This is a genomic window from Chitinophaga pinensis DSM 2588 (assembly GCF_000024005.1).
In the GTDB taxonomy this organism is placed as follows: domain Bacteria; phylum Bacteroidota; class Bacteroidia; order Chitinophagales; family Chitinophagaceae; genus Chitinophaga; species Chitinophaga pinensis.
The window spans coordinates 5535380-5593050 of the sequence record NC_013132.1 but is presented as its reverse complement, the minus strand read 5'-3'; the positions used below and the strand labels follow the sequence as shown (position 1 = coordinate 5593050).

The following is a 57671-nucleotide window of genomic DNA, read 5'->3' as shown; positions in this document are numbered from 1 at the left end:
TACTTTCTATCTGACTGACCTCAGCGATGTAATGAGAGCGGCATTGACAAAGGAACAACAGCTGATCATGAGAATGATGAATGATCCGAGACTGGATAAAGATACACAGCGTCATCTGAAAGATCTGAACTACAAGATCAATAAGATCGGTGAAAAAGACCTGAGATTTTAATTGACAATAAAAATAAGCATGAATGTATCGGGGGCTGTTATTAAACAGCCCCCTTTGTATTTATTCTGTTTTGATACTTTTGAGTGGATTGGAGACAGCTGCTTTCACAGACTGGTGTGCGATCGTCAAAGCGGCGATGGCTACAGAGCAGCTGAGCGCGATAAAGAATATGCCTGGTTGCAGGGAAATGTGATACGCAAAGTTGCCCAGCCAGTTATGCATCAGGAAGTAGGAGAGTGGCGTGGCCACAAGGAAGGCAACCGCGATCAGGAGAATAAATTCTTTTCCCAACAAGGTCACAATGTCAGTACCGGAAGCCCCCAGGATCTTTCTGATGCCCACTTCTTTATTCCTTTGTACAGCTGCAAATGCAACTAATCCGTATAGCCCCAGACAACCAATGACGATGGCCAGGATGGAGAAGATCTGGTAAGCGTTAAATACTTTCTGTTCCTGTTTGTATAATGCCGCGATATGGTCATCCAGGAATTCATAATCGAATAGGCCATCAGGGTATAAAGCCGCCCATTTTTGTTCTATCTGTGTCAGGGTAGCGTGCATACCTTTAGAGTACAGTCTTGCACTGACAACGTTAAAACCTCTTGGGAATCCGATCAGGATACAGGGTCTTCTTTCCTTGTGTTTGGATTCACTCTGGAAATCCTGTACCACACCATTGATAGTGACCTTATCACCTGCAAACTGGATATTCATGCCAATTGCTTCTTCCGGTGTTTTAAGTCCCAGTTTATGAAGCAGGGTCTCATTCACAACTACCTGTCTGAGGGAATCTTTATCCTTCACATTCGACACATTGGTACCTGCCAGCAGTTTGATATTGAAGAATTGCAGATAATGATCATCGATGAATCTTACCTCTGTGACATCATCTTTCGAAACGCCTCTTTCCGGGCAACTGAACGGTGCATAATTATTGTTGTAGGAAGGAGCTGCGGAAGAGAAACTGATTTCTTTCACCCCGTTGATCGTTTTCAGTTGCTGTCCCAATACCTGTTGGGTTTCCCTGTTCATCAGCGGGATGGTCACAACCGCTTCTTTATCAAATCCCAGGTCCTGGTTTTTAAAGAAGTCCATCTGTTTGGCGACAACCAGTGTACCGATGATCAGCACCTGTGATACAAGGAACTGTACAAATACGAGCGATTTACGCAGACTCAGTCCTCCGGAAGTTTGTTTGCCTGCACCCTTCATGGTCAGCGCCGGTTGGAAAGAAGATTGCACAAAGGCAGGATAAAGACCTGCCAGCAATACTATCACCACTCCCAGTGCCAGCAGCAGGAGATAGACGATGGGTTGATTTAACTGCCGGATGCCAATATGTACATCCATGGCGGCAGCAACGGGCGGCAAAGCCAGGTAAGCGGCAATCAGACCCGCCAGTATGGTGGCGAATACCAGGATGGCTGTTTCGCCCAGGAACTGCCTGATCAGCTGACCACGATTGGCGCCCAGTACTTTCCTGACCCCTGTTTCTTTGGCACGTTTCACTGCCTGTGCCGTAGCCAGGTTGATGAAGTTGATACAGGCTGTTACGATAATAAATATTGCAATGGCGATCAGTGCCATGTACGTCTGACGGGAAGCCGTTGTACTCTGAATATATCGCTGGTCAAAATGAATATCTTTTAACGGCTGTAAAGGCAGTTCTGCACCTTCCGCAGTCTCCGCGCCCCAATGATCCTTAATAAAAGGTTTCATGCGGCTTTGCAGTTTGCTGATATCGAAATTAGGCGGTGTGACGATGAATGTTTGTCCGCCGGCAATGGCATAAAACTCTTCCATCGCCCTGCCCATTTCCTTTTGTATAGTCGCAAAGGATATCATGAATCCGAACACCTGGCTGGTATTAGCCGGTAGGTCTTTGATGACACCGCTGACTTTCAGGTCAAAATGGTTATTGAGCCGCAGTACCTGTCCCATAGGATCCTGTGAGCCGAAATATTTGTGTGCCAGGCTTTCGGTAAGTACTACCGTATTGGGCTCAGAGAGGGCTGTTTTAGCCGATCCTCTCAGCCAGGTATAGTCGAATACCTCCGGCATATATTGATCGCCATAAGCGAACTCTTTTTCCTTATAACGGGCTTCGCCCACTTTTACAAAGGCGTCCGTCCTGGGAAGATATTGGGCCACCGTTTCCAGTTCCGGAAAGGAGGTCCGCATAGCGGGTGCAATCGCCATGGATACGCTGGGGTTGTAATCCAGTGCATGTAAGGTTACGCGATAAGTCCTTTCTGCCTTGTGGTGATGCAGGTCGTATGTCAGTTCATTTTTGGTAACGAGGAATATGATCAGGCAGGCGGCAATGCTCAGAGTCAGCCCTATAACATTCAGCGCGGCATAATTGAAATTGCGTTTCAGATTCCTGAAGGCGATAATAACGTAGTTCCGGAACATGCGATTGGTTTAAATACGGGTATGCGCTCACGCTGCAAAGCAGGTGCCATTACGCGAGAATGTCTGATAAACAATGTGTTGCAAAAAAGAAGGTATTGACCGCTGTTCGCTTTCGGTAAAGGAAATGTTCGCTTCCGGACGTTTCTGCTAAGGCATTTCGCACAGAATGTCTTTATCCCACAAAAAGAAGGCGATACGGACCGCCTGTTCAAAAGGCAGTAGTTTACTCCACTCTTCCACAATGGCGCCAAAAGTAGCGCTTTTATTGGCCATAGAAAGCAAAGGAGAGAGCTCTACCTCTTCTACATAGGCAATCTCCCGGTCAAGATTAGGGTGCCGGATAGCCGTACGCAATTGCAGCATATCGTCGATCACGCAGGGTACTTCTTCAAATATCAGGGATGGGGATAGCTGTACGGTTTCATGCCATAAACGGGGTAATTCCTGTTGCACGTTGATACGTCGCTGCGGACCAGGCGGCGGAGCCGGGTTAAACTTGTCTTTTAGTCTGTTGTAGAATGGTGTGGACTGTCCGGGAGTGTCAATATAGGGCAGGGATCGTCTCTGCCAGAAAGGGTGTCCCTGTCCCGGCCATGCCTGGGCATAGTAGCCACTGGTCCAGTGGGTATGACTGGCAATGGATTCGATCATCTTATTTTCGTAGAAGGACTGCGCCATACTCGTCTGATCTGTTTTCAGAATAGTATTGATGGCAATAACCGCCTGCAGGGAAAAACGCATCGCTTTTTCTACACCGGTAGAAGACAGCGGGTCCAGTGAAAAGGCAGCTTCTCCCAGGCGCAGGTAATTGTCCTTCCAGGGATCCGTATGCGCGTAAGTAAATACGCTACAGGTTTGGATGCCGGAAATGGGAATGTCTGCTGCCGCAGCAAATAAGTTCGTTGCGGAAAGGATACCACTGAATACCTTTACCAGGGGCTGTTGCCGGATGGTTTCCGGATCTGTAAAAGTGATGATCCTGCATGATCCTCCGGGTGTAGGGGAGCCCCATATCCATCCTTCGGGTCTTGCTTCAATAAGGGTATCTGTTGGCAGGGATTGTCCGGGTAACTCAGCCCACATCGCTACCGTCTGTGGTGCTGTTAATACCCTGTCCTGCATATGATTCCCACGACGGCCGCGGGCATCCAGTATAAAGCGGGAGCTGATACTGATGATGCCCGTGTCCGTTCTGAGTGTGGAGGTCCATGTCTCTTCCGTCCTTTTACAGGATTCGAAGCGGGCAGGTTGATATAAGTGTAAACCCCGGTTAACCGCCAGTTGCAGCAGGTCCTGATCCAGTTGTGCCCTGTCCACCATGACACCTGCACCACGTTGTGCGGTATTGACCAGTTGTGGAGTTGGTGTATCCCAGATAACCTGTGCATGCAGCTGATGCAGGTAATGACGTGTATGAAGCAGGTCACCCGCGTTCAGGTAATCAAAGATATTCCGGATACCAGGAGACAGTGATTCACCGATCTGCGGACGGGGAAAGGGTTCGCTTTCTGTCAATACCACATTGTATCCAAGGGAAAGAAGGCGTAAGGCGGCACAGCTACCGGCAGGACCGGCGCCGATGATCAATACATCAAATGTTTGTTCCGGGGTCATATATGGGGTGTTATAGCTATCTATACCAATCGGGTACGAGTCTGGAGATCCGTTCGTGTGCCTGCATGGTGTAATGCAGCCATCCACGGATATAATCGCAGGCAGTACGGCCTTTTTCCAGTACCTCATGATGACAGCCACCACCGCAGAGATACCTGGCCCAGCACTGATGACAGGGCTCCTGTTGATGTACATGTCTGTTGGATAACCAGCCGTTCTGTAAGGTAGGATTTATTCCGTTATCGAGATCGCCCATATGTCCTGCCGGTTCATTTACAAACCGATGGCAGGCAGATAATGCACCATCTGCAGAAACTCCCATATAACCCGCACCAGCACCACAAGGGTAAGGACGATGGGTACCTTTGGCAATCTCTTTCAGCGCATTGACCATATTGAGGAAAGGGAAGCGTTTTCCGGAGATGACGTGCTGCTCAAATAACAGTCCGCATTCAATCATACCCTGTAACATCTGTTGCAGATCTTCCGGAGACATTTCACCTTTGCCATTGCTGGAACGTAACAAAGGAGAGAAGCCGACGCTATGAAAACCCATGTCGACAAACTCCTGTAAGGTCTTTGCCAGGTCTATATTCAAGGGTGTGACAGTGACTCTGGCTGATACCTGCATGGTACGTTGTCTGGCCAGTAAAGGCTGGATATTCTCCATGATCTTCGCATAGGTACCAGCGCCTCCTTTCATAGGGCGCAAGCGGTCATGCTGTTCGCCGATACCATCCAGACTGATTGTCACTGCGAAACCATATTCTTCAAAGAAATCGGCATCATCTGCCCGCAGCAATGTTCCGTTGGACGTGAGCGAGAAATTGACCTTTACATCTTTTTGTCTGCCTTGTTCGAATGCATAAATTGTTGCCTCTCTTAGTGCATTCCGGTTGATCAAAGGTTCTCCGCCCAGGAAGGTGACCTGTACTTTACTGCCCGGTGTACAGTCTTTTAATAAAAGATCTACAGACTGCTTGGCCGTATCGAGCGACATATTCTTCATGGGACCACCAAACTCTCCCTGATCAGCATAGCAATAAGCGCAACCCATATTACATTTCTGCGCAATAGCCAGTGACAGGGCATATAACTTAGGGCTTTCCAGCGGTCTGTCATTAATCAGAGCAGGTGTGTCAAGTCCGAGGTTGATCAGTTCGTTCGTAATAGCCGCTTCGTCACCCGTTGACAGCAATTGCTGTAGACGATCTGCAATAGAAGCAGAGACTGTATACATCCTGCTGCCGTTGGCAATAAATAATTGTGTATTACCTGCGGTAGGGACAAGATGGATCTGAGGCGAACGTGGTGGTGTACGTTGTTGTATGCGGGAAGCTAATTCACTGGCAATAACTGCCAGTGAATTAGTATTTGTATGTGTTGCTACAGGGTTCATTACTCGTCAATTAGTGAAGGATTGGAATGTACCTGATCGCCTGACTTAGAAGCTCTGGAAGCTTTAGCAGCCTGCGAAGCATCCTGTAGAGGTGTCACCAGCGGATTACTGGCCAGTGCATCCTTTCCATCGATAATGAAGTTCAGTTCTCCCTGCCAGTTGAGGAACAGGTCATCGTAAGAGAACAGCCTGGAATCGGTACGATTATCCGGAATATAGGTACCTGTGCGTCGTTTAGACAGCCACATGTCTCCTTTACTTAACCCGTTATCACCTGGTTGTACGTTTACATAGTCTGGTCGGCTGGCGGCCCAATAATAACAGGCGCATTCCCTGTAGTCATTCTGCCATGGCGCACAGAGGCCATGAGTCAGTTCGCCTGGACTCACAATCGCCGGATTCAGCGCCGCCGTCTTGTTATTAGCAGCATCTTTTGCCAGGTAGCTGTTCACGTTAAACGTCAGCTTTGGATAGGTGCTGGTTTTCAGATCGTCTGCCGTTACCAGTACCGGCAACGTCGCTACGTCTGTGGTGAACTGCAGTTCTGCCGTCTGACCCAGTTTCAATCCTGCTATCAGATTGGACCATTCCATAAAGGCTGCGCCATTTGGATTGTCTTCTGTTTTCAGGTGTACGTTATCTCCGCCAGGAAATACAGGGCCTTCGCCACGTACCATTGTCGGCTGACCATTGATACCGATTAATCTATGTCCGGTCAGGTTATGTCCGCTGTTATCTTCCAGTACATAGTTGTCGTTTTCGCTGAGAGTAAGTCCTTCGAAAGTATGGCGCCACAGGTTGCGGAAGTCAAACTCCAGTCCCGGGAAACAGTTGGAGATAGCTGCTCTGGCCAGTACGCTGTAAGGATTACCCGCACCACGATAGAACAATTGTGCTTTCAGATCAGCGGCAGCGATTGGCTCTCCTGGTTGTGGCGGTGCCAGCAGCCCTGGAGACGCCTGACCATTTTTAAACATGGCATCAGTAGCCGCCTGCACAACGTTATTGATCATACGATAGGTGAGCGTCAACCCTCTTCCGTCTGCGCCACGCATCATGCCAGGCATTTTACTACGTTCCGCATTGGAAAGGTCGCCGATCTGGTAAGGTCTGCGCAGAGCAGAAGCAAACCAGGCAGCAGCGCCGGTACTGAGTCCATTGAAGACTCTTTCATGCAGTGTACGCAGTGCAAGGTTGTCTACAATAGAACTTGCCATAATGGGCTCATACAGTCTGCCAAAGTCATTGGTGTCCTGTCTTACCATCGTACTGGCGACGTTCTCGCGGCCGTTGATAGGATTACCGTTCATGACAGCGGTATTCATCAGGGTGATGGATTCAAATGCACGACGCACGATATCTTCTGCCTCGTCGATAGATACTTCTGCGTCAGGATCAACACCGCTGAAGATCTGCTCTATTTCGTCTGATACTGCACGGATCGGCAGGATATCAGGTGCATAGGCAGGAGGGCCTGCCACGATGTGTGCAGTCGCACTGATGCTTGCACCTGTACCTTGTAATGTAGCAGTTACTTCGCCGTCACATTCATCGTCGAGGTAACCCCAGCTAACGTGATCGCCATTGTCTTTATCATAGCCTGCAAAGATCTGTGCAGGCATAGTGTATGTAGGGTTGAATGCAGAACCTTCTGCATAATTCAGCCAGCCCCCGGCAGGGTTATACAATACCAGGTCTTCACTATTGATGATAGGATCAGCTACAGGGTCTTTTTTTTCAGCTTCAATACGCTGTGTAGAAGAGCCATAAACCTTACCTGGTCCTGGTGTAAAACGGAAGCGCAGGCCCGGATATTTAGCAGAAGGTTTTACATATTGTACGATACCTAAAGGCAGCCATTTATCCGCATAAAAGTTATCGCACAAGCCTTTTAAAGGTTGTGGATCATTGCTGGTGATATTTTCAATTTTAGCGATGATTTTATCAGCTGGTTTGCCGGTACGACGAAACACCTTCAGGTTGCCGACATTCACAGACCAGCTGATGTTTTCCAGTTTGTAACCATGTTTTTCAAGCAATGCCTGTGTAACAGGAACAAGTGTATTGGCATCGTCGCTGGTGATAGCATACAATTCCAGGAAAGGCGCCACCGGACGTATACTAACGTCAGTGTTCTGTGTAGAATTGCCTTCTTTGAAAATGATCACCGGTGGTGGCGTATCATCATCTTTGATCTGGTTAGTCGACGGATCAATAGTGAGGGTAGCCTGTGGTGCAATCTGTCTGAAATCAAGTGGTTTGTTCTCAGGTACGACCAGGTCATAAGCGGCTACGGGTATCTGGGACGCACCCAATCTGCCTATCGCGATAGGAGGAAGTATACGTAATGCTAGGATTGACATAACTTGGATTTTTTGCTGGTTAGTTAAACAGTGGTTGTTGTAAGCTCCTCTATTACCTGTAAGAGCCGCAGGTCAGCTTCTCTTAATGAATGGAGATAACGATGATTGTACTCAGCTGATTGATGCAGCAGTTTAGCGATCAGGGGTTGAGATGCCTCGATCAGGTCCTTATGTGTACGCCATCTGTTATGTTCTCCCATAGGAAGCGTGAGTGTGTAGGGTACCAGGAACGGCGGACCGGCAACTTTGGTATTACTTGTATCTGTCGTGAGTGGCAATTGTACCATCACAGTGGCTATGCTGCGCAGGTTGTACATTTCACCAAAAGTAGAATTGATGATCATACCACGTGGTGAGATAGCGCCTACATTATTAAAACCATTGTCCAGCAGGAAGCTGTGTGTGAGGAAGTTCAACAGCATACGGTAACGTAAGTTGAACAGGTGTCCCCATGTCTGTGCTTCCGGATTGGTGATAAAATCCAGCTCGTTATATTTTGGGTTGGGTTCATAGATCTGTCCTTCTGAAGGAGAACTGTTAGGATCATCGCTTGGATAATCACCGCTGTCGGCAGGGATTTCAGGATTGATCGCTACGTTCCTCGAAAGAGGGAAGGTCGATGCTGAGTCATTCATGACCTTTTTAAGCTTTTTATATACATCGAGGAAGCGCTCAAAGTGAGATGGAGCCGGGTTTTCATCGATGGTGGCTTCTCCCTGTTCTGCGATCTCGCTGAGTGCTTTAAAGGCGTCATCTCTGCTTGCCAGTGGCATTACCAATACATCAGGAGAACCGGCAGGACCACTTCCATCCGGATTGCCACGCTCACCTTTTTTATAACCACGACCCCATTCATCGAACTTGGCCTGGAAAGGAAAGGTTTCTGCCTGGAAAGCTTCATCAGGGATAACATCCGGATCGTTGATCAGTTTAAGTAATACTTCGAATAATGCGCCTACGGTATTAGGCTTCGGTACCTCTGCAAATACCCATCTTTTGATCTCCGGCGCCCATTCCTGATCTTCATCCAGCCAGCTTTGCGGAGCTTCAGCGTAGACATATTTTGCCAGTGAACCAAGGGTCAGCGGTTCCAGCTTAAAAGGAAAAGGGTAGAAGGGCGTATCCCAGGGATAATCCTGTCTTTCAAAATGCAGTGGAGCACCGATCAGTTTGAGTACATTCTGTACAGAAACGAAGTGGCCCATTTCTTCCTTGGCAATGCCGAGGATCACTTCTTGTGCTTCCTTGATCGGTTGTTTGTATTCGTCAGGTATCTGCGGACCGCCAAGACTGTAAGCGGCGTACAGATATTGCAGCATCAGGCCATGTTCAATTTCCGCATCGATACAAAGCAGGAAAGAAACATAGTCTTTGCCGTTGAATTCCGGTGGGATACTGATAGGGGCTTCACTGGTTTCGAAGGTGGAGTAATCCATGGACTGGATGCCATCGAAATTAGCTGATTTCAGTGCTTCCGTTCTGACTTTGTTGAGTTGTGCCCTTTCGAACACAGGGCCGAGGTAACGTTCAAAATTACGTTGCATGAGCAGTGGTGTTTTGAAGTAATTGTGAGTTGGTGTGGAATAATTAAATAGAAGTTTTCACCTGCAATGTTGAGGTATCACGTTCGTTGTTCTGTAAATTTTGTAATAGTTATTTTGTTTGCTTCGTATATTGATTTGGTCCTTTCGAGGTCTTTGAAAGGTAAAGACTTTTTTCTTAGCTGCCAAAATCAAAATTCAGCGTCAGCTGCTATAAGATGACTGACGCAGTTATAAAACGAAGCATATATTAAATGCTTTGTATGTATGCATTTACGTAGTGTGTCGCTATAAACGATCACTGTAACGGATACGCCGGTACTTATCCGGTTTTTAGTCTGCTGCAAATAGGGGTGATCGTAGTATGTCTGCTAAATAATATGTAATTTACACGCTCTCTAAACAATACTACTTATGGCTTCAAAAATTCCGGTTACTATCATTACTGGCTTCCTCGGTTCTGGTAAGACAACCCTCATACGTAACCTCATACAAAATGCAAATGGCCGCAGACTGGCGGTAATTGTCAACGAATTCGGCGAAATGGGTATTGACGGAGAAATCCTGAAGTCCTGCTGCTCCAATGAAGACGATGTACTGGAGCTGAACAATGGCTGTCTTTGCTGTACCGTACAGGAAGAATTCCTGCCTGTTATGTTGCAACTGATGGAGCGTAAAGACACAATCGATCATATTATCATTGAAACGTCCGGTCTGGCATTACCGAAGCCATTACTGCACGCGTTTAACTGGCCGGAACTGAAACCACAGATTACGGTAGATGCGGTGGTAACAGTGGTAGACGTTGTCGGACAGGCAACAGGTGAGATCTGTGACAGAGAACGCGTACAGGGACAGCGTCTGGCAGACGATTCCCTGGATCATGAAACGCCTATTGAAGAACTTTTTGAAGATCAGCTCTCCTGCGCCGACCTGGTTGTAATGACCAAGAAAGACCTCGTAGAGGATGCCCAGTATGAAGAAGTAAAAGCGATCATCGCCGGTAAAGTACGCCCGGATGTGAAAATGGTTGCTGCTGCTAACGGTGTACTCTCCACAGATATCCTGCTGGGTGTTAACGCTGCCGCAGAAAATGACCTTGAGAGCCGTCATTCCCATCACGAAGAAGACCACGCAAACGGTCTGGACCATCACCATGACGATGATATAGACTCCGTTGTAGTAGACATTACTGCACCACATACACCGGAAGCACTGGTAGAAGCGCTGAAGGAACTGATCGAAGAATATGAAATCTACCGTATAAAAGGCTTTATCGATGTACCGGGCAAACCTATGCGTATGGTATTACAGGGTGTATCTAACCGTTTCGATCAATACTTCGACCGTAAATGGAAAGACAGCGAAACCCGTAAAACCAGTCTCGTGATCATCGGTGATGAATTACACGATAAAGACCTGGCTACTATTATCAATGAAAAACTGACTGTAGTCAGCTAATTCCTGCATGCATCTTATTCCAACTATTCCGGGAGGATGGAACCCTAATGGCGAAGGGGTCTTCCATATACAACAGCAGCCGGGTGATATCGTATTTCTGTCAGCCGCTGACACGGAAATACACTCGCTGAACAATGCCTACAGGAAACTGTACACGACAGCAGCGTCGGAACATCCGCTGCCTTCCCTGCGTATCGCTAACCTGGTGTACCTGAAACAGGAACTGACCATTGACAAATACGTAGAAGAAGTCATCAGTAATGCCAAGCTGGTAATTTGCCGGCTACTGGGAGGCAGGAACTATTATCCTTATCTCTTCGAAGCTGTCAGTATTGCCTGTGAACAACAAAAGATCCCCGTTCTCTTCCTCCCGGGATATGATGTACCTGACGTGGAACTGCTCAACAGTTCCACCGTCGACGTGCATATTGCCGATACCGTCTGGAAATATCTCTGCGCCGGTGGTAAACAGAACCATGTACACTGCCTCCGCTATATTTTCCGTACCTTCTTTAACAGGGATTATACCTTCGACCCTCCAAAGCGCCTGCCTGAGCTGTTCCTTTTTGATACAGCAAAAGGTATTATTCCTGAAGGGGAAGCGCATACCGTCTCTACCCAGGCAAGCGGAAATGTCGTGATCCTGGTTTACCAGACGCATTACCTGGCGGATAATCTTGAACCTGTATATTACCTTGCCGACCGTCTGAGAGAAAAGCAGCTTAATCCGATCATTGCTTTTGTCAGTAACCTGCGGGACCAGTCCATCTGTGATGACCTGTTTGAACTCCTGCAACATCAGACAAATTGTACCATTGATGCGGTGATCAATACCACCAGCTTTTCTATCAAGTCATTCCTGGACAACAGCGACGAACAGTTTATTTTCCGGAAAATGAATATCCCTGTCATTCAGGCGATCTTCGCTTCCTGTACAAAAGAAGTATGGGAAGAGAACCTGTTCGGCCTCACCCCGACAGACGTGGCGATGAATATCGCCCTGCCGGAAATAGACGGACGTATCATTACAACCGCCGTTTCTTTTAAATCTTCGCTGGGCCGGGATGCATTAACGGATTCTGATATCCTGAAATACACTACCCATGAAGAAGGCTGCGCCTTTGTTGTGGACTTTGCCCATAGCTGGGTCAACATCCGGTACAAAGAAAACAAGGATAAACACATTGCGCTCATTATGCCCAACTATCCCAACAAGGATAGCCGGCTGGCAAATGGGGTAGGCCTGGACACACCTGCCAGTATCATAGAGATTCTGCAGGCGATGCAGAGGCAGGACTATGCAATGGGTAGTTTTGTTCCTGTGGATAGCAGTGAGCTGATCACACTGATCACCCATTATATCACCAACGATACGGATACGACACTACATAGACCTTATCAGGTGAGTCTGTCGCTTGAACAGTTCTATCAGCATTATAACGCACTTGCTCCTGCTTTAAGAAATAAGATCAGTGATCAATGGGGCCTTCCGGAAGATTCGCCCCATTTCAATCAGCATGAATTCATCATTCCGGGTTTCCTTTTAGGCAAGACCTTTGTCAGCATACAACCCGCCCGTGGTTATAACCAGGATATTAAAGCAATTTATCACTCACCGGATCTCCCGCCAACCTATGGCTACCTGGCTTATTATTTCTGGGTCAATCATGTTTTCTCCGCCGATGCCGTTGTGCACGTGGGTAAACATGGTAACCTGGAATGGCTGCCGGGTAAGAGTGTTGCACTGAGCAGAGAAACCTGTTTTCCCGCCGTGCTGTTAAATCCCATCCCGCATTTTTATCCGTTTATCATCAATGACCCCGGCGAAGGAACACAGGCGAAAAGAAGGAACCACGCCATCATAATCGATCACCTGATCCCACCTATGACAAGGGCGGAAAGCTATGGCGTGCTAACGAAACTGGAACACCTGATAGATGAATATTACGATGCCTATAGCGTAGATCCGAAAAGAACGGCTGTTATCAAAACACAGATAAAACAGCTGGTGAAAGAGGCGAACCTGGAAGCAGACTTACAAAGCTCTGTGAAAGATATCGACGAACTGCTGGTAAAACTGGATGGTTATCTCTGCGAATTGAAAGAAGCGCAGATCAGAGATGGCCTGCATATATTAGGTAAGGTGCCTGAAGGCGATCAGCTGACGGACCTGCTGGTTGCCCTGCATCGGGTACCGGTATCCGGAGGACTTGGTATTACACAGGCTATCGCAAAAGACCTGGGACTGGCATTTGATCCATTGAACTGTGACTATCAATCCGCATTTGTCACAGCTGGTCAACATCCCCTGTTTGCTTCCTGCCGGATCAACGGAGATGTGATAGAAGTACTGGAAGTACAGGCCAGAAAGATCATAGCAAATCTTCGGAACAATATAGCTATCGATAACGCTTTCCCGCATACCAGGGAACTCTGTACGTTTATAACGGCAGATACTTTCCCTAAAGTACTGAGCACCACGGAAGAGATCACCAATCTACTGCATGGAATGGCCGGACATTATGTACCATCCGGCAGCTCTGGTGCACCTACCCGCGGCAGACTGGACGTACTGCCTACCGGGAGAAACTTCTATTCTGTCGATGTACGTGCTATTCCCACTCAGACCGCCTACAACCTCGGTGTAAAAAGCGCCAATCTGATCATAGACCGTTATATGCAGGAACATGGAGACTATCCGGAAAGTATCGGATTGTCAGTATGGGGTACTTCCACCATGCGTACCGGCGGAGATGACATCGCACAGGCACTGGCACTGATGGGCGTCAAACCGGTATGGCAAACTGCCAACAGAAGGGTCAGTGATTTTGAGATCATTCCTTTGATCCTGTTGAGACGTCCGCGTGTAGATGTAATGCTGCGTATTTCCGGTTTCTTCCGCGACGCATTTCCGGATGTGATATCCCTGTTCAACGCTGCCGTAGAAAAGGTTGCACTGCTGGATGAACCAGCGGAACAGAATCCTATCCGCAAACGGTTCTTGGCAGAAAAGCAGGAATGGCAATCCAAAGGACTGCATGAAGAGAAAGCACATAAACGTGCGCTGTTCAGGGTTTTTGGCTCTAAGCCGGGTGCTTATGGCGCCGGTTTGCAGGCGGTGATCGATGAAAAGAACTGGCAATCAAAAGAAGATCTGGCAAAAGTATATATCAACTGGAGTGGGTATGCCTACGGTGCAGACCGGATCGGAGAGTCGGCGCATGAAGTATTTGAAAAGCGCTTATCAGATATCCAGATTGTAATGCACAACCAGGATAACCGCGAACACGATATCCTTGATTCGGATGACTATTACCAGTTCCAGGGTGGTATGGCCAATGCGGTACAGTCGGTGAAAGGAGAACAGCCATCAATTTACTTTGGTGATCATGCGCGTCCGGAGAATCCCAAGGTAAAATCACTGAAAGAAGAACTGCTGAAAGTATACCGTTCCCGTGTCATCAATCCTAAGTGGATCGAAGGGGTGAAACGGCATGGCTATAAAGGCGCGTTTGAAATGGCAGCTACGATGGACTACCTGTTTGCCTATGATGCGACAACCGACCTGGTGGACGACTTTATGTATGAGGGTATTACCAAAGAATACCTGTTCAATGAGGAAAACCGCCAGTTCATAGAGCAGGTCAATCCATGGGCATTAAAAGATATGACCGAGCGTATGCTGGAAGCGATCCAGCGGGGTATGTGGAAACAACCCGAAAAAGAAACACTGGAACGCCTGCAGCAACTATTTGTGGATCATGAATAACTTATTCCGGCTGTTTCTTTCTTTTGTAAAGAAACAGCTGCCACTTTTCTTCTGCCACACCCATTTTATCCATTTCAGCACGTGCCAGTATAAAGAACAGGTCGGAAAGCCTGTTGACATAAGCAGAGATATATTCATCTACATGGTCGGCTTTCATCAGGGTGACCAGCAATCGTTCTCCTCTACGCATCTGTGTTCTTACCACATGACACAAAGCAGAGATCTCATTTCCGCCGGGCAGCAGGAAATAGTCTGACTTACTCGTCATAGCTGCTTCCAATTCGTCGATCCATTGTTCACAGAATTCAGCACCGTCTTCCGGTTTAGGATTCGGGTTCTCCTTTTTGCAATCAGATGGTCTGGCCAGGTGCGACATCATATCCATCATATCTTTCTGGATCTTATGCAGCTTTGGTTGCCATTCATGCTCAGGACCCAGCTTGGCACGCAATAGTCCGATAGTGGAATTCACTTCATCCAGTGTGCCGTAACAATTGACGCGGACATCGTCTTTATCTACGCGGCTGCCACCGAATAGGGCGGTGGTGCCACGGTCGCCTTTCTTGGTATATATCTTCATTCAATTAAGAATTAATAATTAAAAATTAAGAATTGGCAGTTAAAGGCCGGAAATATAAGTTACGAATTACGAATTACGAATTACGAATTACGAATTACGAATTTTTTGGATTAAGCCCTACCTGATAATAATCGTAAAACTGATCATTTCAGAGGAGAGTTATATCAGATCAATTCTTAATCCTTAATTTTTAATTCTTAATTCACTTCACGCAGTGAAGCGATAAATGCCGCCGTATTCAACTTTCTGCATCATCATCTCCTGCAAGGGAACATTATTAAACAAATACATCGCCGAACGGATAACACCTGCATGTGTGATTAATAATGCGCGTTCGTAAGGCATCTGCTTCAGTTCATGTACAAAATCAGCAAAGCGATTCACTAAGGTCATCAGCGATTCTCCGTTAGGTGGCGCTGAGTTGATATAGTTATAATCCTCCATCCAGGGATCGAGTTCCTTACGATCGATCTCATCCCATTTTCTGCCCTCCCAGTCGCCGAAGTTCAGTTCCATCAAACGTGCATCTGTCAGATGGTTTGGGTTAATGGCGGTCGCCAGCAATTTACACCTGGTCAGCGGACTACTATACAACACTTCATGATCCGGCAGGCGTTCGATGATGCCGGCATGTGTGATGGCATAGTCTGCCGGTAGCGGTACGTCTGTCTGTCCGTAGGTATGGCCTTCAGGATAGTCGGGTTTGATATGTCTGATCAGATGTAATTCCATATTGCCAGTATGCCCATGTAAAAAATGACTTCATTAAGTTGTTGCGTTGCCCCCAGGCAATCGCCCGTATAACCGTTAATCCATTTGCTGAAATAACAGGACAGGTAGATGGTCAATAGGCCGCAGGGTATTATAACCAGCAGAAGCAGCCATGAGTGATGGAACCAGATGATCAGCAGTAACAAGGGTATAATCCCCGTGATGTTAGCCAGTATGAAACCCGGCCAGCTGATCTTTGTTGCCAGTGGCTTGCTTTTGGAGGTGCTGTCATCTTCGCGGGAATAAGCCATGAAGCGTAAGAGGTATACCGGCATGGTACGGCTGAATGCATGTGCGGCGATGTACAGTAGGCAGAAAGGCAGTAGCTGTGTGTTGATCATAACCAATGCCAACTTGGCCAGCAGACAAATCTTCAACAGTAAAGTCATAATGATGGCAATTACACCAAAGGCGCCCACACGGGAATCTTTCATGATTTCCAGGATACGCTGCTTGGTCCAGCCGCCACCAAAACCGTCCGCTACGTCAGCAAGACCGTCTTCATGGAAAGCGCCTGTCGTCAGTAATGTCGCCATCACAGAAAGGATGACTGCTGTAAAGATATCTTTGAACAGGGCATTTGCTCCGGCAAAGATAACAGCGCCGATCAGTCCCACCAGTATACCCACCATCGGAAAATAGCGGCTGGACTTATTCAGATCAGCCGTATTGTGATCTATACGCGAGGGCACCGGTATACGGGTGAAGAACATCAATGCAGTCAGAAATATGCGGACCTCTTTCTTCATCGTTATGCTTTGTTGGACACACCGGCCGATTCAAAGCTGGCCATTTCATTCAGGAAGCTTACAGCAGCCTGTATAACAGGGTAGGCAACAGCAGCGCCGGTACCTTCTCCCAGGCGCATACCCAGGCTTAATAAAGGTACAGCTTTCAGGTGGGCCAGCATCAGACTATGACCCTGCTCGTTCGACTGGTGGGTGAACAGGCAGTAGTCCAATATTTGCTCATTTATCTTCGCAGCGACCAGTAATGCAGATGTGGTGATAAAACCATCTACCAGTATCAGCATACCAGCTGCCGCCGCCTGTAACATGGCGCCACACATCATGGCTATTTCAAATCCACCGAAAGTACTGAGTACGTTCAGGGGCGTTTTTTCAATTTTGTTATGACGGATCATAGATTCTGCCAGGATCACTTTCTTCCTGATCAGCCCTTCGTCATCCAGTCCGGTACCTCTGCCAATACATTGTTCCAATGGAATATCACAGAGCAGACTCATAATTACTGCTGCTGCGGAGGTATTGGCGATGCCCATTTCCCCGAATCCGATCACATTACAGCCCTGTTCATGTAATTCTTTCACAACCGCGGCACCTCTTTCAATGGCTGTCTCACATTGCGCAGGCGTCATGGCTGCTTCATGCAGGAAGCTTTTGGTACCCAGAGCCACCTTAGCATGTACCAAGCCGGGATGTTGGTTGAAATCAAAGTTGACACCCGCATCTACGACTTTGATTGCAATACCGTTCTGCTTTGTAAATACGTTGATGGCAGCGCCGCCCTGCAGGAAATTAAAGACCATCTGATAGGTCACTTCCTGTGGAAAAGGACTCACGCCTTCATGCGCAACACCGTGATCGCCGGCAAAAACAACGATGGTGGGTTTATTCAGCGCAGGGGTCTGTGTCTGTTGTATCCGGCCGATCTGTAAAGCCAGTTTTTCCAGCTGTCCTAATGAGCCAATTGGTTTTGTTTTGCTGTCTATCTTGTGTTGCAGTGCCGCCGTAATATCATTGTTGAGGGGGGCAATATGGAATGTAGTCATATCTGTTAAACTGGTTACTTGTGTTATTTGAGTGTCAGCGGTAATCCGGATACCATGAGTGTCGCCTTATCCGCTTTTTTTGCGATGTACTGGTTCATCCAACCCTGGAGATCGGCAAACTTCCTGCCGGCATCGGTGCTGGCGTGTACGCCCATACCAATTTCGTTGGAGATGATGATCAGGTTGAAATCCTGTTGTATGAACTGCTCGAATTCCCTTTTCGCTTCTTTTAATGCAGCCTCCACATCATAGTGATTGTCGACGAATAAGTTGGTCAGCCATAAAGTCACGCAATCAAAGACCACTGTCCTGCCTTCCAGCTGTAGCTTGCTGACATACTTTTCTTCCTCAATATTCTCCCAGCGGGTATCGCGACTGTTCTTATGCAATTGGATACGGGCCTGGTGATCCTGATCCCAGATACGGGAGGTAGCGAGATATACCGGATTATCAGCAATATCCAGTGCCTGTTGTGTAGCGTAAGCGCTTTTGCCGGAACGTTGTCCGCCGGAGATATAGTGTATCACAAATACAATTAAGAATTAAGAGTTAAAAAATAAAGCTGCGCATTACGAATTATATTGGTGATATCATCTGACCTGTTATCAGGCTAACCAATCTTAATTCCTTATTTCACCAGCTTCGCCTTGATCGCTTCCGCCAATTCTCCTGCCTTCCCCAATTGCACAAAACCGCTCTCATTATCCACTACAGTCGTCTCCCTGATAGCAGAAAGGTACTGTTTATAATACCTGACGGCTTCTTCAAAAGGAGTGGCTGTATTGCCTGCATTGATCTTACCATCCGTAAAGATGTACAGACTGGCTTTCTGCTGTGTATTCGTTTTCATCAGCTGATGCAGCAAAACAAACCCGGATTGCATGTTCGTTTTACCGCCGGTTTTCAGTGCCGCAATTGTCTGAAGTAGTTCATCTGCATGTAGGGTAGGAGCAGATAATATTTGCGCCGTACCATTGTGCAGGGCGACTGCTGCATATTTTATACGCCGGGTCTTATACCTGGCAATCGTTGTTGCTACCAGACCCTTGATAAAAGCAATTTGCTTGTCTTTCATCATAGACCCGCTGGAATCTAACAGGAAACAAACATATAATTCGTTTTTGGCCTGTTCCTGCTTATACTGAATCTCTACTTTATCATGTGCCAGATAATGCTTCAGCGTCTTTAATATGGCGACTTTCGGCGTTGAACGAGCGTAAGCAGGTCTTTGTGTAAAGCCTGTTTTGCTGTTATCCTTTTTGATTGTGGCGCCCTTTCGGGTACTCACAGGACTGGCCTTCAGCTGCACATAACTGTTCGTTTTGGAAGCCTGTAGCAGGTATTCCTGCAGCGGACTGCCTGGTTTACTCAGTTCATTTTTATCCTTATCGAATCGCCCTCCTTTTCATCCCTGGGAGACTGCTGCTCTCTTTGCTGCTGAGGATTTTGTGATGAAGAATAGTTTTTTGAACGATGGGAGAGTACAAAAGGCATCACTTTATGTACGTCGTCTGTGGTGACGGATTTCCGGTGATGGAAAGCCGCATATGCTCTTGCTGCTTTCAGCAACAGAATATCGGCCCGTAAGCCTTCCACTTTATGTGCGATACAGGCATCTGCGATGGTTGCCTGTATCATTTCGTCGTATGTGACTTGTTTTACCTGCTCCCTGGCAGTAGCGATCCTTTCTGCAAGTTCTTGTTCAGCCGCCTCATATTGAGCGAGGAAAGCAGGAATGTCGGCATCAAACTGTAAACGACGGCTCACGATCTGCATACGGTCGGTCCGGTCCATGGGTGTATGAACAGTGACACTTAGTCCGAAGCGGTCCAGCAGTTGCGGACGCAGTTCGCCTTCCTCCGGATTCATCGTACCTACCAGGCAGAACTTACTTTCAAACCAGTGAGACACCGCATCTCTTTCCAGGTGGTAACCACCACTGGCGGAAGCATCCAGCAGAATGTCCATGAGGTAATCATTCAGGAGATTGACCTCGTCGATATACAATATACCATGATTAGCGGTAGCCAGTAGTCCCGCCTGAATAGCGATCTTCCTGTCATTGATCAGGGTATCCAGTTGAACGGTGCCCAGCACCCTGTCTTCTGTAGCGCCTATGGGCAGGTTTACAAAAGGGAAGTCGGGCAGACTATGCTGCATCAGGTGACTGAGTCCCCTGACGGTCGTCGTTTTACCGGTGCCTTTGTCGCCCAGTGCCAGTACACCTCCAAGGCCCGGTTCTATCATACAGAGTATGAGGGCCAGTTTGAAGTCGTCCTGTGCGTATATGGCTGTAAAAGGAAATGATTGCATATGGTAGCTATTTACGCAAAACTGTTATAGATCCAGAGACAGCCTATGCCAATGGAAAACAGTCCTACAACTGCGTTGAGTGATTTAAATGCCAGCTGGTTCCGCTCAATAAACCGGGATACTGAAAATGCCAGTACACAGCTGTAAGTGGTCATCGCGGCGACAATGCCGATACTTTGCAACACAATGATACCGATAGCCGTTGTGGTATCACGGGAGGCCATGATCAGGGCTACGGCACAGGCGCCACCGGTTCCGGCCAGTCCATGCAGCATCCCTACCCAGAAGGAACGGCTTAATGGATTCATCGCAATTTCCTGTCCCTGTTTACCATGGATATGCAGGGCATTGTTGATATGTTCATGCTCTGAAAAGGTCTTGTGTGTGGCCATCATCTGCTTGAGCTGATGATTTCTGCGGATGGCAGAGATACCCAGCCATATCATCACCGGCCCTACTATCATTTCCGCATAACCGGAAAGATCCAGCGGTAAGGCAGATTTCAATAACAGCGCAAAGCAACTGAATAGTATCAGCGTAACCGAATGTCCTAAAGCCCATTGTGAAGAGCGCCATATCAGCTTTGAAAGACTGATCTTATTATTGGCTTTTTCTGATGCCAGCACGGATACGGCCGCCATATGGTCGGGTTCGAAAGAGTGCTGTATGCCCAATAATAAAGAGTCTGTAAAAAGATATCCAATCATATTAAAATCTTAGAATAGTATCGTTTGCGTCAATCAGTAATATTTGTAAATCAACTGCCGGTACCAGCGGTTTACAAACCGCATAGCAGCGTTCGGCCAATGTCCGGAAGAAAGGTTCCTGTTCGGTGAACGGGAATATCTCCGTCAGCCGCCGGGCCATATTGAGCTCCAGAATAGGGGCGCATTGCTCGTCGCTGTACCCGCATTCCTTTGCAAGCCCGTGTATAAACTTTTTATCCCAGGTAGACTTCCCGCTGTGGGTATCCAGTTCACCCTGTGCCAGCTTAGCCGCCTTACCCAGCATGATACCCATCGTCACCTTTTCCAGGGGTACACTACGGATCTTTTCCAGTGTTTCGCCTATCCAGTTCCCGTACTGTATGAAGGCGAATTCAGCTAGGTGGTCGAACCGCTTCCGCAGGATATTCTCCGAACGGCCACCGGAGTTGATCACGATCTCCCGGCAATTATTAGCCAGTGCCACATCGATACCCTGGGTAATACTGGCGATATAGGCAGATGCACTAAAGGGTCTCACGATACCCGTAGTGCCCAATATGGAAATGCCGTCTAAGATGCCAATACGGCTGTTCAAAGTCTTCCTGGCTATATTAACACCATCCACGACAAAAACCTCGATATTAACTCCCTTATTGCGTTTATAAAGGTGTGTCAGGAATAAGGCAACATCCGTCATCATTTTCCGGGGTACCGGATTAATAGCCGGTTCGCCGACACCAATAGCCAGTCCGGGCAGGGTAACGATGCCTACGCCTTCTCCGCGGAAAAACTTTACTTCCAGTGTATCGTTAAAGGACACCGTCACGCCAATCGTAGCGCCATTGGTCACATCCGGATCGTCTCCTGCATCTTTTACGGTAGTACAGGTGGCCTGTTCGCCGTTAAAGGAGCAGGAGCTGATCGCAAAAGTCACCTTCTCGCCCAGCGGCAGGGTGATTTCTACTTCGGAGATTGGCTCCTGTGTAATCAGGGATAACAGCGCCGCACGGGTACATGCAGTTGCGCACGCCCCTGTAGTATAGCCCTGTCTTAAAGGGCCGGCTGGTATCTCCTGCAGACTCATAGCCCTAAACGATTTAAGTGTCCTATTAATGATGCCGCATCCGTTACAGGAATAAATGCCTCCGGTAGAACAGGGCGCCGGACGATCAGTATCGGTATATTGTTTTCCAGGGCCGCCTTGATCTTGGTAGAAAGAAACCCGGATTCTCCGCTTTCTTTCGTCAGGATAGCCCCGATCTGGTATTGTTTTATTAAGGCAGATGCCTGTTGCAGATCATCTCCCGGCATCTCCAGGATAAGATCTTCCTCCGGAAAACCGGCGGCTTTTGCCAATGCCAGCGAACTTTCTCTGGGTAATATCCGGAAGATGGTCGCATGTTGCTGCCAGTAATACTGCAACGGAGCGATCGTTTGTACACCGGTCAGTGCCAGCAGCTTTTTTACCGGATGCTGTTCCAGCCAGCCGGTCGCCGCTTTATAAGTATCCACATACCGGATCAGCGGATGTTCCTGCTTTTCAGGATAACTGCGTTCAAAACGAAATACCGGTAGCGACAATGCCTGTGCACTTGTGTGGATCGTTTCGTGGAGTACGCTGGCAAACGGGTGACTGGCATGTACAATGGCTTTTACGTCCTGGGCAATACAGAAGGCTTGTAGATCTTCCGCTGTCATGGCGCCATGCCGGTATTGCCCATACTGACCAGTTGAAAAATCTATCTCTGTTTTGGTAGAATAGTAATAGGGGCGCGCATATTCCTCTAGTATGCCCGCTACTTTCTTACCTTCCGTCGTTCCACCAAAAACTAATATCATTACTTCGCTTTTAAGGCTTTACCTGTTCTGAATGTATGTTTCCATTCAGGACTATACAAATGAGAACGATTCTTTCTGGCGCCGATTGCCACACCCACGATTACCAGGGTGGTGAGCGTCAGTTTATTTTCGCGCACGATCTGCGCCAGGTCTTTCAGCTGACCGGTATAGATCTCTTCATCTTTCCAGCTCACCCGGTATAATACGGCGACAGGTGTTTCCGGTTCATAGTGTTCCAGTAACTGCTCCTGTACTGATTTTGCAATCGTCGCACTCAGGAAGATACACATGGTGGCTTTGTGTTTCGCCATCTCGTTGAGTTTCTCGTTCTCCGGTAATGGTGTTTTACCGGCGCCCCTGGTCAGGATGATGCTTTGTACGACTTCAGGGATGGTAAATTCCGACTTCAGACTGGCAGCTGCCGCCTGGAAAGAAGAAATACCTGGTACGATATAATAATCCATCCCTTTTTCATCGAAGATGGTCATCTGTTCCTGTATCGCGCCGTAGATGCTCGGGTCGCCTGATTGTAAACGAACGATCAGGTGGCCTTTTGCATAATGTTCTTCCATCAGTCCGATCTGTTCTTCCAGCGTCATACTGGCGGAGTTTCTTACAATCGCTTCTTTCTTTGCATAATGCGTGATCTCTTCCGGTATCAGACTACCAGCGTATAATATCAGGTCGGCTGTTTCTACCAGTTGTTTCCCTTTAAGACTGATCAGTTCAGCATCGCCTGGACCTGCACCCACAATAGCTACGACTGCCTTACGTACTACCTCACTATCCAGTGCAATCGCGATAGTATGTTTCTTGCCGGAAGGCACGGTGATCTTTTGTTTTTCCAGCAACAGTTCCTGGTTCCGGGATAACAGCATCGCAGATGCTTCTGATACGCTGTGTACGCCCAGTTTAGACATGACTACCTCGGATGGATTCACAACCTGCTGTGTATTCAGCTCCTCTGCCGTATAAGTAATGAAAGGCACCTGCAATTTTTCTGCTAAAGCAATAAAGGCGGTTTCATCGTGTTTTACATCAATCGAGCCAATGGCTTTTATTGCCGCAGGCGACAGCTGTTGTGCTGCCAGCTGCTCATACACAGAAGTTTCCAGTTGGTCTGTTTCAATATCACGGGAACATCCCATACCGACATGTAAGACCGGTACATGGAAATGCAGTACGGGAATGTTGAGCGTATAAGTCTTATAAGTGACCGCAATCAGCAGCTCATATTGGCTGGGGGCTATCTGGTCGAAATCATAATAAACATCCACAAATGCTGGCAGATGCTTCTCCAGCCAGGCCGTTCCCTTATCCTTTATGTCGAGTAATAAAGCCGTTCGTTTATTATTAACAAACAATGAAATGAGGGCGTTCATATCTGCCGAAGGCGTAGCTTTCCAACCAAACTCTTTCGCCAGGGTATCCAGTGCCCATAGCTCCTGCAGATCACTGCTGGTGGTAATCACCGCCTGTGCACCGATAGCTGCGGCTACTTTACGGGTAATGTCATTGGCGCCACCTACATGTCCGGATACGACTGCCTGTACAAAACGGCTATGATCATCCATATTGATGACTGCCGGATCGCTTTGCTTATCCTGTAAATAAGGGGCAATACTGCGTACACAGATACCCAGTGCGCCAACAAAGATCAAGGTATCAAAGGCGCTGAAATTGTTTTCCAGGAATGCCGCGATACTGTCTATCTGCGTGGCTTGTTCATGTGGGCGGGTGCTCACCAGCAGGGATTTCGGGAACTCTGTCCGGATCCTGTTGCCTAATGCAACACCCCTGTCGGTACTGGCAATGATGACTGTCTTACTCATTTTATTGCTTTTCTGCTGTCAGGATAGTAATCGGATTGTGGGCATCCACAGTGATCACCATCGGTTCAGATAATGTATAGTTTAATCCTCTGGCTGCCGCGATAAACTGCGTCTTGCTGTCTTCTTTGACCGCATTGATAACGAGTTTCGCTTTTGATGGCAGATAGTTGTCCAGTTGGCTGATCAATGCTTCCAGGCGGTTGCCATGTCCACCAATAAAAACAGCATCGGGTTTGGGTAAGGAGGCGAGGTCCTGTTCGAAGAAATCACCCATCACTTTCCGGATCCCCGGTGTGGCATGTTTGCGGGTATTGACCTCAAACAGAGTATCACATTCCGGACGCTTCTCAAAAGCTACAATCTGCAAATGCGGATATTGCCTGCGGGCTTCTATGGATACGGATCCTGTACAGAACCCGATATCCCAGAGGGTATGCCTTGCAGATAAATCCAGCTGTGCCAGACTAACCATCCTTACAGGCATTTTGGTGATCATATTCGGCCGGCCTTCCAGTCCTTCAAAACTATGATCGGGTATGCCGGCTGATAAAGACCTTTGCTGCTTTTTATTCAGCAGCACACAGTTGAGTGTATGTGCTTCATAGTCCCGCATGTCTTTCATATGCTCGCCGAATACGATCTTTTGTCCGGGTCCTTCCAGGTTTTCGCCGATATACATCACGTAGTTATCGTACCCATATTCCACCATACGTGCTGCAATGGCAGCCGGTGTTTTCACCTGATCAGTGAGAATACCGATGCTCTGGTGTTGTCTGAGCAGGGCCTGGTCCAGTTCTTCCCAGGAACGGCCGTGTACAGAAGTATTCACTATATGAGAATAGACAAAGTTCAACCGGTGACAAAGCAGCTGTATGCTGTTGAAATAAGGCGATACCTGCAGGTCTGCTTCCGGATGATATTTTTGTATGGTTGCTGCGAATCCGTAGAATAGCGGATCTCCTGAAGCGAAAACCACGATATCCTCGTCATACGTTTTATATTGTTCAAACAACGCCTGCATATCACTCCGGATATCTATCCACTGGTGACCGGCAGGCAGATGTTTTTGTATCAGTTCATAGTGTCTTTTTCCACCGGAGAACACGCGGTAGTGTGGGACTATATCTATGGCCGCTTCCGGCAGGAGATAGTCAGGATTGTTTGATATGCCGATAACGATATATTCCACTACCTGTCTTTTACGGTGAATGCTGCATTGACGATACTGGCCGCTACGTTACTGCCGCCTTTTCTTCCGCGGATGATCACATAAGGCACTGTTTTAATGGCCTGCAGTTTCAGTTTTGATTCAATCACATTGACGAATCCTACCGGTGCACCGATAATGCCGGCAGGGCAGAACTTCCGTTCCTGTAATTGATCGCAGAGTTCAAACAGGGCGGTAGGTGCATTGCCTACGACAAACAGCGCATCCGGGTGTTTTTCAATAGCGATACGCATGCCTGCCTGACTACGGGTCAATCCTTCTTTTTCTGCTAAAGGCAATACTGCTTCATCATTAAGATAGCAGTAGACATTGGCATTATATTTTTTGATAAATTCTTTCGTAATACCTGATTGTACCATGGTCACGTCTGTCACGATCGTACCACCGGTGCTGAGATAATCATGCCATTGTGCAATAGCGTCATTATTCGACAAATACAGGTCTTCATATTCAAAGTCAGCCGTTGTATGGATACAGCGCATAATCGCCCACTTATCTGCTTCGCTGACGTCCTCGCGTTTCAGTTGCGCAGCGATCTGACGGAAACTTTCATCCTGTATTTCCTGTCCGGAAGCAGGTTTCCTCGCCATATAACCTCTCGGTGTTACCAGGTGATTGTTAAACTGATACGTCTGCGAATTGCCGATCATCACCAGTGAAAACATATCTACGGATGCTACATCCATATCACCCAGTGTCGTGATGGTAATGGTTTCTTCCGGTCTGGTTACCTGGCGGATAATCGCTACAGGCGTTGCGGGATCTCTGTGCAGGAGGAATAGTTCCCGGAAGCGTGCCAGTTGCCAGAAGCGTTTTTTACTTCTCGGATTATATAAGGAAGTCACGAAATCGCCGATAGCAGCTGCCTGTATCCGTTTTTCTATTACGGGCCAGGGCGTCATCAGATCGGATAAAGAGATACAGCAGAAGTCATGTCCCAGTGGTGCGCCTAATCGGCCTGCGGCAGCGATGAAAGCACTGATACCGGGGATGGTCTGCAGATCAATCGGTTTGTCAGTACGGGTACTGGCATATTGATATACCAGTGAGGCCATGGCATAAATACCTGCATCTCCGGAACTGATCACCACCACATGTTTACCTGGTTCACAACGATTGACAGCCAGTTCGGCACGGGCTTCCTCTTCTGTCAGGTCTTTCCCGATACATTCACAGTATGTGGGCAGGAGGTGCTCCACGAACTGAAAATAGTAACTGTACCCGATGGCAATATCAGCCGTGGCCAGTACCTGTTGTGCAACAGGCAGGATATAGTCTTTACCGCCGGGTCCTATACCAACTACGCTTAACTTCATATTCTTTTCAAAATGAGTAATGAAAAATAGGGGATCTCCCTGTTTTCCAGGTCGTTTATGTTTGTGGTGATGTATTGCTGTGTGGTACCGAGTCTTTCACAATAAACAATCTGGATGCCGGTCTGTTGGATCAGGCTGCGGATGTCCTGTAGTACGCTTCTGACCTTTATGAGCACAACGGTTTCAAACTCTTCCAGGTAGCGGGAGAGGGTATCCCGGTCTTTCATTCTCGGCAGGATCGCGATCTTCTCATTGAGGATGGCCAGTGACGACTGATGTTGGGCGGCCCCTAATATAAAGGACGGTACTCCCGCAATAATTTCCAGTTCCAGCTGGTGTTGCTGGATGTGTTTTAGCAGATAAGCAAAAGTGCTGTAAAAGGAGATGTCTCCTTCACTGACGAATGCTATCTGTAAGCCTGTCTGGTAATCGGCCAGCATCTCCTGGAAAGTGGCCGCATATGTCTGTTCTGCTACTTCCCGGTCGTCGGACATTTTCAGAAACATGCCATGCAATTTATCCGTGTCCAGCTGATAATGCTGCAATATCTGTAATGAATAACTGGAAGTACTGCCATCCGCCAGGAGAGAGCCCGGATAATAGATCTTGTCTGCCTGTTGTAGTGTTTGCATGCCTTTAACGGTGATCAGTAACGGATCGCCGGGGCCCAATGATACACCATATATCTTTCCCTTGCTGTTCATGTATCAGATGCCGAGTATCTTTTTAACGGTTGTCAGAACGGTTTTCTTTTCACCAGGTTTTTCTTCTTCTTCGAATAAGATGCCTTTCACAGCCAGATGGTGACCGACCTGTTCTTTGCCCACTTCTTCTTCAAAACCTATGATCTGTGTGCGGTATTTGCACAGCTGACAATTCATATCCGGACTACCTTCCTGTACTTCCCGGATGCGCTCGTCTATGGTTTGCAACAGCAGTTCATCACATTCAAATGATTTGGTAGCGATGACCTGCTTGCCGGTCGTTGCGGAGAATTCTTCCAGTTGAGAATAGATCTTTTTGAGCAGTACACCGGTGAATAAGAACACGGGTAATGCCACAATTCTTTTATAAGGCAGATGATCGATGATGGGTAAGTGGTCTTTCAGCAGCGGCTGCGTTACGCCGATAAAAGCCGTGGTAGAGAATCCGAAGCCCAACCCTTCTCCCAGCATACGCGTCATTTTGGCTACATCTGAGTTAGCGTCAGGATCGGAGGTGCCTCGTCCTACCAGTAGCAGACAAGCTTCCTGTCTGTCCAGTGAAGGATATGCTGCTTCAGCTGCTGCTACCAGTTTACCCGCAAGCTGCAGGATGGAAGGCGTAATACCAATATGTCTGCCCAGTCTGATCCGCAAATCCGGATATTGGGACTGCAGGGTATTCATTTCGAAAGGAATATCATTCTTGGCATGGCCACCGGCAAAGAGGATGGCCGGAATAGCGATGATCTCCCGTATGCCTGCCACATACATCCGCTCGACAGCCGCCGCATATACGGGGTGCGAGAATTCCAGGAAACCATAATCCACCATCCTGTCAGGATAGCGTTTGCGCAATAATGCCACCAGTGCTTTAAAGCCTTCGACTCCTTCAGGATCGCGGCTGCCGTGACCACAGATTAATATCCCTTTCATATGCCGGTATGTAATAATTGGACAGGATCAGGGTACTTGAATGAATAGTTCAGTCGTTGCTTGATCTTGTCTGCGTTGATTATTTTGAAATGAGGATCGGCGGTAGCGGCGAATGTAGGCAGTTCCAGTCCGGCGATAGCGGCCGCCTGAGTATAATATTCCCTGCGTGTAGGATGTTCATCTGTACAGGCATTGAATACATCGCCCCATGCCTGTTGACGGATAATTCCCGTGAGGATACCGATGCAATCGTCCTGGTGGATAACGTTGATCGGTGCATCACCGTTCTCTACATTCTTCTTGCCGGCCAGGAAACGGCCAGGCATACGATCGTAGCCGATCAGCCCTGCAAAACGAATCACCGTTGTCATAAAACGGATATTGGTACGCAGCATTTTTTCAACAGCCAGTAAGGCTTTACCGCTGCCTTTAGACGGGGTAGCGGTTTCATGTTCGAATACTTCTCCGTTTACATCAGGGTAGACGGAGGTGGAACTGATGAACAGCACCTTTTGTACCGGACTTTTCTCTATCGCTTTCACGAGGTGTGCCATCTGTGCCTGATGATAGAGCACGACGTCTTCCCGGCGGGAAGGAGGAAAATTAATGATCAGTATTTCACTTTCCAGGAACCCGGCTATGTCATTACTTTCAATACCGGCTTCAGTGATCATGACCTGATAAGGTTGGATCTGTGCCTGTGTCAGTTCTCCCATTTTATCTTCCGAAGTGACAGAGCCTTTCACGGTATATCCTTCTTTTACAAGATGGATTGCCAGCGGAAGACCCAGCCAGCCGCAGCCTAATATGCTGATGATATTTGTCGGTGCTTTGCTCATATAATGTTTGATCCTTAACGTGGGTCTGTCTCATTGGCGATCTCCTGTTTGGCGTATCTGTGCCGCAGGTAGAGCTCCACGTATAAAGATATAATGATACTAATAAAAACGAGTCCGACAATATTATTCTGGAAATCATTTAGTTCCAGGGACTCGTTCCAGGCGCTTGCAATTTTATACATAGGAATGGCAAAACACATGATCGTGATCAGCACATTCAGTTTAAAACGATGACTCTGGATCTTTTTCTGATCGAAGGTCTTGAGTAACTTGCTCAGCAGCAGGGAATCGCAGGTACCGGTGATGATCAGTCCCAGTGAGAATACCACGCCGCCCATGATAGCATAGATCCATTGATTAGAGACGGATACGGCATAACCGAATGCAGCGATCTGGGAGGAGGTATCAAAGATGAACCCGAATATGATACCGGTGATGATAACGGTAAACGGATTCAGACTGTTACTGAAGGTTTTGGGTAACAGTCGCTTACGGAAACTACCTGTCTGTGTACTGTCCTTGCGGGTCAGATTGATCAGGTTAGAAATACCCATAAACAGGAGCATCACGGAAGACAGCCATTCCACCACGATATCCAGTGCAGGAGGCATTTCGAAGTTATTCTTCAGTATACAAAGGAAGAGGGCTATGGCGGTGACCATGATCCCATGTCCGAAAGTAAAGAGTGTGCCTACCCATCTGGTCCAGATACTTTTATGGAGATGCAGACGGTAGGTATATCCGTCGATCACAGTAATATGATCGGGGTCCAGTCCATGACGTAAACCAAGTACGGCCAGGACGATAAATCCGGTCAGATCCTGTTGTAAGATGTTCATGTGCCGGGGTTTTATTCGTTTGGCTGAGGGCTTTTGAGCGTAAGCGGACTGGATGCTACCTCTTCAGCTTCCGGGAAATGCACATGTTCCAGTACCAATTCATTTTTCAGGAGATGTTGCGTCACGATCTCGCGGGTGGTATCCAGGTTTACATTTTTATACCAGAGACCTTCCGGATGCATAAAGATCATTGGTCCCCAGGTACATTGTCCCAGGCATTTGGTACGAACAGTGTGGATTTCGTCATTGAGGTCATGCTCTGTGAGGTGCGTTCTGAGCTGTACCGTGTTTTCATCAGCGGCGTTGTTTTTATTACAGGTGCCTCCATTACAGATAAAAAGGATCTTCTGAACTTTAGTCAGATCTTTAATTGCCATACGACTCGTTACTTTTGATTAATACATTAATTACCCGTTAATGATTAAACAAGACCTCAGCAAAAAGATAGAAAACAGGAAGCATGTATACCGGACGGCATACGTGCATTACGTTCTCCCATGACTTTTTTCCCGAAGTGTTGGATAAACATAGTTTGTTGGCAGGTCTTCTGACTCGTTCTACTCTTAACGCCTTCCCATCCGATTGGGGATTACGACAGTGGCACTGGTTAAAAGCTGTTACAGAACTTACAGCAGCGGGAACTGTTTTGGGTTTTCACCAAATTCCCTTTTAATTTCAGCCGGCTTTGGGCCGGACGAAAACCAAGAAACTGGCTCAAATGTAGGTAATTATTTGCTCTTTTTAGCAGGAGAATAGAACAGCGTGCAGTCAATCAGGTAGTTACGGCGTATATTATATAGGTGGCGACTATGAGTAAAACGCTCAGGAATGTGACAGCATGATTGATATACATGACTTTGCGCAGTTCTTCGTGGGCAATATCCCGGGGGTGTTCACCAATATAGGGTTTGACTACTAATTGTCCATGGTAGGTATTTGGCCCTCCAAAGCGGCAGTACATAATACCTGCCAGGGCGGCTTCCGGGTATCCTGAATTCGGACTGGCGTGCTGGTGGCCATATCTGAAGATGTAGGTCAGTCCCCGTCTGCTGAAGGCTACCAGTACCATGAGCAGTGCTGTGATACGCGCCGGAATGAAGTTGGCCACATCGTCCAGTCTGGCGGCAAATTTCCCGAACCAGAAATATTCCTCTTTTTTATACCCGATCATGGAATCCAGGGTGTTAATCATCTTATAGGTCATCATAGCCGGTAATCCGCCAACGGCGTAATAGAAAAGGGGCGCAATGACTCCGTCGCTCAGGTTTTCTGAGAGGGTTTCAAAGACGGCAGTTCTGATCTGGTTTTCGCCGAGGTTTTTGGTTTCCCTCCCTACGATCCAGGAAAGGCGTTTTCTGCCCGCATCCAGTCCCTGACTACTCAGTGCGTCAAAAACCTCGCGGCCTTCCTGTAAGAGGCTTTTATTGGCTAAAGCAAAGAAGACGAAAATGGAGGTGAACAGGTAGTAAAAGGCGGGTGTCTGTATTCGCAGTAACCAAAACTGCATGCCGGCAAAGAATAGCCAGCAGATAGCACACAGTAAGACGCTCAAAATCATCCCCTTCAGGAAACGGCCTTTCCCCCGGTTGAGTGTTTTGGTACCAAAGCTGATCAGATGACCAAACAACCTTATCGGGTGTGGCAGCCAGCGTGGATCTCCCAATGCCAGGTCCAGCAGATAGCCCGCCACTAAGGGAATAATGATTAAGAGATACTGCTGATCCATGCCTGAATACCTTTTATAAGTAGCTGATTTTCTTCCGGTCTTTGTGTGGCGACCCTGAAATGTTGTGGACTAAGGCTTTTGAAATTGGCCGCATCCCTTATCAGCAAACCTTCATTTTCCAGTAAGTATCGTTTAAGGTCAGCCGCAGTACCGGTGTTTGTCCGCGAAAGAAAGAAATTGGTCTGGGTATCCCTGACCTGTATACCTTCAATATGCTTCACCGCAGCCATCAGGTCCAGCGTGTCTTTCCGCAGGTCCGCGATAGGCAATGCCAATGCATCCCTGTGCTGTGCGATATAGAGTCCGGCTTCAATGGCCAGGGCATTGACAGACCAGGGCATTTTAGACGCGAGTATCTGTTGAATGATAGTCGCGTTACTGAGGATATAACCCAGTCGTAAACCCGGGATGGAATATGTCTTGGTGAGTGATTTTATAATAATAAGATTGGGCAACTGATCGATAGCGCCCACCATAGAGATGATTGCTTCCGTAAAATCTACATAGGCTTCATCAATCACGAATATCGTCTGCGGGTGTGCACCCAGCAATTCCCGGATCGTTTCAGGGTGTAATACTGCGCCGGTAGGATTATTCGGATTACCAAAGAATACGAGATCTGACGTGAAGCGGGTAGCGGGATGTAGTTCATCGTAAGGGATATAACTGATGCTGAGGTCATTCGCCTGACAGGCATCTTCATATTCTGCGAAGGCTGGTATAGCGATAGTAACTGATTTTCTGCGAAATGCGTGGGCTACCAGGTAGAAAGCTTCCGTTGCACCATTGGTGACCAGTACCTGCTCAGCGCTGAGTTGGTGCCAGTCGGCCAGTGCCTGTTGCAGGCGTTGTGCATTGGCTTCGGGATAGTTGTTCAGTTTATAGAGACAATCAGTCAGGTGCTGGCGTAATCCGCCGGCCAAGCCTTCGTAGTATACATTGGAACTAAAATCGGCTTTAACAGGATAATTGAACAGGTATCTGTCGTCTCCGTGCCCGTTGATCATGACTGTGTCTTTAATTGTCTGTAAATATATGCCATGTCGATGTGTTCGCGTAGGTGTTGTGCCAGTTTATCGTATTGTTCCTCTTTAAAGGCGAGGTAATCAAACGGTGCACCGGATGACTGTGTCGCATGATCTTTCAGCAGATCATCCACAACTGTCGCATTATCCAGGATGCCATGTATGTAGGTGCCCCAGCAGTTATCCGTCAGCTGATATCCGTCAGCGTGCCCGTTTAAGGTATTATTCAGCGGACGTGCTTCTCCGCTGGTACTGGTGAGTCCCATATGGATCTCATAACCTTCACAGGCTGTTGACTGCCCTTTATAGTAGAACCTGCATTGTTCAGTGATTTTATCTTCTGTCAGCACAGTGCTTACGGGCAGGATACCCAGTCCGGGCATGGATTCAATCGCACCTTCCACATGATGTGGGTCTTCCACGACGGTTCCCATCATCTGGTAACCACCGCAGATGCCGATAACAGTCTTGCTATTTTTATGCGCTTGTACGATGGCTTTAGCTACGCCGTTATTTTTGATATCAATCAGGTCAGCAATGGTATTCTTGCTGCCGGGAATGATAATGATGTCCGCTTTTTCTATGTCAGCGGGATTGTTACTGTAGAAGAGGTGTACGCGTTCGTCTCTTTCCAATACGTTAAAATCGGTAAAATTGGAGATCCTGTTGAGTAGTACCACTGCAACATTGACCTTGCCGGAAGCCAGTTTGTTGTGTTTGTGTTCCAGTCCGACGGAGTCTTCTTCCTCAATATAGATATCCTTTCTATACGGCACTACGCCTATCACAGGTATGCTGCAAAGCTCTTCTATCATGGTTCTGCCGCTTTCGAATAAGCGGGCGTCTCCTCTGAATTTATTGATGATAATACCTTTGATCAGTTGTTTTTCTTCCGGTGTCAGTAAGGCGATAGTCCCATATACACTGGCAAATACACCGCCCCGGTCGATATCTGCCACCAGGTAGACATCTGCGTTGGCGTGCAGGGCCATCCGCATATTGGTAATATCCCGGTGTTTCAGATTGAGTTCGCTGATACTGCCAGCCCCTTCCATCACAACAGGATTATGCAGCTGATAGAGTCTGTCATAAGCGGCTTTGGATGCTGCGAACAACTCCTGTTTATTGTTGCCCATAAAGTAATCATAGGCCGACTGACTGCCGACTGGTTTACCCAGTAACACGACCTGTGAAGCTTTATCACTGGTAGGCTTCAGCAGCACAGGGTTCATATCCGTACTACAGGGAATACCACAGGCTTCTGCCTGTACGGCTTGCGCGCGGCCGATCTCAAAACCGTCCGGCGTAGCATAGCTGTTGAGGGACATATTCTGTGCCTTGAATGGTGCAGGATGATAGCCATCCTGTTTGAAGATGCGGCAGAAACCCGTATTGATTAGACTTTTACCGACATCAGATGCAGTGCCGGCAAACATGATGGACTTTAGTCGCTGCATAAGAATACGAATGTACTATCTTTGGCCGAATGAAGCCTCAGTTTTTAATTGCAGCACCCAGTAGTAATTCCGGGAAAACAACCATTACGCTGGGCTTACTACGTCTCTTACACAAGCGGGGAATGAGCGTACAGCCGTTTAAGTGCGGTCCTGATTACATTGACACAAAACATCATTCCTTCGCCGCACATAAAACCAGTGTGAACCTTGATACCTTCATGATGAGCGAAGCGCATCTGAAAGAAGTGTATGGGAAATATGCAGGTGATGCAGATGTGGTCATTACCGAAGGTGTTATGGGACTTTTTGACGGTGCGGACCGTATGAAAGGAAGTAGTGCGGAGATTGCTATGGTGCTGGAGCTGCCGGTGATATTAGTGGTCAATGCCAAAGCAATGGCTTATTCCGTAGCGCCGCTGATCTATGGGTTTATGCATTTTCATCCAGGCGTGAAGATAGCAGGGGTGATTTTCAACTTTGTCAATACAGAGAGTCATTACCAGTTCCTGAAAGATGGTTGTGCCGATTTAGGTATTGCCCCGCTGGGATATGTACCAGCAAATGAACATATTAAAATACCGTCCCGGCATCTGGGGCTGGCGATATCTCCGGAGAATGACTATGAAAGTATTATAGAGGCGGCCGCAGCACATATCAGTCGTACTGTTGACGTGGATCTGATACTGGAGATGACACAGAGACCTGATCCTGTTCATACACCGTTTATTCGTGTAGAGAAAGGAGGCTTGCCGATTGCAGTAGCCAGCGACGAAGCGTTTAACTTTACATATCTGGAGAATCTGGATGCCTTGCGTAATGCAGGAGAGGTCAGCTTCTTCAGTCCTTTACATGACCCTGTGATGCCGGCAGCTGAGATATTGTATCTGGCAGGTGGTTATCCGGAATTGTATTTGGAGCAGTTATCGGCTAATATGACTATGCGTGAGTCCGTGCGGGCGTTTTGTGAAAATGGAGGAAAGGTGATCGCAGAATGTGGCGGGATGATGTACCTCGGAGAGAGCATCGGAGATAAGGAAGGTCTGGAGTATCCGATGGTAGGTTTTTTAGGATTGAAGACGACGATGCAGGGAGCGAAGTTGTCATTAGGGTATAGGATAGTGGAGATCGGAGAGAAACGGTTTAAAGGGCATGAGTTTCATTATTCTGTTAGTGCGGAGACGGAGGCATTGGAGCGGATAGGGAAGGTGTATAATGCGCGGGGGAAGGAGGTGGATATGGCGGTGTATAGGAAAGGGAATGTAGTGGCATCGTATATGCATGTGTATTGGGGGGAGAATGGGGAGTGGTTGAGGGCGGAGTGAGATTTGGAGTGGATTGTAATGTGAATGCTGTTATCAGTTGTGTTTTGTTGTTTAGAAGTTGACTAAGAGTCGATTAACCGACTTTTTATATAGTGATTTTTGTGTTTATCTGGTGCGAAATATTTAATTTACAGCCCTCAAGATTTTATTGTTACCAGATGTAATTAGGCATCTGCGCGGAGTTGAAAATTGTGAAGTTGTAGGCAATAAACCAGCGTTCGTTGTTTTGCCAGATAGCAATGTATGCATTTATTACTTGCCGAAATTTGATGAAGAAGGAAGCGAAATAGGGGTGGATAAATTAATAGTAGTGGAATTAGCACGTTCAGATTTTAAGATAGGAAATGAACAAAAATCACTAGCATGGAGATGTGTGGTAGAACTAACGAAGAGGGGACTCTTGGGGCGTGATTCAAAGGTAAATTACTTTTTGCTTGGTACTGAGGTTGATCCGATGGAATATGGTATCAGAAGTGAGAGAAATGGTAATGTAGTGATATCAGCGCTCAATTATTATATGGTGATTGAAAAAGCTAAAAATAGATTACTAAATCTTCGTGATAGAATAAGAAATATTCCGCCCTTTTGATAAGACGCAATACAATATGAGTTGTCTCCGATAATACAGATCCAAAGGGGCTGCTATTTTTACTTACTAACTTATCATTAACAGTTTGCCCGATGCTTCGCATTTAAATAATCTTTACTTTGCACGCGTAAGCTTTAAAACACAAGTTAGAATATGTCAGAAAATCAATTTCAAACTATTTTATCTGCTATTCAGGAATTAAATGTTACAGTTGGATCATTTGAGAATCGATTTGATAAAATCGAAATAAGATTAGATAAGGTAGAAGGAAGGTTAGATGGTATAGAGGATCGATTGGACAAAGTAGAAGAGAGATTAAATAAGGTAGAAGGAAGGTTAGATGGTATAGAGGATCGATTGGACAAAGTAGAAGAGAGATTAAATAAGGTAGAAGGAAGGTTAGATGGTATAGAGGATCGATTGGACAAAGTAGAAGAAAGATTAAATAAGGTAGACGGAAGATTTGACAAAATTGAAGGACTACTAGTCGGTATCGACGGTGAATTGAAAAGAATCGAATACTGGACACCTTACAATGCAAACGAGGATGTCGTAGCTAAATTAGAAGCTATTAATGTCCCTTAAATCACATTTGCTACACCCCTAAATATTCCAACCTTATCAGCCCGCTGATAAGGTTTTTTTATTACACCGCCGCCCTCTCAACAAACAATATTCCGCCTTTTCAACAAAACAGCCAGAAGGCTTTCTCACGAATTTTGCCCTATCAACAAACCATTCTTCAAATGGCAAACAGCACAAACAACTACAACGGCGCCTTACAACACCCGATCGGCTCGGGTTTCGACGCCGCGTCAACAGCAACGGACGTTATCAAAGGCATTTCTCTCCAGGGTAAAACAGCAATCATTACCGGCGGTTACTCAGGCATTGGTCTGGAGGCGGCAAAAACACTGGCCAATGCAGGCGTGGAGGTCTATATCCCTGCAAGAACAATCGAAAAAGCAGCTGGCAATCTCGCAGGTATCCCCAATGTCACCATACTGGAAATGGACCTGATGGATCCTGCTTCCATCGACGCTTTCGCAGAAAAATTCCTGGCACTGAACAAACCACTGGACATCCTGATCAACAACGCAGGTGTGATGTGGACGCCGTTAAGACGTGACGCCCGTGGGTATGAGTCACAGTTCTCTACCAATCACCTTGGACATTTCCAGCTGACCGCACGTCTCTGGCCGGCTATCAAAAGTGCGCAGGGGGCAAGGATTGTAAACGTTTCTTCCTGGGGACATCACATGGCGTCAATAGATCTGAATGATCCTAATTTCGACCATCAGGCATATGACCCTTCCGTTTCTTATGCGCGGGCGAAACAGGCCAATGTCCTGTTTACCGTCGAACTGGACAAACGGGCACAGGCACACGGTGTAAGATCCTTTTCACTGCATCCCGGGGCTATTGCCGTGACAGATCTTGGCAGGGATATCCCGGAAGAAGGCTTCAGGGCTTTAGGCGTATATGAGGAAGATGGCAGTTTCCGCCACGATCCTTACAATGGCTATAAAACATTAGAAGAAGGTGCTTCCACAACAGTCTGGTGCGCTACAAGCCCTAAATTGGCCAATATAGGGGGTGTTTATTGTGAGGATACGGAAGTGGCTGCAATCGACCAGGACTGGCAAGGCTTTAAATCAGACAAGTTTGAAATGACCAAAGGGGTGACTGCCGAGGCGGTTAATGGCGAAAAAGCCCAACAACTCTGGACACTCAGCGAAAAATTAACTGGTATCACGTTTGCCGTATCCTGATCAAAGGAAAGGAACGCACGGATTCAATAAGAATTTGTGCGTTCCTTTGTACTATCAAAAGCGATCGATTATGTCATCATATTGGACTTTACCACAGGAGATCATGCTACCCTGTATCCAGGATAAATACTTCCAGCACGAAGTCATCTCCGGGGACCATAGCTTCGGACATCTTATCTCCGGAGAAGTGAAAGCAAACATCGGCGACCAGACGCATATCTTAAAACCCGGCGATACCTGGTTTGTACCACGTAATCAGCTGGCTACCTTTTTTAAATCTTCCAAAGACGGTCAGCCTTACAAATCAGTAACGATCTGTATCCGGGTGGAGCGTCTGAAAGAATATTACAGCCGGCATGAGCCGGTGATAGTGGCCGATCAGCATCATGGTATCCGGCAATATGAGGCACACCCCTTGCTGGAAAGCTTTTTCGGCTCCTTACTGCCTTATTTCGACCTGGAAGAAGGCGTACCACCTGCAATCGTGTCTGTCAAGATCGAAGAAGCCATTACCGTACTCCGTACCCTCGACAAAACCATCGACCGCTGGCTGGCTAATTTCTCCGAACCCGGTAAACTCGATCTGGCCGATTTCATGGAGAAGAACTTTATGTTCAACATGCCGCTGCAAAGATTCGCTTATTTCACCGGACGTAGCCTGACCACTTTTAAGACCGATTTCAAAAAGGCATTCCAGGTAAGTCCGCAGCGCTGGCTGACACAAAAGCGCCTGGAACTGGCCCATTATCACCTGAGTGAAAAGAAACGCAGACCCGCAGATATTTACCTGGAAGCCGGATTTGAAAATCTCTCACACTTCTCTTTTGCCTTCAAAAAACACTTCGGTTACTCACCTGTTGAGGCGACTACCCGTAACGCCTTTTAGAACAGATAGCTGACATGCACCATCGCCCTGTTGCCTGCTTTCACCCGCATATCGGCCAGGTCTTGTGAGATGACAGGTTGATAGTTGGCCCCAACAGAAAAGGTCCTGAATGTTGCTTCAATACCTCCTGTGGCCAATAATGAATGTCCGCCTGAAACATCCACTTTGTATCTGTCTGCTTCCGTGTCTTTCGTGGCTGTCTCTAATAGCATCCCGGCATTAGGCGCTACCGTCAACTGATCCGCTATGCGGAATTTATAATATGCCAGCAGATTCGCAGTGAACTTATTCCCATACCTGTAATCATACCTGTTATTCGTATTCACCTTATAACTCACATTCGCATTCACTCCAAAATCCATCAGGCGTACATCATACATAGCATTGAAAGTAAAGTCCGTACTCGCCGTACCCAGTTGAAAGTTATTCGGCGTATCCTCATTCTCCTTTCGTTCGGAAGGCTCATATCTGCCGGTAGGCGCTTTAATACCACCACCAATCCAGAGTGATTGTACCAGCAGCCGATCATGGAATAGGAGCGTTTTCCTGTCAAGCACCTGGTAGTATCCCACAACAGCAATATCTCCGATGCCGGATTTATTCATCGTAACACCCTGGTTCTCCCGACTGTTAAAATTCAAAGGAACAAATCCCAGTACCCTGAAACGCTTCCCTATATTCCATCCGCCCCATATCTCCGCCGTCTGATAGGTTTCGTCTGTCGTGAGATAGGAAGTTGTACCTCCGGGGCCCAGGTGCGAGCGTAAGGTTTTATATTGATAGCGTATACCCAGAAACCGCTTTTTGAAATCAGGCAGCAGACCAATATAATAACTGCCTAGGCCACAACCGCAGATATCACAGGCCCTCGTTTCATAACTTGCTATCAGCAGACATATAATAATCGTCAATAGTTTTTTCATAGTCCTTGATTTACTTACTGCGACTCCTCCGAGAAACGCTTGTCTGTAATAAAATGCCGGTCATTGAGCGTATTGAGAAACGCTAATAAGTATTGCTGTTCATTTGCAGATAAAGGAATCCCCGGCACGCCGTTTTGTTTCAGCAAAGGATCCAGCGTAGCCATGTCCTGTACCTCCGAGGTATAATGATGCAGGACCGCATTTAACGTGTACATCCGCCCGTCATGCATGTAAGGGGCTGTATAAGCCAGGTTCCGCAGGCTCGGGACTTTAAACCTGTACTTGTCTGCTGCATTCAGCGACACAGAATAACGCCCTTCATCATTGTTCGGCCCAGTACCAATACCATTGTTCCGGAACGACTGATCCGTGAATAAGGGCTCCTTATGACAACTACTGCACTTCTGCTGAAACAGCGTATACCCTTGTTGCTCTTCCTGTGTAAACACAGGCCCCTGTTTTCGGATGACGCTGTCGTATTTAGACTGATCGCTGACAAGCATTACCATAAACTGTGACAAGGCCTTCATCATCCTGGCCGTGGTGATCTCTTCTGTACCAAACGCTTTTTTAAACATTGCCGGATAAGGCGCCGTATTCCGTAACTTATTCAGCACATTCTCTACCGTTTCATCCATTTCTACCGGATTTGTAATCGGTACGATAGGTTGCAGGTCAAGATCAAATACACCGCCATCCCACATAAACGTCGTGTTCCAGGCGAGATTCATAATGGGAGGGGAGTTACGGCTACCTAAGCGGTCGTCTATCCCATGACTCACATCATGTCCATGATGGGTAAATGCCGCTGTCTGCAAATGACAGAACCCACAGGAAACTGTATTGTTCCGGGAAAGCCGTGACTCATAAAAGAGCTTCCTGCCCAATTCAAAACCTTCCTGCGTAACCGGATTGTTTTCCAGCTTGTATACAGGCGCAGGAAAATGCGCCGGCTTTTTAAATCCGATGAAAGCCAGGATATCATCACTTTTACTACAGGCGAGTAGTAAAAGTGAAAATCCCGTGATCAGTATTAATTGTAATCGATGCATAGGTCAGCTTTAGTTTTCAGTATGATCATGCGTAAACATGTTGACATAATTGCCGGATACTTTCGTACTGAACTCGCTGAACATTACCGTCGGATTACCCGCAATACTCACCGTCGTAGCACCATTAAACATTTTCAGGATATCTACCATCAGATGTACATTCGATTCGCGGTCAGGTCTTACTTTCGCAACACCGCCTGCTGTCAGGTCAACCGTGATCGTTCTTACATTATTCAAAGTCGGCGCATTGTAACCGCCAAAGCCACCGATATGGTACCTGAACTTATGTTGTCCGCTCGGATCTACAGGCGCTACATCTGACGTACCTTCCATTTTGAAAAAGATATATCCGCTGTTCCAGCCCCAATACATACCGTCGTCCATGCCACCGGTAGGATCCAGTACACCTGTACGTTTGCTGATGTCCATGGTGCTGCGCAGACTGTCTACGCCCAATACAAAACTTACAGCAGCATATTCGCCCACAGGCACCTTTACCTTTACAAACTGAGACGCTGCATTGTCCTCAGCAATCAGGAAATAACTGCTATCCTGTGGTACGACGTATTCCTGTCCGCCGCTGGTTTTAACTTTTATATTGCTGATAAAATAACGAAGCAGTGATACTTTGAATGTTTCTCCTGCTGCATTCGTGTAAGTACCGGTATTCAGCTGCAGGTTTTATCGCCTACAATATTGTCAAACTGAATAGACAGCGTCGCCTTTTGATTCGTATCAATAGCTGGTGCGACATTATCTTTTCCGCAGGAAGTAAAAACGCTGGATAAGAACGCCATTGTCGCAATACATTTGTTGATGTGTTTCATCTTTTGATTTATTTGATAGAATGATAATGATGTTTTGATCAGTATGGGCAATAGTATCCCGTTTCCGTATCTACGTTTTTTACGGAAGCGGATGAAATGATGATAATGTTGTTACTAATGGCAGCTCTAATAGCGCTGCTGACTTATAGGCAATACAATCCCAATCCCGTATAAGCGCGCATTACGGAGGTCATTAGTATGTTGATAGCCTTTGTTATTGCATATCCATCTGCAAAAGATCAATTGCAGAATGTATTGGTCAATAAGGGCAATAATTATCCATCTCCGTAGCTACACACATCACGGAAATAAAAAGGTTGGATCGTACCGACAATCGTCAGTAATGATCAGAAAATACAAGCCCTGATAGCAGCTGTTTACATAAAACTGCTACTAACAAATACGCTGAAAAATGAACAGAAATGGAAAAGCTGATTAGCTGAAAATGCAGATCCCAGGCGGATGGAAGATAGTAAACGCCTGATCCACAGGAATGCCGATGCAGGTAGGGTTATTATAGTTGGTGTGCAATGTTTTGCAGGCAGGCGTGAGGTCGGCGACATAAAAAGAAGCATCATAAAAGATCTCACTTTTGTTGTCAGCCCTTCGTTCCGGGTTATGCTGATCTCTTCTTTCTTCTTCGTTCAACTGCTTCTTCAAATGACAGCGGCCATTACAATGCAGTTGAGGTTTATCCTTGTTTACACAAAGGTTCTGCGCAATATATGCCTGGTTAAGATAGAACTCAAACATCACAAAATAACGGCCGGAGAGCTGGCAGAGCCAGATCGTCATCAGCAGGACCGTTATGAGTTGTTTGCGCATCAGAAAGAATACAATGGTTAATGTGGGCAAAGCTATTAATAAAAAGACTAAAAATCAGATAAAAATTAACTTCTTTTTCATACACCATTGATTAATGCGCTGATCGTGAATGGAGACAAAAATCAGTAAACTGATAGAGAAGAGTAAGGAGTTATTATTATCCGGTGATGCATCTGTAGGCGAGATCGCCTACCAGCTGGGTTTTGAAAGACCACAATCCTTGAATTAACTGTTCAGTAATCTCACAGGACTTACACCTTTCGATTTTCGTAAACAGATCAATTGAGGGGACTACCTCACCAGTTCCGTCGGCGCATACCCAAACTGCTTCTTGAATGCAAAAGAGAAGTGTGATAAATCCTCAAATCCCAGATCCAGGTAAATGTCCGATGATTTCTGCTGTTTTTTCGCAATCAGGAAATGTGCTTCCTGTAGTCGTTTGTATACCAGCCAGCGGTTAGGTGTTTCATGGAAGATGGCCCTGAAGTCCCGTTTAAAAGCCGACAGACTTCTTCCCGTGAGATAAGCAAAACGTTCGATGCTGACATTGAACCGGTAATTATGGTTCATGAACTCTTCCAGGTTAATCTTCTCCGGTACACCGAAATCAAAGAAAATGCCCGCCAGTTCAGGTTGTGATTGTAAAAGGATCAGCATTAATTCTTCCCGCTTCACATCTACAAAAGTCTCCATGATTCTTCCCTGTCCGTCGTAATAAGGAATTAAGGAGTGCACAAAATTAGGGATCAGTCTATTCTCCCTCAGTTTCACCAACACATCGGCTGATACAGGCGCCTCCTGGTTTGGTTTATATTTGTCCAGGAATCGTTTCAGGAAGTCTTCGTCGAAAACAATGACTACCTTTTCAAACTCGTTATTCTCCTTTTCCTTGTTATACCGGACCAGACAATTCTTCCGCAGGACACAGTATTCCCCTGTTTTAAGGGTATGCTGTGCATTCCCATCAAAACCGGTGATCGCACCCTTCCCGATATAAATAAAGGTATGCTCACTGATAAATTGTTCCGGAGAAATGGCCGGTCCGATAAAACAGGATTTTATTTCGGTAAATCTCATTTTATAAGATTAAGATCCAGGAGGCTGTTAGCTGTTGCTAAGATAGCTTCTTCTGTGCTTCTGGGTTGCCAGTTGAGCAGATTTTTTGCTTTCTGACTGCTGGCGCCTTTTACCATGCCTAAAAGCGGGACTACCATCCGCACCTTTGGATTGAACAGGGCGGTGAATTTTATCAGCCAGCTTGGAATTTCCTTTGTGGGGACTTTGGCAGCTTTTTCTCCCAGGTGCTTTCTCAGTACATTGGCAACTTCCAACATAGAATAGGGCCGGCCGGCGGAAGCAATGAATCGTTGTCCGCTGGCGGCAGGAGAGACCATCGCTTTCAGGTGCAGATCTGCTACATCGCGTACATCCACATAGCTGAAAGACATCTTCGGACAACCACTTTTCATACCACCGTTCAGCATCTGGATAATACTCTGAACAGAATGAGACATGTCGGCTGACAGCACCGGACCATATACCCCGGTCGGATTAACAGTGGCGAGTTCCATGCCAGCGCCTTCGTTTTCTATAAATTCCCATGCCGCTCTTTCAGAAACCGTCTTTGAATGCTGATAAGGGGCCACGGTATCATTAATAACAGTCCAGTCTTCTTCAGTATATAAGCTGGTTTTGTGGGTCCCCATACCAACTGCCCCGAATGCAGATGTCAGTACAACACGTTTTACACCCGCTTTTTTGGCGGCGCGCATCACGAAGAGTACGCCATTACGTGCAGGGATCACAAAATCGTCCAGGGTTTTTGCATCTGTATTAGGAGTCGGAGAAGCAACATGAATGACGTAAGTACAATCCTTCACGGCTGCATCCCAGGAACTTTCGTCCTGCAGATCAGCGGTAACAAAAGACAGGGCCTCAAAAGACCGGATGCCACCCTGACGGAGCATATGCTTCACTTCATCTGCTTTTTTGGGAGCGCGCAGGGATGCACGCACTTTGAAGCCCGCATTGAGCAATGCGATCATACAATAAGAAGCGATGAATCCTGAGCCTCCGGTAACCAGTACCAATTTGTTGTTGTTAGAATTTTCCATGATTTTTCATTTACGCAGTACAAAATTGGGGAGAAACCAGCGATCTTTATTTTGTTGAAAAGTCCAAAGTTGTTTTGTTGAGAGGGCCAGGAAAAAAGGAGTATTTTTAGCGGGCAGGGGAGGCTGGAAACGTCTTTTGTCTCCGGTTTGATATTTATTAGATAATGCTTATCCTACGTTCATCTTACGTTCACGAACGTAAGATGAACGTAGGATAACAAAAGAATAAACGGCGCCTATTCAGGATAAGAAAGGTAGAAATCAGTATTTCCCGCACACCTTTTCTCTGCCTTTTAGCGTAAATTTGTATTGTATTTACAAGGACAGTTACTGTCTCATTATTCACATAAAAGTCTGTGTAATATTGTTTGAAGGGCGCGCTATAGCTACTTCAGGATAGCTATGTATCTGCAGGTAGGAGACTTTACAGGATTCGTCAGAAAGGATATGCGATTATTTAACCCGGTAAACTGAAAATGATGAGGGAAATGATGTACATTAAAAAAGGCTATCCACCAGGGGTGAATAGCCTCATATTATGGTTAGAACAATTTCTCCATAGGCGGTTTTGCACCAGCCAGCCGCAGGTAAACGGTCGTTTGTCCACGGTGGTGGGTCTGGTGTTCGAAGGCTTTCTCAAATGCCTGTTCTTTAGTGATTTCAAAACGATCCATCAGTTTGAACTTTTCGTTCAGCTGTGCAGGTGTCAGTTTTTTAATACAGCTGATGGCAAAGTCATAGCTTTCCATCACCACCTTTGTGACCCCTTCTTTGGATTTGTCAGCCGTTTTTTCGGCCTCTCCAAAACCGAAAGGCGGTTTTTCACCAGTGGCTGCCGAAGAGAAACCATAATTGGCGTCGGCAATGTGCAACATCTGCTCTGCAAAAGAACGCATTTCAGGTGTTGGCTTGAGTGAATAGTCCTTGTCCGGCATCGCGTCCAGGTACTCTTTGGTATACGCTTTTGCGCGTTCCCACTCTTTTACGATATCGTCACCGGAAGTTTGTGCCCTGACGATACCGCTTATACCCAGGAGGAGCAGCAGGGTCTGAAAAAAAGTAACAGTTTTCATTACGTGTATTTTTATTGGTGGCAAAATGCACTGGCATAAATTTAACACTGTTCAGCCGGATTTAGTTTAACCTATATTAACAGTCTGATCTTTTCGCCATAGTGAAAATGAACACTCTTAAAGAATTGTATCTTTGGCCCGGGGTATTACTCAAATATTATATGACCTTGGTTGAACCATTGATCCGATACTTTAAAAACTACTTTCCGCTGACCGCAAAGGAAAAAGAGGAACTGTCCATCCGCTTCAGCGAACGCAGGATCAAAAGACGGGGTTTCGTCCTGCAAGCCGGAGATGTATGCCGGCATTTTACCTTCGTCGTAAGCGGATGCCTGAAAATGTATGCAGTCGATGCCTCCGGCAAAGAGCATAACCTGCAGTTTGTCGCGGAAAATGACTGGATTACCGATATGGCCAGTTTCTATCCGGAAAAGCCGGGGAAAGTATACATCGAGGCCGTCGAACCAACGACCGTGCTCCAGATCAAACATGAGGACCTGATCTACCTCTATACGAACTACCACAAGTTTGACCGTAACTTCCGTATTATTATCGAACAGAAGTATATCGCCTTACAGAACCGCTTACTCCTGAACATCAGCGCGACGGCAGAGGAGCGCTACCTGTACTTTATGGAGCAATACCCCCATCTGGCCAACCGCCTGCCCAATACACAGATCGCTTCCTATATCGGGATCACCCCCGAGTTTCTTAGTAAGATCAGGAAAGAGCGTAGTCTAAGTCAGTAGTAACAGATTAATGCAAAGGCATTGCATATCAACCTCTTTTTGCATACCTTCGCGCAACAATGAACAGAAATATCACATCATCTCCCGTGACTCCACCTTGATAGTTAATAACTTACTATCGCTTACGCCCTGCTGTTACAGGTGAGCGCACTGTTCTATTCACATCATCCGTAATCACTTATTCATTTTACTTTTTAAACTTTCATTTTCGTGAAGGCTTACCTTAATTTATTTGACTTTAAACAAAAGGTCAATTACAAGACTGAAGTATTGGCCGGGCTGACCGTGGCCATGACCATGATCCCTGAGTCGCTATCTTTTGCCATTCTGGCGGGATTGTCACCGCTCACCGGTTTATATGCCGCTTTTCTGATGGGACTGATCACAGCCGTTTTCGGCGGCAGACCTGGCATGGTATCGGGAGGGGCGGGCGCTACCGTAGTCGTATTGATAGCCCTGATGCAGTCACATGGGGTAGAATACGTATTCGCAGCAGTCGCTTTAGCCGGCCTTTTCCAGCTCAGTGTAGGTATCTTCAGATTAGGGAAGTTTATCCGACTGGTACCACAACCAGTGATGTACGGATTTGTAAATGGCCTGGCCGTAATCATTTTTATGGCCCAGATCCAGCAATTCAGGATCAATACCGGTAACGGCATGGAATGGTTGTCGGGTCCTGCCTTATGGACCATGTTGGGACTGGTAGCAGTAACCATCGTCATTGTACTGCTATTCCCGAAACTGACCAAAGCCGTACCAGCCTCACTGGTCGCCATCATCGTGGTCTTCTTGCTGGTACTGGGACTTGGTATCGAAACAAAGACCGTTAAAGACATTGCTTCCATCAGCGGTGGTTTCCCGCCATTTCATATCCCCGTAGTACCTTTCAGTTTTGATACACTTAAGGTCATTTTCCCTTATTCACTGGTTATGGCGGGTGTGGGATTGATTGAAAGTCTGCTGACTTTAAACGTGGTAGATGAAATCACTGGTACCAAGGGAAGAGGTAATAAAGAAGCTGTCGCCCAGGGTACGGCCAATATCGTAAATGGCTTTTTCACCGGTATGGGCGGATGCGCCATGATCGCACAGTCTTTTGTAAACCTCTCAGCAGGTTCCAGGGCCAGACTCTCTGGTATCATCGCAGCATTGACTATTCTGTTGATCATTCTCTTCGGTGCGCCTGTCATTGAAAGAGTACCTATGGCTGCGCTGGTAGGTGTGATGATCATGGTGGCTATCGGGACATTTGAATGGATCAGTTTGCGGATCATCAATAAGATGCCTCGTCACGACGTAGCGGTAGGTATCCTGGTGGCATTGATCACCGTATGGTTGCACAACCTAGCATTAGCGGTATTAATAGGTGTGATTATTTCCGCACTCGTTTTTGCCTGGGAAAGCGCCAAACGGATCCGCGCCAGGAAATACACAGATGAACAGGGGATCAGACATTATGAGATCTACGGTCCTTTGTTTTTTGGATCGGTTTCCGTCTTCCTGGATAAGTTTGATGTGCAAAATGATCCGTCGGAAGTGATCGTTGATTTTAAGGAAAGTCGTGTAGCCGATATGAGTGCTATCGATGCATTGAATAAACTGACGGAGCGATATCAGAAAGTTAACAAAAAACTACACCTGCGTCATCTGAGTGAAGATTGCCGTCTGCTCTTGCAGAATGCGGAAGGGGTGATAGAGGTGAATGTATTGGAAGATCCTGATTACAGGGTGGCAGCAGAACCAAAATAGAAACATTATTTATATTATATATAATAAAAGGACCGGCAGGGGGCATCATCCCATCTGCCGGTCTTTGTTTTAATAATACGATTATATCTGAATGATCTTCGCGGGATGTTTTGCATATTCCGGGAATACATTTACTACCCAGTCTGTATTGATCTTCATATAACTGGTCGTAGTGCCATCACTGCAACCATACCATTCTTCTTTAAGTACGTCACTATCAATGACTAATTGTACTTTATTTTCGGTATCCAGTAGTACGCCGAAGATAGTGGTAGCGCCTATGGTCGTCCCCAGCATACTTAAAAGTAACTCCGCCGGTGCAAATGATACACGGGAAATACTAAGCGCACTGCTCAGGTCTTTGGTCACGAAAGGTTTATCCGCCGTAGTGACAAAAAGATAAAAGGCGGTCTGCTGACGGTTACACAAAAAGAGCGTTTTAACCGTCTTCATTTGCAAACGGTCATTGATCTGTATACAGTCTTCCATCGTAATCGCTTCATCATTTTCCACTCTTTCAAACGGAATATGCTGCTGCTCCAATGTTGTATAAACCATTTGCTGTAATGGTGTTTTAAACGTCCCCGGAGCCGTCTTCATCACTTCACTTACATTGATCATAATTATATTTCCTTACTGGTTTTTAATGATTTATAATAGTTCATCGCAGCAATCGCTGCAAGCATCACAACGATACCGCCTATCTGTAAAGGACTGACTGACTCCTTTAAAACAATATGCGCACAGATAACGGCTACCGGAAATTCGATCGTCATCAGGATAGAACTGGCGCCCGCACCGATATGCGGAATACCCACTGCGAATAGTGCTGTCGGTATAGTCGTACCTACCACTGCCAGGAAGATCGCCCATCCGAGGAAATCATATCCGAAGTGATTCGAAACAAGGATCGTTTTTGCATTGACGATAAAAATAGTCACTGCCGAACCAACCATGATAAGCGTACTTTTCGACTGCCACTTTACATCCTTCCTTACCCTGCTGTTAGCAACAATATAAATAGCATAAGTCAATGAAGATGCCAGGGCAAGTACAATACCCTGCCAGGAGAAAGATAGTTCCTTTGCATGAAGCAGGTCGCCCGCCATCACCGTACCAATCAGGATAAAGATAACAGTTATCCCTTCAGCTTTACCTGGCTGCTGACCAAAAACGACCCATTCCAACAGTAAACTGAACCAGGTGAACTGCATCAGGATCACAATGGCAAGCGACGCGGAGATATAACTTACCGACTGATAATAAAGGAAATTGGTAATACCAATGATACCGCCGGTTAATAGTAATGAGAACAGATCCCGGCGGGATAAGGGCGTCTTCGCTGCCCGGAAATTGCTCACTGATAAGAGTATGCCTAAGAATAGCGCCGCTAATAATGCCTGCGAAAAGGCAATTTCTGCTGCATTATAACCATATGAATAGATTAAGCGGACGAATGACGACATCGTTCCGTACATCGCTCCTCCGAGAAGGACCATGAATGGATATCTAAAATTTTTCATTTCAAGATTGTGTGAATAGATATTAAATGATCAGTACCTGCCAGGTGGCGGCTAAACAACCTTGAATGAGACAATAAATTGCAGAAAATACCTCGCCCGTTTTAGAGGCGGGCAACGGATAATCCGGTTATTCAGCCTTTCAGGCTACCGGAGGAGGCGTATTGGAAGCGAAGAAAGAATATGTCATACGATTAAATATGGTTACGAAGATAATAAGAAAATAACAGCTTGTATATCTTCTTTTTATGTGCAGTAGTAATACCTACCCTTAAACTAGATTAAGACTATTTATTAAGATGGTTTATTGTACCAGGTAGCCCGGATGCGCCACCTTTGCATCAAATTGAAGACGCTATGCAAAGCCAGCATGAAAATCAGGCGATAGAAAAATTATTATCAGATTTTGCCGCCACACTGAATGCCGCAAATATAGGCATCATTTCTTCTTTCTTCTCTGAAGATGCCGTGTTTATGCCAGATGGTTTTAGAATTCTGAAAGCAGCCGATCTGAAAAATACCGGTAATGGATATCTGCAACGGTCTCATTTTCAGATCGGGTTTACAATAAAAGAAGCGGAGATCAGTCTGCCGTATGCATTTGTACGCGCCAGCGCCGAGGCAAAACTAACAGATGCAGCAACACAGCAATTAATCACACAGCAGAGCCGGGACTTCTTTGTACTCAGAAAAGACAAGGAAGACTGGAAGATCTTCCGGTACATGTTTAACCACGTGAAACTAAAATAATAAAACAAATCATCATGAAAGCAGCAGTCATATATCATCCGGGCGGTCCGGAACAATTGATCATCGAAGAAAGGGCGATCCCTGAAGTACCAGCCGGATGGGTACTGGTGAAAATAAAAGCCTTTGGACTGAACAGATCGGAGCTGATGACACGGAAAGGGATGTCACCGGGTGTAGCGTTTCCCAGGATACTCGGGATTGAATGTGTCGGTGAAGTAGTACAGGATCCTTCCGGTGAGTGGACATCCGGACAAAAAGTAGCCGCCTTTATGGGGGGCATGGGACGGGTTTTTGATGGCGGCTACGCCGAATATGCCGTACTCCCCCAAGAACTCCTTTACGCATTTGAAAGTTACCTGGGCTGGGACATGCTGGGCGCTGTTCCGGAAATGCTCCAGACTGTCTACGGTTCCTTGCACCTGGCGCTGAAGATGGCAAAAGGAGAATCTTTACTGGTGAGAGGTGGCACCTCGTCCATCGGAATGCTGGCAATACAGCTGGCGAAAAAACAAGGTTTGACGGTTACAGCAACCACGCGTAAAGAAGAGAAAAGAGCCGCTTTATTAAAGAATGGAGCTGATAATGTGTTGATTGATGATGGTCATTTGGCAGTACATTCGAAGCAGGTACAGGCCGGCGGATTTGATAAAGTCCTGGAACTGGTCGGTACCACTACACTGAAAGATTCCTTACAATGTGCTGCTCCCGGCGGAATCGTCTGTATGACAGGCATCCTGTCGGAACAATGGTCTTTAACAGATTTTGCACCGATGGATTTTATACCTTCTACGGTTAGTCTCACCATTTACAGCAGCGGACAATACAGAATAGATGCCAATAGCTTTCAGCAGTTTATCCGGGATGTAGAAACCGGTGCTATCCGTTTAAGCATAGGCGGCATTTTCACCCTGGAAGAAATCGTAGCTGCACATCAGCTGATGGACAGCAATATAGCGAACGGAAAAATAGTAGTACTGCCACAACATTAATCTGAATGACGATGAATGCAAATGTATTAGCCTGGCATATAACAACAGATACAGCAACTGGTCAGTTTGCGACAGATGTACTGGACGGATTACGCCAGACGCCTAAAAGACTACATGCCAAATACTTCTATGATAAAGAAGGCGATCAGCTGTTCCAGGAGATTATGGCTTCTCCGGAATATTATCCTACCCGCTGCGAATTGGAAATCTTTCGCGATAAGACGGCTGAACTGGCCCAGGGGATGATTATGGGTGATGCATTCGACCTGATAGAGCTGGGCGCAGGCGATGCGACCAAGTCACAATACCTCCTGCAATATCTGATTGATAGTCACACCGATTTTACTTACATACCGATTGATATTTCCGGGCATATCCTCGCCGAACTACAAAACCGCCTGGAAAGGGAAATACCTGATCTCTCCATACACTGCCTGGAAGGTGAGTACCTGGCAATGCTTGATAAGGCGACGACCTTATCCTCCCACAGGAAAGTCGTCATGTTCCTGGGCGCTAATATCGGTAACATGGAACCCCGTGAGGCGGTTTCATTTTGCAGCAATCTGCAGGAACGACTTCAGCCGGGTGATCAGGTACTGATCGGTTTTGACCTGAAAAAGCATCCGCGGACCATCCGGAATGCCTATGATGATAGTGCAGGGATTACTGCGAAGTTCAACCTGAATTTATTGAAACGTATCAATCGGGAACTGAACGGCAATTTCATAACTGAACAGTTTGAACACTATCAGACATACGATCCGGTAACCGGTGCATGTAAAAGTTACCTGGTTAGTCTGAGTGAGCAGCAGGTGACGATCCACAATAATCATTTCAACTTTGGTCGGGATGAAGTCATCTATATGGAGGTCTCACAGAAGTACGCAATAGAAGAAATGACCACATTGGCAGGCAAAACAGGCTTCCGGCCTGTACATAATACCTACGATTCGAGGCACTGGTTTGCAGATGTCTGCTGGGAAGTAGTATAATTCATAATATGCTGATTTTAAACATGAAAGAACTGCTTATTCAATACAATGCTATAAGACAACATACCGAAAATATATGTATGCCCCTAGCAAGAGAAGATTATGTCGTACAACCGGTGATGGATGTTAGTCCGCCGAAATGGCACCTCGGACACAGTACCTGGTTCTTCGAAACTTTCGTACTAAAGCCTCACTTTACGGCCTACACGGAGTTCGATTCGCAGTATAATTTTGTTTTTAATAGTTATTACGAAACCATCGGAGCAAGGGTGATCAGAACAGATCGGGGCAACCTGAGCCGACCGTCCGTAGATGATATTTATAGTTATCGTCAGCACGTAAATGATGCCATGCGAACATTGCTTGCCGGACCATTGACGAAAGAACTTACCGGGATCATCACTTTAGGATTGCATCATGAACAACAGCACCAGGAATTATTATATACTGATATTAAATACATCCTAGGGCATAATCCATTATTCCCGGCATACAGTACTACATCTGTTTATCAAGAACCGGTAGTAGTAAATACCCGTTTCCTGACTATTCCCGCAGGGATATATGAGATCGGTCATCAGGGGAAGGACTTCTGTTTTGACAATGAGCAGGGCAGGCACAAGGTATATCTGGGTGAATATAAGATAGCTGATCAGTTGGTAACCAATGGCGAATACCTGGCTTTTGTAAAGGCAGGGGCTTACCAGGATTTCAGGTATTGGCATGCGGAAGGCTGGGATTGGGTGAAAAAGAATGATATCTCTGGCCCTTTATACTGGCACCTGGTGGGTGGCAGGCGAATGTGTTACACCTATGCCGGTTTACAGGAATTGGACCTGTCTGCTCCGGTATGTCATATCAGTTATTACGAAGCAGCCGCGTATGCTGCCTGGAAAGGACTGCGTTTGCCAACAGAAGCCGAATGGGAAATCGCGTCACAACAATTTAAATGGGGTGCGAGATGGGAGTGGACGAACAGCGCTTACCTGCCTTACCCGGGATTTACTAAAGCGCCGGGAGCCGTGGGAGAGTATAATGGTAAGTTTATGGTGAACCAGATGGTATTACGGGGTGCATCTGTGATGACGCCGGAGGGACATAGTCGTCATACATACCGGAATTTCTTTCACCCGCAGCATCAATGGCAATTTACAGGCATCCGCCTGGCAGAATAGTGAAACATGAGCTGATAAGAAAGGCCCGCCTACAGCGGGCCTTTCTACTATCAAAGCCTAAAAACATAGCGGGTCTTTTAAGTTCGTTAACCGATCTTCACGGAAGTCATGGTCAATGAACCTGCCACCGCTTTGTCATTGAAGAAAGAGAGATCGTCTTTACTGCCTTTAAGTCCCAGTGAGTATATCAAAGGGAGGTAGTGATCCGGCGTAGGGATTGCCAGCATGGCTTCCTTACCCAGTTTGTCGTAGTTGATAAGCGCTTTATGGTCGCCCTGTTGGATCAGGTCTTTGAACTGGTCATTGATCTTACCCGCCCAGTCATAGGCAAATTGTTCATTCAGTCTGTCCCAGGCAGCCATTCTCAGGTTATGCACCATATTACCACTACCGATGATCAGGACGCCTTTTTTGCGGAGCGCAAACAACTCTTTTGCCAGATCGTAATGATACTGTGGAGGTTTGGTGTAATCGATACTTAGTTGCAGCACCGGGATGTTGGCGTGTGGGTACATATGGCGCACGACGGTCCAGGTACCGTGATCAAGTCCCCAGTCATGGTCCAGTTCCACCTGGGTGGAGTGGATCAGTTTAGCGGTTTCTTTTGCCAGTAATGGATCGCCGGGTGCGGAATATTGTACCGCAAAGAGTTCCTTCGGAAAGCCGCCGAAGTCATGTATGGTCTTTGGGAAGTCCATAGCCGTAATTCTCGTACCTCTGCTCAGCCAGTGAGCAGAAACAACCAGGACTGCCTTTGGCGCCGGGATTTCCTTGGCCATCTGGGTCCAGCGACGGCTGAATTCAGTATCCTCGATACCATTCATGGGTGATCCGTGCCCTATGAAGAGCACAGGCATCATATGTTCTTCTTCCTGTAAGTTATCTGTGAAGTTTTTAAATGCGGATAATGTTGTCATACTTAAAGCTCCTACTGCTATCGATTTAATAAAATTTTTCCTTTCCATCTGAAACAGTCGTTTGTAGCCATGGAGGGAGCTGGAAATCATGTATATATGTAATCACAGGCGCCCTGTCCGGCCAATTGGATATACAAATTTAACCCTAAGCAGGCGCTTATCCATTGCTTTGGAGCAAGAAATTGGAGGAGCAGGTGAACCAGGCTTATTGGTGATATCTTAATACCCGGGTTGATACCTGCATTTATCGGCGCGGGACATCCCGATTGTCAGGTAGCGGCTGAGATGCCGTTGTATGACAAGCCGTCTCCGGAGCTTTTGTATTTCATTAATACGCCGGGGACTTAATGCTTTATCTTCCAGATCTTATCAGAAGCCGGCAGGTATTCCGGTAAGGCAGCAGATCCATACCAATTATACAGTTCTAACTCAAAAACTCCCGCTTTGACAGCCGGGTCAGTTTGCAATAACTCTTTTGCTGCATCGATAGTGCCTACATCTTTCAGAATGAAGATCCCGCGATAGGTCTTGTCATTCTTTCCCAGCGGACCGGCGACAACCAGTTTACCTTCTTCTACCAGGCGGTTGATATTATTCATATGACCACGGAAAAGCTCCTGCAGTTCGTTTTTATCGGCTGTCTGGTTAGTGCCTGTTTTCAGGATTGCCAGGATATAGCTTTTCATCCCATAATCATCGGAGCCTAATTTCTCGGCGAGTGCCTTGTCATATTGAGGATTCGCAGTAGTGGTATCTTTTACACCTTCGCCCCCTTGTTTAAACATCTTAAACGTTTCTCCCTTGCCTTTACCATCAGATACTTCCACCTGTATTTCGCTATCGCTTATTCTTTTGTAGACCAGTTTTTTTGGGAAATCATGCGTCGGATTCTCAAAGACAAGTTCCGCACCTGCTTTAATTTGTTTAAATGACACACTTTTACCACTGTTTTGTCTGACTACGGTAGCGGTGTAGGTCAGCATATTGTTTTTGCTGGTCAGATCCAGGTATTCGGAGACTTTCATGTTCCCCTCCTTTAATATATAAGAGAAGCCCTTTAGAGTCTGGAGATTGAGACTGTCCCAATGTTCGTACAGGGAAGTGTTTTCCTGTTTCCAGGTGCCTTTCAGAAAGGAAGGAAAGGTAGATTGGGAAAAAGTCTGGTGTACCAGGAGGAGGAGCAAACTGGTGAGGATGTATTTCATGGTAGCTGCTTTTGTGGTAACGTGTCTTAGTAGTTACAACTGTCCATATCGGACACGCTGTATATCAGCTAAATTAGGAAAAATAAAACGAAGCAGGAATGGGTTTGCAGGCCGGCAGGTATCTTAGTGTATACGGAATGCCAGACCGGCATTTCCAAAATAGTTGTGTTCCTTGGTAAAGATCGTATGACCAAAGGCAAGATGTACGAGCAGGTCAGATGTGATATGATACAGCACTCCGCCATCTGCATTATGTATTGGGGAATCTCCTGTTGCATATTGTGCAAAGTATTCTCCAAAGACAGTAAACCGGTCAGTCAGTTCATATTTCAGATCTCCGCTCACCTGCCATATCCAGCTTTTTTCGAAGGCTTCCTGTTTGTATGAACCGTTGGCCGTCACAGTTAGCTTATCCAGCTCTTTTTCCAGTACAAGGGTGACCTGAGGCGACCAGTATCCATAATTGCCGCTGTGGGATGTAATGGGAATGTGCAGATAGGATATCAATGCGATATCAGGAAGATGTTTTTTATCTTTCAGTAGCGATATCTTTGTGCTCAGCGCCAGCGGATACTGTCCCTGTGTGGTCTCTGAAATAAACAGATCCCTTTCCTGGCCTTGTTCTACCAGTAACCTGGCCTCTAAGTTTTTAAACAGTCCGTATCGTAGCAGGGAGGATGAAATAAGGGCCGTTTTGCCAGCGCTTAATTTGTTATAGTAAAACTCTGTCTCCAGTTGAAGGGTCTTCTGCTCAACGACATTGGCGCCATCTGTCTGATCCGGGCGATCTGTATTAATTTTGTCCTGTGCTTTTGTAACAATAGAAAATAGCATAGCTCCGACTAATAATAAGCCTGCGATAAATTTGTTCGTCATATACAATCCGGGTTCTTATCCTTTAATGATCATCAGGCAATACATATACCATGCCTGGCCCTGCTATTATAAACAGGGTCAGGCAATAGTGGCTTTGGATCGGAAGCGCTATCAACGTTTTTTAGCAGCCATTTTTTTTGTTATCAGTACCGCAGCTGTTGTAACAAGTGCGGCAACCGCCAATTTCTTTATTAACCCTGCACGATTGTACTTCCATTCCGCATTCCAGCCTTTTTCTGCAAAGATGTTGGGGACGTGTCCCTTTTTGAGGTCATCTGCAATCCCTTCTACAACATTTACGCGATCTGCCAGTAACAAAGGAAGCCAGTGGAGGTAACTGGATTCGCTGTGTTTAAATGCATACCTGCGGATTTTACCACTCCATCCGGACGGTGGACAGGAAGTACCAAAGACAGCGCTCACTACCGGACGTTCATTGGAATGAAGCACTTCTGCTGTAATGGGTTGTTGCACCGGCCTTTCCCAGTTCAGCCGCTTATGATCATCCCCGGTATATTTTTTTATTGGGTAAGTAGGCTCATTATCAGGGTCTGCATCAACGCCCCAGCCTTTGATATGCGAGAATTTCTTTTCTAAATCCATAGTTTCATATTTTATTGTCTTGCGGACGGTGGAATAAGAATCGGTTTAATACAGTTGTCCAGCTTAGCAGAGAAAATGTGATACGCATCTGCCACTTCCTCCAGCGGAATACGATGAGAGATGATCGC

At 46.6% G+C, this 57671-nt stretch carries 55 protein-coding genes and 1 riboswitch (2 of these 56 running past the window's edge); of the genes, 14 read left to right on the top strand and 41 right to left on the bottom strand.

Features of this window, described 5'->3' with window-relative positions:
• A protein-coding gene (locus CPIN_RS22295) for a zinc-dependent metalloprotease (protein WP_012792105.1) crosses the window boundary here: on the top strand, positions 1-172 show its final stretch. The gene continues 2369 nt to the left of window position 1, outside the view; the window shows 172 of its 2541 coding nt (coding positions 2370-2541); the start codon falls outside the window, past its left edge; it ends in the stop codon at positions 170-172.
• A gap of 60 nt (positions 173-232) precedes the next feature.
• Here the strand turns inward: CPIN_RS22295 and CPIN_RS22290 are convergent, their stop codons facing one another.
• The 5 genes from CPIN_RS22290 to CPIN_RS22270 form a co-directional block, all read right to left on the bottom strand.
• Entirely contained in the window at positions 233-2587 is a 2355-nt protein-coding gene (locus CPIN_RS22290; protein WP_012792104.1) for an ABC transporter permease, read from the bottom strand.
• Positions 2588-2734: 147 nt separating this feature from the next.
• Positions 2735-4201, bottom strand: a complete 1467-nt coding sequence (gene qhpG / locus CPIN_RS22285) for a flavin-dependent monooxygenase QhpG (RefSeq protein WP_012792103.1) — start codon at positions 4199-4201, stop codon at positions 2735-2737.
• Positions 4202-4217: 16 nt separating this feature from the next.
• Positions 4218-5600: a radical SAM/SPASM domain-containing protein gene (locus CPIN_RS22280; protein ID WP_012792102.1), complete on the bottom strand. Its 1383-nt coding sequence runs from the start codon at positions 5598-5600 to the stop codon at positions 4218-4220.
• Complete coding sequence (locus tag CPIN_RS22275) at positions 5600-7963, bottom strand: hypothetical protein (protein WP_012792101.1); 2364 nt, start codon at positions 7961-7963, stop codon at positions 5600-5602. The genes CPIN_RS22280 and CPIN_RS22275 overlap by 1 nt, the downstream gene beginning before the upstream one ends.
• A 23-nt stretch (positions 7964-7986) precedes the next feature.
• Complete coding sequence (locus tag CPIN_RS22270; protein ID WP_012792100.1) at positions 7987-9507, bottom strand: ferritin-like domain-containing protein; 1521 nt, start codon at positions 9505-9507, stop codon at positions 7987-7989.
• A gap of 411 nt (positions 9508-9918) precedes the next feature.
• On the opposite strand from CPIN_RS22270, the gene cobW reads away from it, so the two are divergent.
• On the top strand, positions 9919-10965 hold the full coding sequence (gene cobW, locus CPIN_RS22265; RefSeq protein ID WP_012792099.1) for a cobalamin biosynthesis protein CobW: 1047 nt from the start codon (positions 9919-9921) through the stop codon (positions 10963-10965).
• 7 nt (positions 10966-10972) lie between these two features.
• The gene (gene cobN, locus CPIN_RS22260; RefSeq protein WP_012792098.1) at positions 10973-14734 is read left to right on the top strand and encodes a cobaltochelatase subunit CobN; all 3762 of its coding nucleotides are present in this window, start codon (positions 10973-10975) and stop codon (positions 14732-14734) included.
• 1 nt (position 14735) lies between these two features.
• On the opposite strand, the gene CPIN_RS22255 is transcribed toward cobN, so the two are convergent.
• From CPIN_RS22255 to CPIN_RS22160, 21 genes are all read right to left on the bottom strand, one after another.
• Positions 14736-15314, bottom strand: a complete 579-nt coding sequence (locus tag CPIN_RS22255) for a cob(I)yrinic acid a,c-diamide adenosyltransferase (protein ID WP_012792097.1) — start codon at positions 15312-15314, stop codon at positions 14736-14738.
• 207 nt (positions 15315-15521) lie between these two features.
• Positions 15522-16046: a histidine phosphatase family protein gene (locus CPIN_RS22250; RefSeq protein ID WP_012792096.1), complete on the bottom strand. Its 525-nt coding sequence runs from the start codon at positions 16044-16046 to the stop codon at positions 15522-15524.
• Positions 16031-16834: an adenosylcobinamide-GDP ribazoletransferase gene (locus CPIN_RS22245; protein ID WP_012792095.1), complete on the bottom strand. Its 804-nt coding sequence runs from the start codon at positions 16832-16834 to the stop codon at positions 16031-16033. Before CPIN_RS22245 ends, CPIN_RS22250 begins: the two co-directional genes overlap by 16 nt.
• Before the next feature lie 2 nt (positions 16835-16836).
• Complete coding sequence (cobT, locus tag CPIN_RS22240; RefSeq protein WP_012792094.1) at positions 16837-17877, bottom strand: nicotinate-nucleotide--dimethylbenzimidazole phosphoribosyltransferase; 1041 nt, start codon at positions 17875-17877, stop codon at positions 16837-16839.
• 23 nt (positions 17878-17900) lie between these two features.
• Positions 17901-18404, bottom strand: coding sequence for a bifunctional adenosylcobinamide kinase/adenosylcobinamide-phosphate guanylyltransferase (locus CPIN_RS22235; protein WP_012792093.1), 504 nt, complete (start codon positions 18402-18404; stop codon positions 17901-17903).
• A gap of 101 nt (positions 18405-18505) precedes the next feature.
• A complete protein-coding gene (locus tag CPIN_RS22230; RefSeq protein WP_012792092.1) occupies positions 18506-19186 on the bottom strand; it encodes a vWA domain-containing protein in 681 nt (226 codons plus the stop codon).
• A 59-nt stretch (positions 19187-19245) separates the two neighbouring features.
• A complete protein-coding gene (locus CPIN_RS22225) occupies positions 19246-20190 on the bottom strand; it encodes a magnesium chelatase ATPase subunit I (RefSeq protein ID WP_012792091.1) in 945 nt (314 codons plus the stop codon).
• 11 nt (positions 20191-20201) lie between these two features.
• Positions 20202-20897: a hypothetical protein gene (locus tag CPIN_RS22220; RefSeq protein ID WP_012792090.1), complete on the bottom strand. Its 696-nt coding sequence runs from the start codon at positions 20895-20897 to the stop codon at positions 20202-20204.
• Between the two features lies 1 nt (position 20898).
• Positions 20899-21981 carry a cobalt-precorrin-5B (C(1))-methyltransferase gene (locus CPIN_RS38190; RefSeq protein WP_012792089.1) on the bottom strand — a complete coding sequence of 361 codons (1083 nt, stop codon included), beginning with the start codon at positions 21979-21981 and terminating at the stop codon, positions 20899-20901.
• Positions 21978-22736, bottom strand: a complete 759-nt coding sequence (locus tag CPIN_RS38185) for a precorrin-6A/cobalt-precorrin-6A reductase (protein ID WP_012792088.1) — start codon at positions 22734-22736, stop codon at positions 21978-21980. Before CPIN_RS38185 ends, CPIN_RS38190 begins: the two co-directional genes overlap by 4 nt.
• Positions 22736-24568 (bottom strand): precorrin-4 C(11)-methyltransferase, encoded by a 1833-nt coding sequence (gene cobM, locus CPIN_RS22210; RefSeq protein WP_012792087.1) that lies wholly within the window; start codon positions 24566-24568, stop codon positions 22736-22738. The genes CPIN_RS38185 and cobM overlap by 1 nt, the downstream gene beginning before the upstream one ends.
• Position 24569: 1 nt before the next feature.
• On the bottom strand, positions 24570-25757 hold the full coding sequence (locus CPIN_RS22205; RefSeq protein ID WP_012792086.1) for a bifunctional cobalt-precorrin-7 (C(5))-methyltransferase/cobalt-precorrin-6B (C(15))-methyltransferase: 1188 nt from the start codon (positions 25755-25757) through the stop codon (positions 24570-24572).
• Positions 25757-27112, bottom strand: a complete 1356-nt coding sequence (gene cobJ, locus CPIN_RS22200; protein ID WP_012792085.1) for a precorrin-3B C(17)-methyltransferase — start codon at positions 27110-27112, stop codon at positions 25757-25759. Before cobJ ends, CPIN_RS22205 begins: the two co-directional genes overlap by 1 nt.
• On the bottom strand, positions 27109-27816 hold the full coding sequence (gene cobI, locus CPIN_RS22195; protein ID WP_012792084.1) for a precorrin-2 C(20)-methyltransferase: 708 nt from the start codon (positions 27814-27816) through the stop codon (positions 27109-27111). The genes cobJ and cobI overlap by 4 nt, the downstream gene beginning before the upstream one ends.
• Before the next feature lie 3 nt (positions 27817-27819).
• Complete coding sequence (locus CPIN_RS22190) at positions 27820-28749, bottom strand: sirohydrochlorin chelatase (protein WP_012792083.1); 930 nt, start codon at positions 28747-28749, stop codon at positions 27820-27822.
• Positions 28746-29588, bottom strand: coding sequence for an SDR family oxidoreductase (locus CPIN_RS22185; RefSeq protein ID WP_012792082.1), 843 nt, complete (start codon positions 29586-29588; stop codon positions 28746-28748). Before CPIN_RS22185 ends, CPIN_RS22190 begins: the two co-directional genes overlap by 4 nt.
• A 14-nt stretch (positions 29589-29602) precedes the next feature.
• Positions 29603-30427 (bottom strand): HoxN/HupN/NixA family nickel/cobalt transporter, encoded by an 825-nt coding sequence (locus tag CPIN_RS22180; RefSeq protein WP_012792081.1) that lies wholly within the window; start codon positions 30425-30427, stop codon positions 29603-29605.
• Between the two features lie 11 nt (positions 30428-30438).
• Positions 30439-30804: a (2Fe-2S) ferredoxin domain-containing protein gene (locus CPIN_RS22175; RefSeq protein ID WP_012792080.1), complete on the bottom strand. Its 366-nt coding sequence runs from the start codon at positions 30802-30804 to the stop codon at positions 30439-30441.
• A 143-nt stretch (positions 30805-30947) separates the two neighbouring features.
• Positions 30948-31148, bottom strand: a riboswitch (cobalamin riboswitch).
• A gap of 51 nt (positions 31149-31199) precedes the next feature.
• Positions 31200-32153: an adenosylcobinamide-phosphate synthase CbiB gene (gene cbiB, locus CPIN_RS22170; protein WP_012792079.1), complete on the bottom strand. Its 954-nt coding sequence runs from the start codon at positions 32151-32153 to the stop codon at positions 31200-31202.
• On the bottom strand, positions 32132-33160 hold the full coding sequence (locus tag CPIN_RS22165) for a pyridoxal phosphate-dependent aminotransferase (protein ID WP_012792078.1): 1029 nt from the start codon (positions 33158-33160) through the stop codon (positions 32132-32134). The genes cbiB and CPIN_RS22165 overlap by 22 nt, the downstream gene beginning before the upstream one ends.
• On the bottom strand, positions 33157-34635 hold the full coding sequence (locus CPIN_RS22160) for a cobyric acid synthase (protein WP_044219436.1): 1479 nt from the start codon (positions 34633-34635) through the stop codon (positions 33157-33159). The genes CPIN_RS22165 and CPIN_RS22160 overlap by 4 nt, the downstream gene beginning before the upstream one ends.
• A 29-nt stretch (positions 34636-34664) precedes the next feature.
• On the opposite strand from CPIN_RS22160, the gene CPIN_RS22155 reads away from it, so the two are divergent.
• The 5 genes from CPIN_RS22155 (at position 34665) to CPIN_RS22135 (ending at position 39204) form a co-directional block, all read left to right on the top strand.
• The gene (locus CPIN_RS22155) at positions 34665-35957 is read left to right on the top strand and encodes a cobyrinic acid a,c-diamide synthase CobB (protein WP_012792076.1); all 1293 of its coding nucleotides are present in this window, start codon (positions 34665-34667) and stop codon (positions 35955-35957) included.
• 148 nt (positions 35958-36105) lie between these two features.
• A complete protein-coding gene (locus CPIN_RS22150; protein WP_044219433.1) occupies positions 36106-36546 on the top strand; it encodes a hypothetical protein in 441 nt (146 codons plus the stop codon).
• A 153-nt stretch (positions 36547-36699) separates the two neighbouring features.
• On the top strand, positions 36700-37131 hold the full coding sequence (locus tag CPIN_RS22145) for a V-type ATP synthase subunit I domain-containing protein (protein WP_012792074.1): 432 nt from the start codon (positions 36700-36702) through the stop codon (positions 37129-37131).
• Between the two features lie 161 nt (positions 37132-37292).
• Positions 37293-38318 carry an SDR family NAD(P)-dependent oxidoreductase gene (locus tag CPIN_RS22140; protein ID WP_012792073.1) on the top strand — a complete coding sequence of 342 codons (1026 nt, stop codon included), beginning with the start codon at positions 37293-37295 and terminating at the stop codon, positions 38316-38318.
• A gap of 70 nt (positions 38319-38388) precedes the next feature.
• Positions 38389-39204 (top strand): AraC family transcriptional regulator, encoded by an 816-nt coding sequence (locus CPIN_RS22135; protein WP_012792072.1) that lies wholly within the window; start codon positions 38389-38391, stop codon positions 39202-39204.
• On the opposite strand, the gene CPIN_RS22130 is transcribed toward CPIN_RS22135, so the two are convergent.
• From CPIN_RS22130 to CPIN_RS22100, 8 genes are all read right to left on the bottom strand, one after another.
• Complete coding sequence (locus tag CPIN_RS22130; RefSeq protein ID WP_012792071.1) at positions 39201-40127, bottom strand: transporter; 927 nt, start codon at positions 40125-40127, stop codon at positions 39201-39203. The two genes, CPIN_RS22135 and CPIN_RS22130, sit on opposite strands and share 4 nt — an antisense overlap.
• 14 nt (positions 40128-40141) lie before the next feature.
• Entirely contained in the window at positions 40142-41179 is a 1038-nt protein-coding gene (locus CPIN_RS22125) for a cytochrome-c peroxidase (protein WP_012792070.1), read from the bottom strand.
• Between the two features lie 9 nt (positions 41180-41188).
• Positions 41189-41800: an MbnP family protein gene (locus CPIN_RS39195; RefSeq protein WP_336469987.1), complete on the bottom strand. Its 612-nt coding sequence runs from the start codon at positions 41798-41800 to the stop codon at positions 41189-41191.
• Positions 41801-41847: 47 nt separating this feature from the next.
• Positions 41848-42006, bottom strand: a complete 159-nt coding sequence (locus tag CPIN_RS39190) for a hypothetical protein (protein ID WP_222838142.1) — start codon at positions 42004-42006, stop codon at positions 41848-41850.
• A 435-nt stretch (positions 42007-42441) separates the two neighbouring features.
• Positions 42442-42831, bottom strand: coding sequence for a hypothetical protein (locus CPIN_RS36895; RefSeq protein WP_052306858.1), 390 nt, complete (start codon positions 42829-42831; stop codon positions 42442-42444).
• A gap of 291 nt (positions 42832-43122) precedes the next feature.
• The gene (locus tag CPIN_RS22110) at positions 43123-43908 is read right to left on the bottom strand and encodes a helix-turn-helix domain-containing protein (RefSeq protein WP_012792068.1); all 786 of its coding nucleotides are present in this window, start codon (positions 43906-43908) and stop codon (positions 43123-43125) included.
• Entirely contained in the window at positions 43905-44945 is a 1041-nt protein-coding gene (locus CPIN_RS22105; RefSeq protein WP_012792067.1) for an SDR family oxidoreductase, read from the bottom strand. The genes CPIN_RS22110 and CPIN_RS22105 overlap by 4 nt, the downstream gene beginning before the upstream one ends.
• A 542-nt stretch (positions 44946-45487) precedes the next feature.
• On the bottom strand, positions 45488-46018 hold the full coding sequence (locus CPIN_RS22100) for a DinB family protein (protein ID WP_012792066.1): 531 nt from the start codon (positions 46016-46018) through the stop codon (positions 45488-45490).
• Between the two features lie 161 nt (positions 46019-46179).
• On the opposite strand from CPIN_RS22100, the gene CPIN_RS22095 reads away from it, so the two are divergent.
• Together CPIN_RS22095 and CPIN_RS22090 are read left to right on the top strand one after the other, a co-directional pair.
• The gene (locus CPIN_RS22095; RefSeq protein WP_012792065.1) at positions 46180-46767 is read left to right on the top strand and encodes a Crp/Fnr family transcriptional regulator; all 588 of its coding nucleotides are present in this window, start codon (positions 46180-46182) and stop codon (positions 46765-46767) included.
• A gap of 210 nt (positions 46768-46977) precedes the next feature.
• Positions 46978-48516, top strand: coding sequence for a SulP family inorganic anion transporter (locus tag CPIN_RS22090; RefSeq protein WP_012792064.1), 1539 nt, complete (start codon positions 46978-46980; stop codon positions 48514-48516).
• 81 nt (positions 48517-48597) lie between these two features.
• Here the strand turns inward: CPIN_RS22090 and CPIN_RS22085 are convergent, their stop codons facing one another.
• Positions 48598-49137 (bottom strand): prolyl-tRNA synthetase associated domain-containing protein, encoded by a 540-nt coding sequence (locus tag CPIN_RS22085; RefSeq protein WP_012792063.1) that lies wholly within the window; start codon positions 49135-49137, stop codon positions 48598-48600.
• 2 nt (positions 49138-49139) lie between these two features.
• Complete coding sequence (locus tag CPIN_RS22080) at positions 49140-50039, bottom strand: EamA family transporter (protein ID WP_012792062.1); 900 nt, start codon at positions 50037-50039, stop codon at positions 49140-49142.
• A 354-nt stretch (positions 50040-50393) separates the two neighbouring features.
• Between CPIN_RS22080 and CPIN_RS22075 the strand changes: the two genes are divergently transcribed.
• Genes CPIN_RS22075 through egtB form a run of 4 tightly spaced genes read left to right on the top strand, consistent with a single transcriptional unit; the run spans position 50394 to position 53942 of the window.
• Complete coding sequence (locus CPIN_RS22075) at positions 50394-50786, top strand: YybH family protein (RefSeq protein WP_012792061.1); 393 nt, start codon at positions 50394-50396, stop codon at positions 50784-50786.
• Between the two features lie 14 nt (positions 50787-50800).
• Positions 50801-51775, top strand: coding sequence for a zinc-binding alcohol dehydrogenase family protein (locus tag CPIN_RS22070; protein WP_012792060.1), 975 nt, complete (start codon positions 50801-50803; stop codon positions 51773-51775).
• Positions 51776-51786: 11 nt separating this feature from the next.
• Positions 51787-52767, top strand: a complete 981-nt coding sequence (gene egtD, locus CPIN_RS22065; protein ID WP_012792059.1) for an L-histidine N(alpha)-methyltransferase — start codon at positions 51787-51789, stop codon at positions 52765-52767.
• 8 nt (positions 52768-52775) lie between these two features.
• Entirely contained in the window at positions 52776-53942 is a 1167-nt protein-coding gene (gene egtB / locus CPIN_RS22060; protein WP_012792058.1) for an ergothioneine biosynthesis protein EgtB, read from the top strand.
• An 86-nt stretch (positions 53943-54028) separates the two neighbouring features.
• Here egtB and ygiD read toward each other — a convergent pair whose 3' ends face one another.
• From ygiD to CPIN_RS22035, 5 genes are all read right to left on the bottom strand, one after another.
• Positions 54029-54907, bottom strand: a complete 879-nt coding sequence (gene ygiD, locus CPIN_RS22055; RefSeq protein WP_012792057.1) for a 4,5-DOPA-extradiol-dioxygenase — start codon at positions 54905-54907, stop codon at positions 54029-54031.
• Between the two features lie 296 nt (positions 54908-55203).
• Entirely contained in the window at positions 55204-56064 is an 861-nt protein-coding gene (locus tag CPIN_RS22050; protein WP_012792056.1) for a DUF6265 family protein, read from the bottom strand.
• A gap of 123 nt (positions 56065-56187) precedes the next feature.
• Positions 56188-56940: a transporter gene (locus tag CPIN_RS22045; RefSeq protein ID WP_012792055.1), complete on the bottom strand. Its 753-nt coding sequence runs from the start codon at positions 56938-56940 to the stop codon at positions 56188-56190.
• A 111-nt stretch (positions 56941-57051) separates the two neighbouring features.
• Positions 57052-57543 carry a hypothetical protein gene (locus CPIN_RS22040; protein WP_012792054.1) on the bottom strand — a complete coding sequence of 164 codons (492 nt, stop codon included), beginning with the start codon at positions 57541-57543 and terminating at the stop codon, positions 57052-57054.
• A gap of 11 nt (positions 57544-57554) precedes the next feature.
• On the bottom strand, positions 57555-57671 hold the 3' portion of the coding sequence (locus tag CPIN_RS22035) for a zinc-dependent alcohol dehydrogenase (RefSeq protein WP_012792053.1). It continues 1038 nt past the right edge of the window; the window shows 117 of its 1155 coding nt (coding positions 1039-1155); its start codon lies off the right edge, out of view; its stop codon occupies positions 57555-57557.

Excerpts from the sequence above, each read along its gene's own strand:
- CPIN_RS22290 (WP_012792104.1), bottom strand. The coding sequence starts at position 2,587 with ATGTTCCGGAACTACGTTATTATCGCCTTCAGGAATCTGAAACGCAAT.
- qhpG (WP_012792103.1), bottom strand. The coding sequence starts at position 4,201 with ATGACCCCGGAACAAACATTTGATGTATTGATCATCGGCGCCGGTCCT.
- CPIN_RS22280 (WP_012792102.1), bottom strand. The coding sequence starts at position 5,600 with ATGAACCCTGTAGCAACACATACAAATACTAATTCACTGGCAGTTATT.
- CPIN_RS22275 (WP_012792101.1), bottom strand. The coding sequence starts at position 7,963 with ATGTCAATCCTAGCATTACGTATACTTCCTCCTATCGCGATAGGCAGA.
- CPIN_RS22270 (WP_012792100.1), bottom strand. The coding sequence starts at position 9,507 with ATGCAACGTAATTTTGAACGTTACCTCGGCCCTGTGTTCGAAAGGGCA.
- cobW (WP_012792099.1), top strand. The coding sequence starts at position 9,919 with ATGGCTTCAAAAATTCCGGTTACTATCATTACTGGCTTCCTCGGTTCT.
- cobN (WP_012792098.1), top strand. The coding sequence starts at position 10,973 with ATGCATCTTATTCCAACTATTCCGGGAGGATGGAACCCTAATGGCGAA.
- CPIN_RS22255 (WP_012792097.1), bottom strand. The coding sequence starts at position 15,314 with ATGAAGATATATACCAAGAAAGGCGACCGTGGCACCACCGCCCTATTC.
- CPIN_RS22250 (WP_012792096.1), bottom strand. The coding sequence starts at position 16,046 with ATGGAATTACATCTGATCAGACATATCAAACCCGACTATCCTGAAGGC.
- CPIN_RS22245 (WP_012792095.1), bottom strand. The coding sequence starts at position 16,834 with ATGAAGAAAGAGGTCCGCATATTTCTGACTGCATTGATGTTCTTCACC.
- cobT (WP_012792094.1), bottom strand. The coding sequence starts at position 17,877 with ATGACTACATTCCATATTGCCCCCCTCAACAATGATATTACGGCGGCA.
- CPIN_RS22225 (WP_012792091.1), bottom strand. The coding sequence starts at position 20,190 with ATGCAATCATTTCCTTTTACAGCCATATACGCACAGGACGACTTCAAA.
- CPIN_RS22220 (WP_012792090.1), bottom strand. The coding sequence starts at position 20,897 with ATGATTGGATATCTTTTTACAGACTCTTTATTATTGGGCATACAGCAC.
- CPIN_RS38190 (WP_012792089.1), bottom strand. The coding sequence starts at position 21,981 with ATGAGTCTGCAGGAGATACCAGCCGGCCCTTTAAGACAGGGCTATACT.
- CPIN_RS38185 (WP_012792088.1), bottom strand. The coding sequence starts at position 22,736 with ATGATATTAGTTTTTGGTGGAACGACGGAAGGTAAGAAAGTAGCGGGC.
- cobM (WP_012792087.1), bottom strand. The coding sequence starts at position 24,568 with ATGAGTAAGACAGTCATCATTGCCAGTACCGACAGGGGTGTTGCATTA.
- cobJ (WP_012792085.1), bottom strand. The coding sequence starts at position 27,112 with ATGAAGTTAAGCGTAGTTGGTATAGGACCCGGCGGTAAAGACTATATC.
- cobI (WP_012792084.1), bottom strand. The coding sequence starts at position 27,816 with ATGAACAGCAAGGGAAAGATATATGGTGTATCATTGGGCCCCGGCGAT.
- CPIN_RS22190 (WP_012792083.1), bottom strand. The coding sequence starts at position 28,749 with ATGAAAGGGATATTAATCTGTGGTCACGGCAGCCGCGATCCTGAAGGA.
- CPIN_RS22185 (WP_012792082.1), bottom strand. The coding sequence starts at position 29,588 with ATGAGCAAAGCACCGACAAATATCATCAGCATATTAGGCTGCGGCTGG.
- CPIN_RS22180 (WP_012792081.1), bottom strand. The coding sequence starts at position 30,427 with ATGAACATCTTACAACAGGATCTGACCGGATTTATCGTCCTGGCCGTA.
- CPIN_RS22175 (WP_012792080.1), bottom strand. The coding sequence starts at position 30,804 with ATGGCAATTAAAGATCTGACTAAAGTTCAGAAGATCCTTTTTATCTGT.
- cbiB (WP_012792079.1), bottom strand. The coding sequence starts at position 32,153 with ATGGATCAGCAGTATCTCTTAATCATTATTCCCTTAGTGGCGGGCTAT.
- CPIN_RS22165 (WP_012792078.1), bottom strand. The coding sequence starts at position 33,160 with ATGATCAACGGGCACGGAGACGACAGATACCTGTTCAATTATCCTGTT.
- CPIN_RS22160 (WP_044219436.1), bottom strand. The coding sequence starts at position 34,635 with ATGCAGCGACTAAAGTCCATCATGTTTGCCGGCACTGCATCTGATGTC.
- CPIN_RS22155 (WP_012792076.1), top strand. The coding sequence starts at position 34,665 with ATGAAGCCTCAGTTTTTAATTGCAGCACCCAGTAGTAATTCCGGGAAA.
- CPIN_RS22145 (WP_012792074.1), top strand. The coding sequence starts at position 36,700 with ATGTCAGAAAATCAATTTCAAACTATTTTATCTGCTATTCAGGAATTA.
- CPIN_RS22140 (WP_012792073.1), top strand. The coding sequence starts at position 37,293 with ATGGCAAACAGCACAAACAACTACAACGGCGCCTTACAACACCCGATC.
- CPIN_RS22135 (WP_012792072.1), top strand. The coding sequence starts at position 38,389 with ATGTCATCATATTGGACTTTACCACAGGAGATCATGCTACCCTGTATC.
- CPIN_RS22130 (WP_012792071.1), bottom strand. The coding sequence starts at position 40,127 with ATGAAAAAACTATTGACGATTATTATATGTCTGCTGATAGCAAGTTAT.
- CPIN_RS22125 (WP_012792070.1), bottom strand. The coding sequence starts at position 41,179 with ATGCATCGATTACAATTAATACTGATCACGGGATTTTCACTTTTACTA.
- CPIN_RS39190 (WP_222838142.1), bottom strand. The coding sequence starts at position 42,006 with ATGAAACACATCAACAAATGTATTGCGACAATGGCGTTCTTATCCAGC.
- CPIN_RS36895 (WP_052306858.1), bottom strand. The coding sequence starts at position 42,831 with ATGCGCAAACAACTCATAACGGTCCTGCTGATGACGATCTGGCTCTGC.
- CPIN_RS22110 (WP_012792068.1), bottom strand. The coding sequence starts at position 43,908 with ATGAGATTTACCGAAATAAAATCCTGTTTTATCGGACCGGCCATTTCT.
- CPIN_RS22105 (WP_012792067.1), bottom strand. The coding sequence starts at position 44,945 with ATGGAAAATTCTAACAACAACAAATTGGTACTGGTTACCGGAGGCTCA.
- CPIN_RS22100 (WP_012792066.1), bottom strand. The coding sequence starts at position 46,018 with ATGAAAACTGTTACTTTTTTTCAGACCCTGCTGCTCCTCCTGGGTATA.
- CPIN_RS22095 (WP_012792065.1), top strand. The coding sequence starts at position 46,180 with ATGACCTTGGTTGAACCATTGATCCGATACTTTAAAAACTACTTTCCG.
- CPIN_RS22085 (WP_012792063.1), bottom strand. The coding sequence starts at position 49,137 with ATGATCAATGTAAGTGAAGTGATGAAGACGGCTCCGGGGACGTTTAAA.
- CPIN_RS22080 (WP_012792062.1), bottom strand. The coding sequence starts at position 50,039 with ATGAAAAATTTTAGATATCCATTCATGGTCCTTCTCGGAGGAGCGATG.
- CPIN_RS22075 (WP_012792061.1), top strand. The coding sequence starts at position 50,394 with ATGCAAAGCCAGCATGAAAATCAGGCGATAGAAAAATTATTATCAGAT.
- CPIN_RS22070 (WP_012792060.1), top strand. The coding sequence starts at position 50,801 with ATGAAAGCAGCAGTCATATATCATCCGGGCGGTCCGGAACAATTGATC.
- egtD (WP_012792059.1), top strand. The coding sequence starts at position 51,787 with ATGAATGCAAATGTATTAGCCTGGCATATAACAACAGATACAGCAACT.
- egtB (WP_012792058.1), top strand. The coding sequence starts at position 52,776 with ATGCTGATTTTAAACATGAAAGAACTGCTTATTCAATACAATGCTATA.
- ygiD (WP_012792057.1), bottom strand. The coding sequence starts at position 54,907 with ATGGAAAGGAAAAATTTTATTAAATCGATAGCAGTAGGAGCTTTAAGT.
- CPIN_RS22050 (WP_012792056.1), bottom strand. The coding sequence starts at position 56,064 with ATGAAATACATCCTCACCAGTTTGCTCCTCCTCCTGGTACACCAGACT.
- CPIN_RS22045 (WP_012792055.1), bottom strand. The coding sequence starts at position 56,940 with ATGACGAACAAATTTATCGCAGGCTTATTATTAGTCGGAGCTATGCTA.
- CPIN_RS22040 (WP_012792054.1), bottom strand. The coding sequence starts at position 57,543 with ATGGATTTAGAAAAGAAATTCTCGCATATCAAAGGCTGGGGCGTTGAT.